Genomic DNA, 47,241 nt, shown 5'->3' on the forward strand with positions numbered 1-47,241 from the left:
GCAGGAGCGTGTGCTCCTGCGGCCTTTTTCGAATTCGGTCCGATCGGAACGATCAGATGCCAGCGGCAGCTGCCACTTCGGCCGCGAAGTCCGAGACTTCCTTCTCGATGCCTTCGCCGAGCTGGAAGCGCACGAAGTCCTTGAGGACGATCTTGGTGCCGGCTTCCTTGCCCGCCGCGTTGACGACGTCGAGGATCGGGGTCTTGTTGTCCATCACGAAGACCTGCGAGAGGAGAGCGTTCTCCTTGGCGTACTTCGCGATCGCGCCGTCGACCATCTTGGCCTGGACCGCTTCGGGCTTGCCCGATTCGGCGGCCTTTTCCTCGGCGATCTTGCGCTCGCGCGCGATCAGGTCGGCATCGAGGTCTTCAGCGGTCAGCGCCAGCGGGAAAGCGGCCGCGATGTGCATCGCGATCTGCTTGCCGAGGCCTTCGAGGACGTCCGCCGAAGCGTCCGATTCCAGAGCGACGAGAACGCCGATCTTGCCAAGGCCGGTGGCGGCCGCGTTGTGCATGTAGGGAACGATCAGACCCTGCGCGACCGAGACCGTCTTCATGCGGCGAACCTGCTGGTTCTCGCCGATGGTGGCGACGTTGTTGGTCAGCTTGTCGGCAACCGAGCCACCGTCGGGGTAAGCCGCCGACTTGAGAGCCTCGACGTCATCGCCGTCCACGCCCAGAGCCACTTCGGTGGTCTTGCGCACGAAGTCCTGGAACTGCTCGTTCTTCGCAACGAAGTCGGTTTCCGAGTTCACCTCGACGGCCACGCCGCGGGTGCCGGTGACGGCAACGCCGACGAGACCTTCAGCCGCGGTGCGGCTCGACTTCTTGGCGGCAGCCGCCAGACCCTTGGCGCGCAGCGCGTCAACCGCGGCTTCGATGTCGCCGTTGGTTTCGTCGAGGGCCTTCTTGCAGTCCATCATGCCGGCGCCCGAGCGCTCGCGCAGGGTCTTCACGTCTGCGGCAGTGTAAGCAGCCATCGCTCAAATCCTCTTGTTTGGTGTGGACCGCGTCCTCGCGGTCCCGAATACAGGTGCGCGCCGAGCCCCATGGACCCGGCGCGCGACAATTCCGTGACGAAGTTGTCGTCTATCGCCGGGCTATCAGGCCTCGACGGCGGCTTCGGCAGCCGGCTCGTCCATGGCGCCCATGTCGACACCGCTGTCGAACATGGCGTCCTGGCCGCCCTTGGTGGCCGCCTGGGCCATGGCTTCGCAGTACAGGCGCACGGCGCGGCTGGCGTCGTCGTTGCCCGGGATCGGGAACGAGATGCCCTGCGGGTTGACGTTGGTGTCGAGCACCGCGACGACGGGGATGCCAAGAACGTTGGCTTCCTTGATCGCCAGCTCTTCCTTGTTGGCGTCGATCACGAACATCACGTCCGGGATACCGCCCATGTCGCGGATACCGCCGAGCGAGAGCTCGAGCTTGTCGCGCTCACGGGTGAGCTGAAGGATTTCCTTCTTGGTCAGGCCGTGGGTGTCGCCGGCGAGCTGCTCTTCGAGCGCCTTGAAGCGCTTGATCGACTGCGAAATCGTCTTCCAGTTGGTGAGCATGCCGCCCAGCCAGCGGTGGTTGACGAAGTGCTGGCCGCACGAACGCGCAGCCTGCGCGATCGGCTCCTGGGCCTGGCGCTTGGTGCCGACGAAGAGCACCTTGCCGCCGGCCTGGACGGTAGCCGAGACGAAGTCGAGAGCGCGAGCCATCAGGGGCACGGTCTGCGACAGGTCGATGATGTGGATGCCGTTGCGCGCGCCGAAGATGTACGGCTTCATGCGCGGATTCCAGCGGTGGGTCTGGTGGCCGAAGTGAGCGCCAGCTTCAATGAGCTGCTGCATGGTGACGGTAGGAGCCGCCATAGGATAATTCCTTTCCGGTTGTACCTCTGGAAAGCAGGAACCGTGGGGTCTTGGACCCGCTGCGGCACCGGTATGTGCGCTTTCCATGTGGATTCGCCCTTGGTCGGATCCTGCGAATTCAGGGAAACCATACCATCAGGCGCGCCGCCCCTTAGCCGCCTTCGCCCTGCGATGCAAGTAGCCAGATGATGGAATGGCCTGCAGCGCCACGCTGCAAGTCCGACAGCCTCAGTGGACGCGGAGCGAACCGGTGATCCCGAAGGCGCGGTCGATCGAGAACTCGTCGGCCGCCACGTCGCTCTCGATCACGTCCTCGAGCAGGATCACCGTCTGGTCGATGATCGACTGCATCTGCATCAGCGTCTCGCCAATGATTTCCATTGCCTGTGCGGCGCGCGGGAAATCGGCAACCACTACGAGGCCATGCTGCTGGTCGATCGAGAAGCGGCACCCGAGGAGACGGTCGTGCAGCCGCGCCAGGGTTAGGCACAAGGCAAGCCCCGGCTCGATGTCCTCGATCACGAGGCCCTTCAACTGAAGCCAGTCCTCGACGCGGAACAGCGACCAGGAACTGCCGGTACCCTGATCGGTCAGGAAAACCTCGTCAGGCCCGATTTCCTCGATCGAGAATGCGTTCAGCGCACACCACTGCGACAAACCGTCAAGAGTGATCAGGCGAAGAGGTAAACCGTCGGAAACCATAAGGAACCCTATTCAGTCAGACAGCGCCACGCAAGAGCCCAGCGCGCTTCGTCGCGCGTCCCGTCCGCATCCACCCCACGCCAAATTCGCGCTTGACACAATGGGAACAAATGAGGAACAAGCGGGATATCGGAACATTGATAGAACAGATTCGCGTTTTCCACAAGTTACCCACAGCCCGGGCGCAGCCCGCAGGGCCCGAAAAAGGAAACGGTCATGTCAGCCCTTGCCGCCAGCTTCTTCGCATTTTCCGCGCTTGCTTCGGTCTTCGTGGTCGTCGGGACCGTGCTCCGGTTCGGCGCTTCGGCGCGCGCGCTCACGCAGCAGCTGCGCACCTGCAACGAGACCTACCTCGTTTCCTGGTCCGTGATCGAACGCCCCGCCCTTGGGGAGGCGCGTCACGCAAACCAGGTCGTCACGATGGGCCGAGCGGTGCGTCCGGCTCGTCAAGCTCCGGTTCGGCCTCGAGCTCTGGGCCTTGCTGCCTGACACGGCGATAGACGAGAAGGCCGTAAGGCAGGAGCGCCAGATAGCCTACGGTAAGAACCACCAGCGTCAGCCAGGGCTCGGTCAGCAGCGCTGCCATCGCCAGCCCGACAAGGGCAATGACGAAGAGGCGCAGATGCGGCGCAGGTCGCATGCGCGACCAGCCCAGCGTCGGCAGGTTCGAAATCATCAGGAACGCGATCAGCACCATCCAGATGGCCACGCCTACCGGATTGGCGAACTCGGGACGTGTTGTCGCAATCCACAGCGCGAGCGGCAGAAAGCCGAGGATCGCACCCAACGGAGCCGGAACCCCGGTCAGGAAACCGGCCTGCTTGTGCGGCTGGTCATCGAGATCGAGGCGCGCATTGAACCGCGCGAGGCGCAGGACGCAGCAAATCGCGAAGGCAAGCGCCGCGATCCAGCCCAGGCTCGGCAGCGCGTGGAGTGTCCAGAGATAAACAATGAGCGCCGGCGCCACACCAAACGAGATCGCATCGGCCAGACTATCGAGTTCGGCGCCGAAGCGCGATTGGGCCTTGAGCAGGCGGGCCGCGCGGCCATCGATACCGTCGAGCACGCCCGCCAGGATCACCGCCTGAACGGCTTTCTCGAAATCACCGGCTATGGCGAAACGGATACCGGTCAGCCCCGAGCACAAGGCCGCCGCAGTGATCGCATTGGGGACCAGGGCCCGCAATGTCAGCCCCTTGGGAATGCGCGGCGAGCGCGAAGGCCCTGCCGCGACAACCGTCGCGTCGGACGGCTCGGCCATACCGATATCCTGATCGCTCACTGGCAGACGCCCTCGATGAGCGGCGCAGCCCCGATTTCACCCAGAACGGTTTCACCCGCGACGATTCGCTGTCCCATGAGGACCCGAGGCTCGGTTCCGGCGGGAAGGTAGACGTCGACGCGGCTGCCGAAACGGATAAGGCCGATGCGCTGTCCAGCGGCAATGATGTCGCCGGGCTTGACGAATGGGACGATGCGGCGGGCAACCAGGCCCGCGATCTGGGTGAAGCACACCTGCAGGCCGTCGCCACGTTCGATGAGCAGGTGCTGGCGTTCGTTCTCTTCACTCGCCTTGTCGAGATCCGCGTTCACGAACTTGCCCGGAATGTAGATCACCCGGCGCACCGTGCCACCGATCGGCGCGCGGTTGATGTGGACGTCGAAGACACTCATGAAGATCGAGATGCGCGTCACCGGCTCGCTCGACAGCGGAGCCATGCCGCTGCCATCGTCGACGGTCAGCTCACGCGGGGGAGACACCTTCTGGATCAACGTGACGAGGCCGTCGGCCGGCGCGATGATCGCGCGCTCGTCGCGCGGGGTCACGCGCAGCGGATCGCGGAAGAACGCCAGCACGCACAGCGTCAGGACGGCGAGCGGCCATCCGAACCAGGGGCCGAAGAAGAACCAGACCGCCAGCGCGACGACGCCGGCGATGGCGCCGAACTTGCGACCTTCGGGGTGGATGGAAGGCCATTGCCACGAAGCTTCGCCGCGACCTTGATTATCGAGAATATCTGAGGACATTGCTTCCCTCTAATGAGAGCGGGATAAGACCGCAATGCCGGGAAGCTTGCTCGGTTCCCCCCTTGTCGGTCCGGCCCGTGTTGAGGCGCCTGTGAAGGGGGAGGCTGGTGGTGGACAGGGCTGGATTCGAACCAACGTACGCTTGCGCGGGCAGATTTACAGTCTGCTGCCTTTAACCACTCGGCCACCTGTCCACACCAGTCATCTGGCTGGGATTTTCCCGAGGGATCATCCCGTTGGTCGGAGGCCTTTTTGTTGGCCCCCGTTGCCGAGGACCGCGCCAATGCCGAAGTGAGCCTTGCCTGTCAATGGGGTCGCTGGCAGGAGCGGCACAGAAAATGAATTTTTTTTGAAAAAGGATCTATCGAGATGAGCAAGCGCGGTGGGGGCAAGGCCCTGCGCGGCCGGGCCGGACGCATGAAAAACGGCAGAGGTTCGGGGCGCGCGAGCAGTGGCATGGTCCGCTTGTGGGGGCGCCACGCGGTGGAGGCGGCTCTCAAGAATCCGAATCGCGTGCATCGCAAACTCTGGGCGACACGCGAGGGAATCGAATCACTCGACGGCGAACTGCCCGAAGATTTTCCCGTTGAATGGGCCGAAGCACCCGATCTGGCACGCCTCGTCGCACGCGATGCCCCCCACCAGGGGCTCGTGCTCGAATGCGAGCCGATGGACGACCTGTTTCTCGCCGACGTGCTGGAAGGCGATCCGGCGCGCCCGGTCGTGGTACTCGACCAGGTCACCGACCCGCACAACGTGGGCGCCATCCTGCGTTCGGCGGCCGCCTTCGATGCCTGCTGCATCGTCACCCAGGACCGCCACGCCCCGCCCGAATCGGGCACGCTCGCCAAATCCGCCTCGGGAGCGCTCGAAGTCGTGCCCTGGATCCGCGTCGTGAACCTCGCGCGCGCGCTCGAGGAGATCGCCGAGGCGGGCTACTGGCGGATCGGTCTGGACGGCGAGGCGCAGTCCACGCTGGGCGAAGCCCTGCCCGCCGGCCCTGTCTGCCTCGTCCTGGGCGCGGAAGGCGACGGCATGCGCCACAACATCGTCCAGCACTGCGACGCCATCGCCAAGCTGCCGATCAGCGCCGCCATGGAAAGCCTCAACGTCAGCAACGCCGCCGCCATCGCGCTTTACGCGGCTGCGACCCGCTGACCGGGCGCGATCGACACCAGGACGTCGCCATGGCCCATCCCCAATTCGATCGCCGGATGCTCGCGGGTCTGACCGCGGGCATCCTCTCGCTGCTCGTCGCCGCCTGCTTCTTCGCGCCGGGACGCTTTACCGCCCGGCTCGACGTGCACGCCGACCACAGCTTCGCATTTCGCTATACCGGCGAATTGATCATGATCCCGCTCAAGGAAGAGGCAGACAAGGCCGCCAAGCCGTTCGAGCCGGAAGCCTGCCACGATGAGGAGAGTTACGAGGAACGCCCCTGCAGCGAGGCCGAAATCGCCGAGCAGAAGGCCAACCGCGCCAGCAGCGCCGATCAGGGCGCGCAGGTTGCCCGCGCCCTGCTCAACGGCATGCACCCAACCGACCCCAAGGCCGGCCAGGAACTGGCCGACCGGCTCCGCCGCCGCCAGGGCTGGAACAAGGTGGAGTACATCGGGGGCGGCGTCTTCGACGTCGACTACGCAGTATCGGGACGCCTCGACCACGATTTCGTGTTCCCGATCTTCGAAGGCTTTCCGATGGCCAACGCCTTCATCCAGATCACCCCGCGCAAGGACGGCAGCGTGCGCATCAATGCGCCCACTTTCGGACCCGACCGCACGAACGTCCCCACCTCTGGCCTGATGGCGGGGTCGCCATTGGGATCGGGAAGCGACGGCAGCCCGTCCGAATATGCCGACGGGACGTTCTCGATCCACACCGATGCCAGGATCCTGGCCAACAACACCGACGAAGGCCCGTCGCCGGGCGAAGGCGGACAAGTCCTGAGCTGGGCGATCAATCCGCGCACCCCGGCCGCTCCGACTGCCCTCCTCCAGCTCGCGCCCTGATGCGGCGCGCGCCAGGCGATGGCACAACAAAAACGCCGCTCCTGCACTGAGCAGGAGCGGCGTTTTTCGTTCATGAAGCCCGTGAGGCGTTACGGGCTCGTCAGGACGTCTTAGTTGACGGCGTCCTTGAGGCCCTTGCCGGCCTTGAACTTGGGCTGCGACGAAGCCGCGATTTCCATGGGTTCGCCGGTGCGCGGGTTGCGACCGGTCGACGCCTTGCGCTTGGCGACCGAGAAGGTGCCGAAGCCGACGAGGCGCACTTCGTCGCCCTTCTTCAGGGCGCCGGTGATGGCGTCGAACACGCCTTCGACAGCCTTGGTGGCGTCGTTGCGGGTCAGGCCACTGGTTTCAGCGACGGCGCCGATGAGATCGTTCTTGTTCATATATGAACCCCCTACCTTTCAGTAAAACAGGATATGATGGGAAGCTGGATTCGCCTCGTAAGAGGACACGGAATTGAGCGGTTTTTGCGGACGCTGTCAAAGCCTAAACCACTCGAAATTTCGCAGTTTATCGTGTTTTTCCGCCATTTTAAGCATGCGAAGCCATTGTGCATTGCAACATGCACAGTGAACACGAATCACGCCGATCGGATCGAGTGACGAGCCCCTGTGCACATCGGCGGCCTCGAAGACCAAGCCTCGCGCCCATGTTATAGACAGACTCATCCCTCTCGCGGGGCCTGCGAATACAAAAAAGGCGGCTCGCATGCGAACCGCCTCCTTGCCGCCCCTGGCCGAAGCCGGGACGAATGCAACCGAATCAGCCTTCGGTGCGAACGTCGCGACGCTCGGCGATGCGGGCGCGCTTACCGGTACGACCACGCAGGTAGTACAGCTTGGCGCGACGCACGATACCGCGGCGCACGACGGTGATGCTGTCGATGTTGGGCGAGTAGAGCGGGAAAACGCGCTCCACGCCTTCACCGAAGCTGATCTTGCGAACGGTGAAGTTCGAACCCATGCCACGGTTCGAACGCGCGATGACCACGCCTTCGAAGTTCTGGACGCGGGTGCGCTGGCCTTCGACGACCTTCACGCCGACGCGCACGGTGTCACCGGCACGGAAGGTCGGGATTTCCTTGGCGGCCTTGGCAATTTCCTCGGCCTCGATCTGCTGAATCAGGTTCATGAACCTAAGTCCTTCGTCTTTTTGCCGCGCGACAGAGGCAGACGGTCCCGAACGCCGACATGACGTTCCCAAAGGTCCGGCCTGCGTGACCGTGTGTGATCCTCGGCCTGTTGTTTCCGCCAGGCCGCGATCTTCGCATGATCCCCCGATCGCAGCACTTCAGGGATCGTGCGCCCTTCCCATTCGACGGGTCGGGTATAGTGCGGATACTCGAGAAGGCCGTCCTCGAACGATTCCTCGGTTCCGCTGGAAGCCGCGCCCATTACGCCCGGAAGCAGGCGAATGCAAGCGTCCAGTACCATCAAAGCGGCGCATTCGCCGCCCGAAAGAACGATATCGCCGACCGAGATTTCCTCGACATCGCGCCCTTCGAAGATGCGCTCGTCGAAACCCTCGAAACGGCCGCACAGGAGGATCGCCCCCGGCCCCGCCGCAAGCTCGCGGATGCGGGCCTGCGAGATCGGCTTCCCGCGCGGCGTCATCGCCAGCACCGGTGCCCCCGGATTGGTTGCCCGTGCATGGTCGATGGCGCTTGCCAGCACGTCGGCCTTGAGCACCATGCCCGCGCCCCCGCCCGCCGGCGTGTCGTCGACGGTGCGATGCTTGTCGGTCGCGAAGTCGCGGATCTGAACCGCATCCATCGACCAGTCCCCGCGCTCGAGCGCGCGGCCCGCCAGGCTGATGCCGAGCGGCCCGGGGAACATGTCCGGATAGAGCGTGAGGACAGTCGCGGCGAAGGTCATTGTTCGGCGAAAGCCGCGTTGACGACCAGCTTCTCCGCGTCCCACGAAGGCACCGCGGCCTCGGTCATGGGCACCATGAAGCGCTGGACACGGCCCTTCTCGTCGGGTTCGGCGCGCTCGATCTCGAGTACGTCGCCCGCGCCGAAGTTCTCGACCGCGATCACGGTACCAAGCACCGCGCCTTCATCGGAAACCGCGGCAAGGCCAATGAGGTCGGCGTGATAATATTCGCCTTCGGCGAGGTCAGGCATGGCCTCGCGCGGGACGGTCAGCACCGTGCCGCGCAGCTTCTCGGCGGCGGTGCGGTCGGTGACTTCCTCGAAGCGGGCAATCGCACCGCCCTTCCCGTCGTCCTTGAGCTTCTTGAGCGTAAGGCTGGAATCGTTGAAGGCGCGGTAGCGCTTGAGCGCTGCCACGCCTTCACCGAACAGCTTGAGGCGAACTTCGCCCGTCACCCCGTGCGCGCCGGCGACGGCGGCCAGGGTGACGGACTTGTCTTGTGCCATGTGCCGTATCCCGAAAGCTTACGCCTCGGTCGACTCTTCGGTGGCTTCGGTGGCCGGAGCCTCTTCGGCCGGAGCAGCGGCGGCAGCGGCAGCAGCTTCCTCGGCTTCACGAGCCTTCTCGGCCTTCTCCTCGGCGCGTTCCTTGGCCTTGTCGCCCGGCTGACCCTTGTTGGGGTTGTTGGTGGGCTTGCGCTCCTTGATGCCGGCCTTGTCGAGCATGCGGGCAACGCGGTCGGTCGGCTGGGCGCCGACGGCGAGCCAGTACGAAGCGCGCTCGCCGTTGATCTTCACGCGGTTCTCGTCATCTTTGGCGAGCAGCGGGTTGTAGGTGCCGATCTGCTCGAGGTACTTGCCGTCACGCGGCGCGGTCGCGTTGGCGACGACGATCTTGTAGTAGGGACGCTTCTTCGCGCCACCGCGCGACAGACGGATCGAGACTGCCATGATTTTACCTTTCTTCTAAATCTTACAAATGCTTGGAATTATTTCTTGAGAAACTTGCTGAGATCGGGACCACCCGCTCCGCCGAGCCCCGGAAGGCTTCCGGCCGCGCCGCCCAGGCCCTGACCGCCCAGTCCCGGCATCGCGGCATCGAGACCGCCCTTGCCGAACATCGCGGCCAGCCCCTTGAGGCCGCCCATCTTCTTGATCTGCTTCATCGCCTTGGACATCTCGAGGTGCATCTTGAGCACCTTGTTGACGTCCTGGACCTGCGTGCCCGAGCCGTTGGCGACGCGGATCTTGCGCTTGGCGTTGAGAAGCGCGGGATTGGCGCGTTCCTTGGGGGTCATCGAGCCGATGATCGCCTCCATGCGCACCAGGACCTTGTCGTCCATGCCGGACTGCTGCATCGCGGCCTTGGCCTTCTTCATGCCGGGCATCATGCCCGCCAGCATGCCCAGGCCACCCATGCTCTGCATCTGCTTGAGCTGGGTGCGCAAGTCGTTGAGGTCGAACTTGCCCTGCTCCATGCGCTTGGCAAGCGCTTCGGCTTCCTCGACCTTGACCGCCTCGGCGGCCTTCTCGACCATCGAGACAATGTCGCCCATGCCGAGGATGCGGTTGGCGACGCGGCTGGGGTGGAACAGCTCGATCGCGTCCATCTTCTCGCCGGTGCCGGCGAACTTGATGGGCTTGCCGGTGACCGCACGCATCGAGAGCGCTGCACCGCCGCGTGCATCACCGTCCATGCGGGTGAGCACGACACCGGTGAGGTCCACTTCGCCAGCGAAGCTCTGCGCGACGTTGACCGCGTCCTGGCCGGTCAGCGAGTCGACCACCAGCAGCGTCTCGCGCGGGGTGGCGATCGCGGCGACGGCCTTCATCTCGTCCATCAGCTGCTGGTCGACGTGGAGGCGACCGGCGGTGTCGAGCATGAGCACGTCGACGGCCTGAAGCCTCGCGGCCTGCATCGCGCGGGTGGCAATCTCGGTCGGCTGCTGTCCGGCGATGATCGGCAGCGTGGCGACGCCGACCTGCTCGCCGAGCACCTTGAGCTGCTCCTGGGCGGCCGGACGGTTCACGTCCAGCGAGGCCATCATGACCTTCTTGCCCTGCTTGTCCTTGAGCAGCTTGGAAATCTTGGCGGTGCTGGTGGTCTTGCCCGAGCCCTGGAGGCCGACCATCATGATCACGACCGGCGGCGCCGCGTTGAGATCGAGTTCGGCGGTCTGTTCGCCGCCCAGGGTCTCGACCAGCGCGTCGTTGACGATCTTGACGACCTGCTGGCCGGGCGTGACCGAGCGCAGCACCTGGTGGCCGATGGCCTTCTCGGTGACCTGGTCGACGAAGCGGCGCACGACGGGGAGCGCGACATCGGCCTCGAGCAGCGCGATGCGCACCTCGCGCATGGCGTCGCGGACGTCCTGCTCCTTGAGCGCGCCGCGGCCACGCAGCTTGTCGAACACACCGCCGAGACGATCGGAAAGGCTGTCGAACATGACCTAGCTCCATCTGTGACGAACCGAGGGCCCGTCGAACGCCGAAAACGCCGGTGGGCAAAACCTTGCCGACCGACGCGTGCGGGATAACATGCGAAAAACGCCGGTGGACGAAAACTCGTCAACCAGCGTATCGCGTATCGCGCGAAACTCAAATGACAGAAGCCGCCCTCTTGCGAGAAGCGGCATCTGTAAGGAAATGGTGGAGCCTAGCGGGATCGAACCGCTGACCTCTACAATGCCATTGTAGCGCTCTCCCAGCTGAGCTAAGGCCCCATGCCATTTCGAAAAACCAACCTGGGAAGCTTGGTTTTGCTACCGTTTCGAGGCAGCGCCCCGTCCGGTGGAGCGCCATCTAGGGGTGTTCTTTCGAGCTGGCAAGAACTTTTTTCGAGGGATCGAATTTTTTTGGATCGACCCCTCGAAGGTCTCTTTGCCAGCACCCCTTGATGGTGCCTTGACCCGCTGAGACTTACTCGTCGCGGTCGTCGTCGTCGTCGCTGCCCGAGATGCCGAGATCGTCGTCACCGCCGAGATCGACGTCGTTATCGGGCGAATCGCCGTCGTCGTCGATGTCCAGATCGTCATCGGCAAGATCGCTGTCCTGCTGCTCGACCTGTTCCTTCTTTTCCGCTTCCTCGTAGGGAATCGGCTGCTTGGACTTGAGCACCGGCTCGGGATGCCAGGCGTAGCCGCATTCGATGCAGGTGACCGGGTCGTCCTTGCCCAGATCGTAGAAACGGGTGCCGCATTTCGGGCAGCCGTGCTTGGCGCCCCATTCAGGCTTGGCCATGGAATGTCCTCGTCTTGGGCGACCCGCGAAGCCACGGGCGCTGGAAATACCGTCTATTGATGGAAAGGCCCTGCTTCAAGATCAAGCGGAAAGGCGCAAAATCAAGCGTTCGGGCCACATCAGGGCGCGCGCCTTGCCATAGGCGGCTCGCGCTGTCAAAAGCCGCCGCGATTTTACGCCTCACGCCAAGACCAGAAAGACCACCCCGTCGTGACCTCCAACTCGCACGCAGCCGACCCCGCCTCCGCCCGTCCGCGTCGCTTTGCCGCGCAAGGCCCGCTCAAGGGCCGCATCCGTGTTCCGGGCGACAAGTCGATCAGCCACCGCTCGATCATGCTCGGCGCGCTGGCAGTAGGCGAGACGAAGGTCACTGGCCTGCTCGAGGGCGAGGACGTGCTTGCCACCGCCGCCGCGATGCGCGCGATGGGCGCGCATGTCGAGCGCACCGGCGAAGGCGCCTGGACGATCAACGGCGTGGGGGTCGGCGCGCTGCTCCAACCCAAGGGGCCGCTCGACATGGGCAATTCGGGCACTTCGACGCGGCTCCTGATGGGCCTTGTCTCCACCCACCCGATCAACGCCAGCTTCACCGGGGACGATTCGCTCTCCAAGCGCCCGATGAACCGCGTGATCACTCCGCTTTCGCAGATGGGCGCAAGTTTCGACGCGAGCGAGGGCGGCCGCCTGCCGCTCATCGTGCGCGGTGCCAGCCCCTCGGTGCCGATCACCTACACCCTGCCCGTCGCCTCGGCGCAGGTGAAGAGCGCGATCCTGCTCGCCGGCCTCAACACGCCCGGCAAGACGACCGTGATCGAGCCGGTCCCCACCCGCGACCACTCCGAGCGCATGCTCAAGGGCTTCGGCGCCGATCTCGAAGTCGAGGTGCAGGCCGACGGTACGCGCGTCATCACCATTACCGGCGAGGCCGAGCTCAAGCCGCAGACCATCGAGGTCCCCGGCGACCCCTCGTCCGCCGCCTTCTTCCTTGTCGCCGCGCTGATCACGCCGGGGAGCGACGTCGTCATCGAGAACGTCGGCCTCAACCCCACCCGCGCCGGCCTCGTCGAAGTACTGATCGCGATGGGCGGCCAGATTGACAAGCTCAACGCACGCGAAGTTGGCGGCGAACCCGTCGCCGACCTTCACGTGCGCCACTCGGCCCTGAAAGGCATCGAAGTCGATCCGGCCATCGCCCCCAGCATGATCGACGAGTTCCCCGCCCTCTTCGTCGCCGCCTCGCTCGCCGAGGGCGTGACCACCACCAGCGGCCTCGACGAGCTGCGCGTCAAGGAATCGGACCGGCTCGCCGCCATGGCGACGGCACTGAGCGCGGCGGGCGCCGTGATCGAGGAGCAGGCCGACGGCCTCGTCATCACCGGCACGGGGGGCGCTCCGCTGCCAGGCACCCGCGCGGGCTTCGAGGTCGCCACCCATCTCGATCACCGCATCGCCATGGCCATGGCGATCGCCGGCCTCGCGAGCCGCGAGGGCGTCATGATCGACGACACCCGCCCGATCGCAACCAGCTTCCCGGTCTTCGAGTCGATGCTCGAAGGGCTCATGACCTGATGGCGCAAGACCTCATCATCGCGGTCGACGGCCCCACGGCCTCGGGCAAGGGGACCATCGCGCGCGCACTCGCCGCGCACTATGGCCTGCCGCATCTCGACACCGGACTGCTCTACCGCGCGGTCGGACGCCAGTGCGCGCTTGCCGGCGGCAATCCCGATGACCCTGCCGATGCGCTCGCCGCCTGCGACTTCACCGACGATCGGCTCGGCGATCCCGAACTGCGCGCGGAAGCGACCGGAGGCCTGGCAAGCCGCGTCTCGATCCACCCTGCGGTGCGCACCGCACTTTACGAGCGCCAGCGCGCCTTCGCCACGCAGCCGGGCGGCGCGGTCCTCGACGGGCGCGACATCGCCAGCGTGATCGCCCCCGAGGCCCAGGCCAAGCTCTTCGTCACCGCCAGCGTCGAGGCGCGCGCGCAGCGCCGCTTCCTCGAGATGCACGAACAGGGCCGCGACATCGCGCTTGCCGAGATCGCCGCCGATCTCGCCGCGCGCGATGAGCGCGACCGCAACCGCAAGGACGCCCCGCTCGTCGTCGCCGAGGGCGCGCTTGTCATCGACACTTCGGACTTGCGCCGGGAGGAAGCCATCGCCGCCGCCATCGCCGCGGTCGACGCGCTCGCCGCCGCCTGAGCCCCCTGCCCCGCCCCGGGCCTGCATTTTCCTTGCATTCGCCCCCCCACGCGCGTAGGGCGCGCCGGTTCGAAGGGTTGCCCCGGCAATCCGGAGAACGCCGTGCAGGTATTCGGCCTGGGCGGCGGTACGGCCCTTTTGGCCCGCCGATGCAATGGTGCGGATGGCGGAGAAAGACCGGCGGAAACAACCGCCTGGCCGGAAACACGTACAACCGAGGATACCCTCTTTAATGGCTACTTCTGCCAACCCGACTCGCGACGATTTCGCCGCGATGCTCAACGAGCAGCTCGGTGGTGTGGATGACGACGGCTTCGAAGGCCGCGTCGTCAAGGGCACCATCACCGCAATCGAAAACGACAAGGCCGTCATCGACGTGGGCCTCAAGAGCGAAGGCCGCGTGCCGCTGCGCGAATTCGCGCGTGGTGAAGACGGCCATGGCCTGAAGGTCGGCGACGAAGTCGAAGTCTACGTCGACCGCGTCGAGAACGCCGACGGCGAAGCGATGCTCTCGCGCGACCGCGCACGCCGCGAAGCCGCCTGGGACAAGCTCGAGAACGAATTCGGTGAAGGCAAGCGCGTCGAAGGCGTGATCTTCGGCCGTGTCAAGGGCGGCTTCACCGTCGACCTCGACGGCGCCGTTGCCTTCCTTCCCGGCTCGCAGGTCGACATCCGCCCCGTGCGCGACGTCACCCCGCTGATGGACGTGCCGCAGCCCTTCCAGATCCTCAAGATGGACCGTCGCCGTGGCAACATCGTCGTGTCGCGCCGCGCCGTCCTCGAAGAGACCCGCGCCGAGCAGCGCAGCGAGCTCATCGACAAGCTGAGCGAAGGCCAGGTCATCGACGGCGTCGTCAAGAACATCACCGACTACGGTGCGTTCGTTGACCTGGGCGGTATCGACGGCCTGCTCCATGTCACCGACATGAGCTACAAGCGTGTCAACCACCCGAGCGAAGTGATCGCCATCGGCGACACCGTCACCGTCCAGATCATCCGCATCAACCAGGACACCCAGCGCATCAGCCTCGGCATGAAGCAGCTGGAAAGCGATCCCTGGGAAGGCGCATCGGTCAAGTACCCGGTCGGCGCGAAGCTCTCGGGCACCGTCACCAACATCACCGAATACGGCGCCTTCGTGGAGCTGGAGCCGGGCATCGAAGGCCTGGTTCACGTTTCGGAAATGTCCTGGACCAAGAAGAACGTCCACCCCGGCAAGATCGTTTCGACCTCGCAGGAAGTCGAAGTCATGGTTCTCGAGGTCGATTCCGACAAGCGTCGCATCAGCCTCGGCCTCAAGCAGGCCCAGCAGAACCCCTGGGAAGGCTTCGCCGAGCGTCACCCGGTCGGCTCGACCGTCGAGGGTGAAGTCAAGAACGCGACCGAATTCGGTCTGTTCATCGGCCTCGATGGCGACGTCGACGGCATGGTCCACATGTCGGACATCGCGTGGGGCATCTCGGGCGAAGACGCTCTGGCCCTGCACCGCAAGGGCGAGATGGTCCAGGCTGTCGTTCTCGACGTCGACGTCGAGAAGGAACGCATCAGCCTTGGCATGAAGCAGCTTGAGCGTGGCGCTCCGGCCGCTGGCGGCGTCACCACCGGCGGCAGCTCGCTGCGCCGTGGCGAGACCGTCACCGTCACCGTTCTCGAAGTGCGCGACGGTGGTCTCGAAGTCCAGGCTGGCGAAGACGGCGCGACCGGCTTCATCAAGCGTTCGGACCTCGGCCGCGACCGCGACGAGCAGCGTCCCGACCGCTTCCAGGTCGGCCAGAAGCTCGACGCCATGGTCACCGGTTTCGACCGTTCCAAGAAGCCGAACTTCTCGGTCAAGGCCCGTCAGCTGGCCGAAGAGAAGGAAGCGGTGGAACAGTACGGTTCGTCGGACTCGGGCGCTTCGCTCGGCGACATCCTCGGCGAAGCCCTGAAGGCCCGTTAATCGGTTCCTTCGGCTTTCCCGAAGCTGAAATCACCAAGAGCCCGTCCGGAGCGATCCGGGCGGGCTTTTGCTTTGAGGCGCTCGTCCGGGGGGCGTTTGCCTTTGCCGCCACTTGGGCCTAACGCCCGTGGCCATGAACCGCGCCTCGCCCACCAGCCTCGCCGCCACGCTCGACACCCGACGCGACATGTTCGGTCTCGTCTTCGTGCTCGCCGCGTTCGCGGCCGCGTGGCTGCCTCTCCCCGCGTTCGGCGCGATCGGCGTCGCCGAGCTGGGCGCCATCTTCCTCACCCTGCCCCATGCCCGCCGCCTCGACAGCGCCCGGCGCAGTCCGATCGGCATGCTCGGCCACATCACCGCGGTCATCTCCGGCGCGCTGATCTGCGTGTTCTTCATGGCCCGCTACGTGCACTACATCGGGTTCCAGACGCATATCGTACCCACGATCCTGCTCGCGCTCGCACTTGTCTTCCTGCTGGCGCTGCGCCGTCCGGTGCACTGAGTCGAACCCTTTCGCGCCCCCACTTCGCCCGTTAGTCTGGAGGCCAAGGAGAGACGCCATGCTCGAAGTTCATCAATTCCCCTGCCTCTCGGACAACTACGGTTACCTGCTGCACGACAGCGCCTACGGCGAAACCGTATGCATCGACACGCCCGATGCCGACGCGTACCTGCACCAGGCCGCGCACAAGGGCTGGCAGATCACCCAGATCTGGAACACCCACTGGCACAAGGACCACGCCGGCGGGAACCTTGCGATCAAGGCCGCTACCGGTTGCACCATCACCGCGCCCGAAGGCGATGCGGGACGGATCGAGGGCGTAGACCGCATGGTAAGGCACGGCGATATCGTCACGATCGGCGACCGCCAAGCCAAGGTGCTCGACGTGGGCGGGCATACCCTGGGGCACTGTGCCTATTTCCTCGCCGGTGCGCGGATGGCCTTCGTGGGCGACAGCGTCTTCGCGCTCGGCTGCGGGCGCATGTTCGAAGGCACGCCCGACCAGTTCTGGCGCAGCCTCGAGCGTATCAAGGCCCTCCCCCAGGACACCATGCTCTACTGCGCGCACGAATACACCGAAGCGAACTTGCGCTTCGCGCTCCACGCCGATCCCGACAACGCCGAACTCATCGCCTATGGCGAAGACATCAGGCGCTGGCGCGCGCAGGGCCTGCCCACCGTGCCGATGAAGCTGCAGCGCGAACTGGCCACCAACCCTTTCCTGCGCGCCGACGATGCCACTATCGGCGCGCGCTGGGCACCCGAAGGCCATCGCGGCGATGCCGTGGCCACCTTCGCAGCTCTGCGCGCGGCCAAGGACACCTTCTGACAGCCGGGCCTCTCCGCAGGTCGGTCACCTCCCGCAACCAGGCCCCACGGCGCGAACCACAGCCATAGCCTTACCCGCGTCCTTCACGCAGGAAAGAGCACCGCAATGGCATTTCGCCCCTACGTCAGCATGCTGGCCGGCCTTCTGATCCTCGCCTCCCTGCCGGCACCGGCCCGTGCCGAGACGGAGGCAAGTCTCGCCATCGAGGGTGGACGCGTGGCCCTTCCCGCACCCGATCGCGACGGTGTGCGCGCCTTCAAGGGACTGCCCTACGCCGCGCCGCCGATCGGCCCGCTGCGCTGGCGACCACCTGCCCCCGTCATCGCCTGGAAGGGGCGGCGCCCGGTCGCGCAGTTCGGACCCGACTGCCTCCAGACAGTCGGCGACGACAGCCCCGCCTCGCGCCCCAAGAGCGAGGACTGCCTCTTCCTCAACGTCTGGACCTCGGGCCCGCTCGACGCGCGCAAACCGGTCTTCGTCTGGATCCACGGCGGCGGCTCGCGCGTCGGTTCGGGCGCCCAGCCCAGCTTCGACGGCGCCGCGCTCGCGCGCAGGGGCATCGTCGTGGTGACGATCAACTACCGCCTCGGCGCCTTCGGCTTCCTCTCGACCCGCGATCTTTCCGCCGCGAGCGGCTATGGCGCTTCGGGCAATTACGGCTTCATGGACGACATCGCCGCACTGGGCTGGGTGCGCCGCAACATCGCCCGGTTCGGCGGCGATCCTACCCGAGTGACGGTCGGCGGCGAATCGGCCGGATCGGTTGCGACGAGCGTGCTCATGGCGTCACCCGAGGCACACGGCCTGTTCCAGCGCGCAATCGGCGAAAGCGGCTCGGCGCTGCGCCGTGCCGAATTCGGCAGCATGGGCGCGACCTCACTCGCCGCCGAGGAAGAGCACGGCGCCCGCCTGATGGCCGCGCTCGGCGTCCCCGATGCCGAGGCCGCGCGCCACCTTCCCGCGCAAGCCGTGCTCGAGGCCGCGCTCGCCATGAAGGACGCCTTCCACTTGCCCGTGGTCGACGGCAAGATCCTCCCTGACGCGCCGCTTCGCGTCATTCGCTCGGGTCACTTCAACGACGTGCCACTACTCGCGGGCTGGAATCACGACGAAGGCTCGTTCTTTGCGGCCGTGGCGACCGTGCCGCCATTGGCCAAGGAGCTCGAAACGCTCTACGGACGCCTCGCCGGCCAGATCGCACCGCTCTATCCGGTCGAGCCGGGCAAGGAAGACGCCCAGGTCGTCGCCGCGATCGGGCACCACGGGCTTGCCTGGCCGACCTGGATCTGGGCCGAAAGCGCCGCACGCAGCGGCACAGCGCCGGTCTATGTCTACCAATTCGAGCAGGCGCCCAAGCTTCGGGCCGGTGCGAAGGGCCCTGGCGTCGACGTCACCAAGCTCGGCGTCTACCATGGCGCCGAAGTCCCTTACGTCTTCGGCACGCTCGACCGGCAAACGGGCTGGACCATCGCTGCCGACGACCACCGCGTTTCGGGCACCGTCTCGCGCTATTGGGTCAATTTCATCACCAACGGGGATCCCAATGAAGCGGCGCTGCCAACCTGGCCCGCCTACCGCGTCACCGGTGGCCACGGGCCGATGCGCATGACACTGGGGCCTCTTGCCAAGGCGCAGCTCGATCCCGACTACCTGCGCTTTTCGGCCATCGCGGCCGCGCACGAAGCGATCGATCCGCCGCTCCCCTCGCCGCCCATCCGCTAGCGCACCAAGAAGGATATAAAGATTTCTTTATGTCCTTCTTGACCTCTCCCGAACCTTGCTCTCTAACCGGATCCGTCGAGGTTCCCCGCCCCCTTTTCCAGGCGCGGGGCTAAGACGGGAAGCCGGTGGCGTTGCCTTTGCGCAACGGAATCCGGCGCTGCCCCCGCAACTGTAAGCGGTGAGCGTCCCGGCCCTTGTCGCGCCACGGGTGCAATCGCACCGGGAAGGCCCGGCCAGGACGTAGCGACCCGCAAAGCCAGGAGACCTGCCTTCGACACGCTCCGCCTCCCCGAGAGGCCGGAGCAGCCACGCGCGTGGCGAAGGGCCACGCGTGCCATGGACCAACAACAAGGGTCATTTGCCTATGTCCAAGCCCCGTTTCCGCGCCGACCATGTCGGCAGCCTCCTGCGCCCCGAGGGTATCGCCCGCGCGCGCGCCGAAGGTGCCGAGCCTGCCGTCCTGCGCGCCGCCGAGGATGCCGCCATCCCCGATCTCATCCGCATGCAGGAAGAGGTCGGCCTCAAGGTCGTCACCGATGGCGAGGCGCGCCGCGCCTTCTGGCACTTCGACTTCATGGGCATGCTCGATGGCATGGAGATGCGCACCCGCGAGGAAGGCGTGCAGTTCCACGGCGTCAAAATCCCGCCGGTGCGCCCGGTGATCACCGGCAAGCTCGGCTTCCCTGCCGATCACCCGATGCTCGAGCACTTCACCTTCGTGAAGGAGCATACCAAGGTCTGCCCGAAGATTTCGATCCCGGGCCCCTCCTGCGTCCATTTCCGCACCGACCCGCAAGACGTCCTGCCCGCCGAATACCGCGATCCCGACGTGCTGATGGCCGATATCGCGGCGACCTACAAAGCCGCAGTCGAGGCCTACTACGCCGCTGGTTGCCGCTACCTGCAGATGGACGACATCTTCTTCGCCTACCTCGGCGACCCCAAGCAGCGCGAGGAGCGCAAGGCGATGGGCCAGGATCCCGACGACCTGATCCGCCGTTACGCCTGGATGCTGAACGAGGCGATCAAGGACCGTCCCGCCGACATGGCGATCGGGATGCACATGTGCCGCGGCAACTTCCGCAGCACCTGGGCCGCCAGCGGCGGCTACGACGCGGCGGCCGATGCCATCTTCAACGGCACCGACGTCGACATCTACTTCATGGAATACGACACCGACCGGGCTGGTGGCCTCGAGCCGCTCGCGCTGCTGCCCAAGGGCGACAAGCGCATCATGGCCGGCTTCATCACGACCAAGACGCCCGAGCTCGAACCGATCGACGCGATCCAGCGCCAGTTCGAAGCCGCCAGCAAGTTCGTCGACATCGACCAGCTCGGCATCGCGCCCCAGTGCGGCTTCTCCTCGACCGAGCACGGCAACGCACTCACCGTCGACGACCAGCGACGCAAGCTCGAACTCGTCGTCAAGGTCGCCGAGACGATCTGGGGCGAAGCCTGATCGCTTGAATCCGGCCGGGGAGCCTGCACGCCGCGTGCAGGCTCCCCGGCACCCTTGCTCGAATGCGTGTCAGTTGACCGAGAAATCGAAGATTCGCGCGGTCATCGCGCCGGCCGAGCCGGAACCGGACAGCGCATAGAGGAACCCGTATTCGCCCGCTTCAAGGGGCTGCTCGGTTTCGACGAGATAGACGCCGGGGCGAACTTCCTTGTAGCTGAACGCGATCCGGCCCTTGTCCATCACGCCCGACTTCGCACCAGCGATGTTCAGGCTGCCGACGCGGGCCTCACGACGCCCCTCCCTGGGCGTCACCTGCGTGAGGATCAGCTCGGAGGGCGATGCCACGACCGTATTGGTCCCGCTTGCTCAGGCCCGCAGCGGTATTGCCGTTCGATTCATCGGAGAAGAAATAGAACTGCGGCCGGGCGCGAGCTGATCGCAGCCGCGATGACGGGCGAGGCCCGCCAACAAAAAAGCCCCCGTCGGAAGACGGGGGCCTTTTTTGTTGTCCGAGAACCCAGTTCCCGGCGCTTGTCAGATGCCGGAGATGGCCTGGTTGACCAGCACCTTGTCGGCATCGGCCGAGTGGTTCCCCGCGATCAGCTCGCGTGCGGCCGCGGTGGCGGCATCGGCCGCGACGGCGCGCAGCTCGGAGACGGCGGCGAGTTCGGCCGCGCCGATCTTGTCCTGCGCCATCTTCTCGCGGCGGGCGATCACGTCCGCCGTGTCGGCTTCGGCCTTGGCCACGATCGCCAGCGATTCCTTGCGAGCGTGGTCAAGCATGGCTGCCGCGTCCTTTTCGGCCCCGGCGATCTTGTCCGCATATTCCTTGCGCAGGGCTTCCGCCTCGGCGCGCAGGGTCTTCGCTTCCTCGAGCTGCGCCTTGATGTCGGCGATGCGGGAATCGAGGCCCCGGCCGATGGCCTTGGGAACGCCCTTCCACAGCGCGATCAGCAGCAGCACGATCATCGAAGAACTGACGACGAAGGCCGGCGGGGCAAAGCCCAGCAGCATCGGCTCGGCGTGGTGCTCGACGCTCGCGTGCGTGTCGGTAGCACCCGCCACAGTCGCCCCCTTCTGATCCAGAGACGTCTGGACTTCAGCGCGATCAGCCATGGACCAGGTTCTCCTTCACAGCGGCGCGGACCTGGCCCTCGTCGAGCGAGAGACCGGCGACACGGCCGATGATATCACGGGTCGCTTCGGCAGCTACCGTCTCGATTTCGGCGGCAGCGGCCTTGCGGGCGGCAGCGATGCCAGCTTCCGCATCGGCAATCTTGCCATCGATGGTCGCCTGAGCGGCAGCAAGACGCTGCTCGGTCTCGGTGGCGGCCGTTGCGCGGGCCTCGGCGATCAGGGCGTGGGCCTGGGCGCGGTTGGCGTTTTCACGCTGGCGCCAGGATTCCTCTTCGGCATCCGCCTGCTTGCGCGCGCGTTCGGCGGCAAGAAGGTCGTCGGCAATCTGGTTGTCGCGCTTCGCGACCGTATCCATGACCTTCGGCACCATACCCCGTCCGATGACGAAGAAGGTGAAGCCGAAGAACACCAGGATCCAGAAGATCTGGCTGGAATAGGTTGCGGCAAGCTGTTCGATCTGAGGCATGGGTCAGCCCTGTGGTCGAGGTGGCCGGGAAAATATCGTTCCGCGTCCGGCCCGCCTGCCAAAGGGCCAGGCCTGCCGGACGCGGATCAATGTGCTTTGGATCCGCCGCGATTACGCAGCGAAGATCAGCAGAGCAGCGATAACGAACGAAAGCAGGCCCAGAAGCTCGGCACCGGCGAAGCCGATGAAGAGACGGCCCTGCTGCGCGTCGGCAGCGCCGGGGTTGCGCAGCGCGCCTTCGAGGAACTTGGCGAACACGTTGCCCACGCCGATCGAGGCGAGGCCAGCACCGATAGCGGCGAAACCTGCACCAAGCAGCTTTGCAGCTTCTGCGTCCATTTCAAAAACTCCCTTTGGTATGCCCGAATGATTGAGCGGTAAAACGTGAGATCAGTGAAGATTCTCGGCGTCGTTGAGATAGACGCAGGTGAGAAGAGCGAAAACGTAGGCCTGGATACCGGCAACCAGCAGCTCGAGCGCGCAGATGCCGACCATCAGGATGAAGCTGGGCACGCCCGCGATCGCGAACAGGCCGATGTTGGCGTTGCCCGAGTCAATGACGAAGCTGGACAGCACCTCGAGCAGGACGTGGCCGGCCATCATCGCGACGAAGAGACGAAGGCCAAGGCTGAACGGACGCACCAGGAACGAGACGAGTTCAACGAAGAAGATCGGAACCACCATCATCGCGGGCGTACCATGCGGCACGAAGAGCGAGAAGAAGTGCAGCTTGTGCTTGGCGAAGCCGACGATCAGCACGATCGCGAAGGACATCACCGCCAGAACACCGGTCGCCGAGAAATGGCTGGTGAAGGTGAAGGCGTGCACGCCGAACACGCCGATCGGCAGAAGGCCGAGCACGTTGGCGAACAGGATGAACATGAACAGCGAGAAGATGTAGGGCACATACTTCTTGCCGTTGGGGCCAACGTTGGCGGCCAGCATGCCATCAATGAAGCCGGTGAAGGTTTCCACCGCCATCTGCCAGCGGCCGGGAACGAGCTGGCGCTTCGAGCCCCCTGCCACGAAGATGAAAAGCGCAACGGTGGCGATCGCCATCCAGAGCGCACTGTTCGTAAAGGCGATATTATACCCCGCGATGGACCAGTGACCCGAGCCGAAAAGCGGCTCGATGGTGAACTGGTGCATCGGATCGACCTTCGCTTCGGCTGCCACGCGAATATCCCTGTCGCCTGTGAACGGCAGCGCCTGTCCCAAATCCCCCCTATAATGGGTTCAGTCCGGGCGCCGGTTCGTAATCCGTATAATGTTCCTGAAGGCAATGAATATTCCGAAGAACATCATCCCCAACAGACCCCAGGGGCTTGTACCCGCGAAGTGGTCGATGAGCCACCCCAGGAACAGACCGCCAGCAAGTCCCCCCAACAGCTCCGAAAGGACGCGGTTTCCGATGCGATAGTTCTCATCGGCCTCCACGCCTGCCTTCGGACGATTCCGCGCCTCCTCGCGCCCGCGAAGGTCCTTCAACCGTTCGTCGAGCGCCTGAATGCGGGCATCTTCGCCAACAGGGCCTTGGACGGGTTCCTTGTCGCTCATGCCAGATTGCTCCTTTTTTCAATCAGGAACGGGTGACGCGTTCGACAGTTGCCCGTCGTGGGCGCCGCCCCCTTAGGGTGGGGCTATTCCCGAGTCAACCATGGCAGACACGTGACGAACCATCCATCCATGTCTGCGGTCATTTGCGCACCACGGATGGCGATTTCGAAGTTAGCGATAACGCCTCGTGCCATCGGGAGAAAAGCGTCGCCGCGGCAACCCGAAAGTCAAATGCCCCTAACGACGCGGGCCCCTTTCCGGAATTTGGAAAGAGGCCCTTGCTAATACCTAAGTCGAAGACAATGATTCGCGACGGCGGACCGACCGCTTCAGGGACACTTCGGATCGCGTTCGGGCGCGCCCGAGCCGCGCGTCTTCCAACTGCCGTCGGGAGCCTGGTACTTTTCGCCCGGAACCGTCTCGGCGATAAGTCGGCACGCCGTGGTGAAGGCGTATTCGTCGATCGTGCTCGACAGGCTTGCGGCCTTCGAGGTGTAAAGCGCGCGGCGCTTGTTGTTGATGTCGCGCACCATGGCCCGGATGTCGTTGCCCTGCTCGCCCACCACACCAAGATAACCGTCGCGCTGCTCGCCGACCTTGCCCGCTGCGCGGGCGGCGGAATAGGCGGGGTCGCGCGACTGCGCGCCGGCGCTCGCCGCGAAGCCGAGCGCACCCATCGCGGTCAGGGCGAGCGCCGTGGCGGCAAAAGGTTTGACCATAAAGCTACGCATCAGAAGATCTCCGGGTTTTCCTCAATCGTGTTCGCGGCATCGGCGGCAAGGCGGTAGATGACCTCCTGGCGGATATTGATGTTGAGCTCGATCACGATCGGCTTGTCGGGCGCGGACACGTTCACGCAACCTCCAAGCGCAGGGATCGCCCCCAGCACCAATCCCGCCAGTCCGAAAGTCCGGACCACGGACCCTTCTCGATCCAGCTGCCTCAGCGTCTTGCTCCTTGTTCGAGAGCCGCTTCTTGCAGGCCGGAAGGTTGGGGTCAATTTGCACGTGATCATGGTGTGTCCTCGCTGACTGGAGGCTGAATGGAGATGAACGGAGCGACCGCGCCGTCTTTTGCGGGGGATTTGCCGTCCTTGCCCACGAGCCCGAGCGCGCGCGGATCGGCGACATAATTCGAATCGTAAAGCGAGCGCATGTTCCCGAAGAGCTGGAAGAACGGCGCCTTGATGTTGACGATGAAGCGGATCGGCAACTTGGCCACCTGCCGCGTCAGGAAATTGCGCTTTGCCCCTGCCCCCTGGCTTACGCCGCTGAATTGGATGCGGGTGATGATCTCGCCCGAAAGTGATCCGTCAAGAACGACCTTCATCGTCTTGTAATCGACCGATTTGAGTGCATCGAAGGCAAAGTTGCCCATGGCCGAGAGGTCTTCGTAAGTCAGTGCACCGACATAGGCCACGTTGCCACCCGGATCGCGCGCCACCAGCGTTCCGCCCTCGATCCGCCCGCCCTTTTCGTCGAAGACGATCGGCAATTCCCCGTCGAAAACGCCGCTTGCCGAAACGTTGCCCAGTTCCATCTGGCGCACGAGGCTCGCGGCATCGAGCCCGGTCACCGTCAGCGTATAGCGCCGCGTCTCGACCGCGCCGACCGTCATCGTGGTCGGCTGCAGCTTCAAGGTGCCCTGCATGAAGGGCCAGGTCGCGCCATTGACGACGAGCCGATAGTTGGGCTCCATCTCGAAGGAGATCACCCCGTCGTTGACCTCGATGCCGGGATTGATCGAAGCCACCTTGAGCCTCTGGTCGGGCGCGGTAACCATGCCCAGGAGATCGGTGAAGACGACTTCGCCCGAGAGCCCCTGCACCGGCCCGAAGGGCGCGGCGAAGTCGAGGCCGTCGCTGGCGAACCGCCCGCGGCTGGTGATGCGATCCCCGTTCCAATCGATCCGGCCCGTGCCGTGCACATCGCCCTTGAGCGAGGAAACCAGACCCTTGACGCTGTCGGCAAGCTGGTCGGGTTGCAGCGCCTTGCCAAACTTGAGATCGTCGACACGAAGGTCGGCATGCCCGCGCATCGTGCCCAGATCGTGAACGATGTCGGCCCGCACCACGGCGCGGTCCGAGACCGGCTCACGCAAGGTCGCGTCCGCCTCGATGACGTTGTTCGACAAGGTCAGCGAGGCCCCTCGCGCAATAAGCGGATGGAAACGGCTCGTCTTGGCGCGATCGACCAGTTCGAAGCCCGCGTCCTCGAGCGCGAGCACGCCCTTGGCGAAGCGCCAGTGCCCGGCCGCCTTGTGGAGGTCGAGCGGCACCGCCGCAAGCGCCACATCGGCGTCCTCGAAGGTGCCGGACACATCTCCGGTCAGCAGCGCATCGAGGTTGGCGATCGTGAAGCGCGAGGGCGCCTCCTGCGGGCCAAGCGCCACATTGACGTCGCGCGCGGTGAGCGTGCCCGGGTAAGCGATCCCGACCGCCCCGCTCTTGAGCGCGATGGGCGATTCGCCGAGATGGCCCGACAAGGCCAGCGATGGCGTGCCCGCCGCAAGCCGGAACCCCTTGCTATCCAGATGCGCGATCGCCGAACCGGTCGCCGGGCAGAGCGAAAGGCGGTCGCGGTCGAGCGCCAGATTGGCGACCTTCAGGCTGTCGAAGGTCATCGTCGTGCACGAAGGCCAGAGCGCGAGATCGCCGTTCGCCCCCCAGTGCGCCGCGAGCGGCATCGCCAGATTTTCGACCGACCCTCCCGGCAGCGCACCGCCGAGGCGCACTTCGCCGACCATCGTCAGGTCGCCCTTGCGGTCCTGGCGAATGACGAGATCGGGCACCTGCAAATGGTCGGCGCCCTGGCGATAATCGGCCATTTGCACATGGAACGCCGCCGCGCCCGCACCTTCCATCTCCATGCGGCCGGTCATCGCCGGAAGGCCGGGGCCGGAAGTCACGAAGTTACCCGAAATCCGCGGCAAGCCCGCGGAGAGCATGGCCTGGACGCGCGAAACTTCGAGCAGGCTCACCCCGCCGGCCGTGCGCACGCTCGCCTGCGGCACGACGATGCTCGTGCCGCTCTGCCCCTCGCCCTTGTCCGTACCCTCGCCATCGCCCCGGCGCACTGCGCCCGCATCGGCGCCGTTATGGCGCGCAACGATACGGGCGGCAAAGCGACTGCCCTTCAACTGGCTGGCAAGGTTGGCGCGCAGCTTATCGACCAGCGAGGCCGCGAAAGTTCCCTGCGCGGCGTCACGCCCCTTGCCAAGCGCGGCGACCACTTGCACCCCCGGCGTCACGTCGCGGCCGGAAAGGTCCGCCTCGAGAACGAGCGAGCTGAACTGGCGCTTGGCGCGCGCAGTTCCGCTCAGTTCCAGCGAGGAAAGTCGCAGCGCCGGAATCGCCGGATTGCGCGCGGTGAGATCGTAGCGCGCGTTCAGCGCGCCCTTGCGATAGGTCGCCTGCCCCGTACCCTCGAGGGCCGAGAAGCGCGCCTGCGCCATGCGCAGCGCCTTGCTCGCGAGCCCGAAATCGGCCTTGCCGCCGTCGAGCGTCTCGTCGAGCGTCAAGTCAAGATTGAGCCCCGCCTTGGCGATCGAAAGGTCCTTGTCCGAGCAACCCAGCGATTCGAGCCGTACAGGCCCGACCAGCCGCGGCTGACCATGCGAGACGCTCAGCTTGCCATAGACGCTCGCGGGGCCACTGCGGCACCCACCGTAGTCGAGGCCGCGCGCCGTGGCACCCAGTTCACCCGTGAAGCCGCCACGCAGACCGCCGGCCCCCGCCAGGCTCACGCCCACCCGACCGGCGTCGGTTTCGACCAAGGCACGCCCATCGACGATCGCGACATCCAGGTCGGGCAGGCCGGCGGGCGTGGAAGAGTCCCGGCGATCGAACAGCACCCGGTCGAGAAAGCCGAAGCTCACCTCCCCGCCGTGAACACGTCCGTAAAGGCGCGGGCGCACGAGCGTGACGCGACCGATCCCCGGCCACCCGAAACCAAGATCGGTGTCGATGCGGATTTCCTCGATCGTCAGATCGGGCCGCGAAGGGTTGCCGATGACGACGTTGCGCACGACCTGCTCGTCCGTGCCGATCCGCACGATCTCATAAGTGGCCGGGAGCCCCAATGCGGTCAGTTCGCGCTCGACGAGATTATGGGCAATGTCCTTGCGCTCGATCCAGGCGGTGCCGAATCCGGCCGCCGCGACCAGGCCAATCGCGAGACCGATTCGCCAGCGCCGGCGCCGACGCTGCGCCTGCGAAGACTCCTGCGCAGCCGCGCCCTGCCAAGCCGCACCGCTTTCACTTTGTTCACTATCTAGCGCCATTCGCTCCATCACTTGCGCTGAGCGCGGCAGAAAGGCAATTGTCTGCACGACAATGCCTGACGATACCCCCCTCTTTCCTGAACCGACCGCACGTCACGCGGCGAACGCCCGCGACGCGAGGCGCGCCGAACCTTCGTCCGGGACCGATCCTTCGGGACACCGGGCGCGCCTGCGTCAGCGCCTCATCGGGGGTGGGCCAGATGCTCTTGGCGATCATGAGATCATTGAACTGCTGCTGATGCAGGCGGTTCCCCGCCGCGACATGAAGCCGCTTGCGCGCAGCCTGCTCCAGCGTTTCGGCACTCTTGCCGGCGTTCTCCAGGCCGACCCGCGCACGCTGGCAGCGCATCCCGGCATGGGCGAGGCGACCGCCGCCGCGCTGCGCATCGTCACCGTCGCCGCCACCCGTCTGGCCCGCCAGAAGGTTCGCGAAGCGCCGGTGATCGGTTCGTGGCAGGCGCTGATCGACTACCTCACGATCGACATGGCGCACCTCACGCTCGAGCGCGTGCGCGTGCTCTACCTCAACACCAAGAACATGCTGATTCTTGACGACCTCGTCGGCGAAGGCTCGATCGACGAAGCCGCGATCCACCCACGCGAGGTAATCCGCCGCGCGCTCGACATCGGCGCCTCGGCACTGATCCTTGTACACAATCACCCCTCCGGTTCGCCCGAACCCAGCCGGGCCGACATCGAGATCACCAACCGCATCGCCGAGGCCGGACGCCTGCTCGGCGTCGCCGTCCACGACCACGTGGTGATCGGTCGCGAGGGTCATGTCTCGCTGCGTGCAAAGGGCCTCATCTGACCAAATACTGCCGGCCGTCTTCCGCCAACGTCCCTTCATCGCGAGGGTGGAAACAATGCTGCGCCAGACCGGGCGAAAAATGCGCCGCCATGCAATCCAAGAAATTCTAAATCCCCGACAATCAATTCAACTTTTTTTGTAGTAAACAAGGGCTTTGCGCAGTGCACAATTGCCGCTAGACCCTTGCCCGTCGCGTCGAACTCCGACGCCAATCGTAGGGGTACGGATGCATTTCGGTTTCGATCTGGCCACGCCAGTGGTCATGGCTCCCTTGCTTGTATTACTGTTCCTGGCCTTCGCGTTCGAAGTGGCCGCCCCCGAAGTCGTTGCCCTGGGCCTTGTCGCCATCCTCCTCGTCCTGGGCGTGATCGCCACCGACGACGTGCTCGACGCGATGGGCAATCCTGCCCCGCTCACCATCGTGAGCATGTTCATCATGTCCTCCGCGCTCGTGCGCACGGGCGCGCTCGACTTTTTTTCGAACAGCATCACCGGCATGGGCAAAACGCGCCCGTTCCTCTCGATCTGCGTGTTTCTGGGCCTGATCGCGACCATCTCCGCCTTCACCAACAACACCCCGCTGGTGATGATGATGATCCCGGTCGGCATCTCGATCGCACGCGAGCTGGGTATCCCTGCCTCGCGTATCCTGATGCCGATTTCCTTCGCGGCGGTGCTCGGCGGCACCGTCACGCTGCTCGGCACCTCGACCAACATCCTTGTCGACGGCGTCGCGCGCCGCGCCGGGCTTGCCCCCTTCGGGCTGTTCGAGATCGCGCCCGTCGGCCTCATCGTCGCGGTCGTCGGCGTGATCTGGCTGGCGGTTTCGAACAAGATGCTGCCCGACCGCCAGACCGTCGCAAGCCTGGGCAGCGTGAGCGACAACAAGCGCTTCGTCGTCTCCATCTTCATCGAGGAAGGCTCGCCCTACATCGGCCAGTCGCCCAAGACGATCGACCTGCTCTCGCGCAGCGAACGCCGCCTCGTCGACGTTCTGCGCGGCGACGATTCGCTGCGCCGCAACCTGTCCGCGCACACGCTGGAAGAAGGCGACATCCTCGTCCTGCGCACTTCGGCGAGCGATCTCATGTCGCTCAAGGAAAACGGACGCCTGCGCATGGCCGCCGCGTCCACCACCGACCCGCACCTCGTCCAGCTCTCGACGCGCAATTCGATCATGGTCGAAACGCTGCTCGCGCCCGGCGCCGAGATCATCGGGCACACCTTGTTCGACTTGCGCCTGCGCCGCCGCTACGGTGTCTACCCGATCGCGCTGCACCGCAAGGGCACCAATCTCGAGGACCGTTTCGAGCGCGTGCCCCTTCAGGTGGGCGACACGCTGCTCATCGAGGGCGCGCCCGAGGACCTTCGACGCCTGGTCGAGGACCAGCAACTGGTCAACATCGCCGAACCCACGACGCGCGGTTTCCGCCGCAACAAGGCCTGGATCGCGGTCGCGACGATGGTTGGCGTGGTCATCGCCGCCGCGTTCGACGTCATGCCGCTCGCGGGCCTTGCGGTAATGGGCGTCGCCGTCGTGCTCGGCGCGCGCTGCGTCGAACCCGAGGAAGCCTTCCGCGCGGTCGACTGGCGCATCATCGCGCTGATCGTGGCGATGCTCTCGATCGGGACGGCGCTCGAGCGATCCGGCCTCGTCGAGACGCTCGTCAGCTTCGCCAGTCCCTATCTCGGCAAGGCGGGCCCGATCGCCGGCCTCGCGGCGATCTACCTCGTCAGCCTGGTCCTGACCGAGCTGGTGACCAACAACGCGGTCGCGGTCGTGGTGACGCCGATCGGGATACAGCTCGCGCATTCGCTCGGCGTCGACCCCCGGCCCTTCGCCGTGGCGGTCATGTTCGCCGCATCGGCCAGCTTCCTGACTCCGATCGGCTACCAGACCAACACGCTCGTCTACAGCGCGGGCGGCTACAAGTTCACCGACTTCTACAAGTACGGCTTCCCCCTGACGCTGGTGGTCGCCATCACGACCCTGATCGCAATTCCGCTGATCTGGCCTTTCTGATTCCACGCGGCTTCGGCACCCTCAGTGCCGGAGCCGCGCCGGACACCCCCGAAAAATCCATGACGCCGGCGCTGCGCACGCGCCTTCCCCTTGCCTTTCGCGGCAAGGAACCCTAGCGGCTGCACGCGTCAGCCAAAGGAGTTCTTGCATGGTCCCCCGTTACGCCCGCCCCGCCATGACCGCGATCTGGGAGCCCGAAGCGCGCTACCGCATCTGGTTCGAGATCGAGGCACACGCCGCCGTGAAGATGGGCGAGATGGGTACCGTGCCCGAAGCCGCCGGCAAGGCACTGTGGGACTGGTGGAACACCAACCCCAAGGTCGACGTCGAGGCGATCGACGCCAAGGAAGCGATCCTCAAGCACGACGTGATCGCCTTCCTCGACTGGGTTGCCGAACAGGTCGGCCCCGAGGCGCGCTTCATGCACCAGGGCATGACCAGCTCCGACGTGCTCGACACCACGCTCAACGTCCAGCTCGTGCGAGCCGCCGACATCCTGCTCGCTGACCTCGACGACCTCCTCGCCGCAATCAAGCGCCGCGCGATGGAGCACAAGTACACCCCCTCGATCGGCCGCAGCCACGGCATCCATGCCGAGCCGGTGACCTTCGGCCTCAAGCTCGCCGAGGCCTACGCCGAATTCACCCGCGCGAAGAAGCGCCTCATCGCCGCGCGCGAGGAAGTCGCGACCTGCGCGATCTCGGGCGCCGTGGGCACATTCGCCAATGTCGATCCCGCCGTCGAAGTCTACGTTGCCGAAAAGATGGGCCTCGAGGTCGAGCCGGTTTCGACGCAGGTCATCCCGCGCGACCGCCACGCGATGTTCTTCGCGACGCTGGGCGTGATCGCCAGCTCGATCGAGCGCCTCGCCGTCGAAGTGCGCCACCTCCAGCGCACCGAAGTGCTCGAGGCCGAGGAATACTTCTCGCCGGGCCAGAAGGGCTCGTCGGCCATGCCGCACAAGCGCAACCCCATCCTCACCGAGAACCTCACCGGCCAGGCACGCATCATCCGCTCCTACGCGATGCCCGCCATGGAAAACGTGGCGCTGTGGCACGAGCGCGACATCTCGCACTCTTCGGTCGAGCGCTTCATCGGACCCGACGCGACGATCACCCTCGACTTCGCGCTCGCACGCCTGACCGGCGTCATCGACAAGCTGCTCGTCTACCCCGAGCGCATGCAGAAGAACCTCGACCGCATGGGCGGCCTCGTCCACTCGCAGCGCGTCCTGCTTGCGCTGACGCAGGCGGGTCTCTCGCGCGACACCTCCTACCGCCTCGTCCAGCGCAACGCGATGAAGGTGTGGGAATCGGACGGCCAGCTCAGCCTCATGGAGCTGCTCAAGGCCGACGAGGAAGTGGCCGCGGCCCTGACGCCTGCGCAGATCGAGGAGAAGTTCAACCTCGACTACCACTTCAAGCACGTCGACACGATCTTCGAACGCGTCTTCGGCGCCTGAGGCCGGAGCGCCGCAGCCGACGGCGAGCGCGGAATCGAGCCGGGGCTTTCCATGCCCCGGTTTCGGTCCTAGCATCGTGGTTTGGCACGAAGGCACGGGTCGCCCTGACGCGATCCGCAAGCCGATCACGCAACGGGAAGCAGGAGCAAGCATGAAAGCCGTTCGCAGCATTTCATGGATCGTGACCACGGCCATCCTGGTCGCCTTCATCGCGATGAACTGGACCAAGGTGCCGGTAAACTTCTGGCCACTCGACGATGGCAACTACATCCATTTCGACTGGCCGGTCGGCTTCGTCGCGATCTTCTTCTTCCTGCTCGGCATGCTTCCGGTCTGGCTCTATTTCCGAGCGGTGCGCTGGCGGCTGAACCGCCGCATCGCCAGCCTCGAAAACACGCTGCGCGCCAGTTCCATGCCTTCGATCAATGAAACGGGCGAGCCGATCGCCTCTGCTGCGAGCGTCTCGTCCGCGACGAGCGATGACAGAACAACAACCGCCCAACTGAGCCCGGATACCGACACGCCATGAGCCACAACCCCGTCTACCTCGCCCTCGACGTTCCCCGCCTCGATGCCGCCGAAGCGCTGGCGCGCAAGGTCAAGGACCACGTCGGCGGGATCAAGCTCGGGCTCGAATTCTTCTGCGCCCATGGCCACCACGGCGTGCGCGAACTGCAGAAGATCGGCCTGCCGATCTTTCTCGACCTCAAGCTCCACGACATCCCCAACACCGTCGCCGCCGCGATGCAGGCGATCAACACGCTCAACCCTGCCGTCGTGACGATCCACGCCGCGGGCGGGCGCGCGATGATGGAGGATGCCAAGGCCGCTGCGGGCGAGAACACCAAGGTCGTGGCCGTCACCGTGCTGACCAGCCTCGACGACGACGACCTCACCGCGATCGGCATCAAGGCCGATCCGATGGAGCAGGCCCTGCGTCTTGCCGAACTCTCGCAAGCCGCCGGTCTCGACGGGATCGTCTGTTCGGGCCACGAAGTCGGTGCGATCCACAAGCAGTGGAAGGACGGCTACTTCGTCGTGCCCGGCCTGCGCCTGCCCGACAGCAAGCTGGCCGACCAGAAGCGCATCGTCTCCCCGCGCGAGGCGCGCGACAACGGCGCCAGCCTGCTGGTCGTCGGCCGTCCGATCCGGGGCGCCGAGGATCCGCTGGCCGCCGCCCGCGCGATCGAGGAAACACTTTAATAGAAGCGCCTTTTCGGTTTCATTCAGGCGCACGAAACATCCTTGCGGGCAGTTCGTTGAAACTGTCCCCCGAGAGGATGATGGAGTGCGACTGATGAAACCGAATTCCCTGCTGGCCGGCGCTGCCCTGACCTTGGCCAGCCCTCTGGCTTGCATCGCCGGCGCGTTGGCCCTGCCCGCCGGCGCCCATGCACAGGATGCCGCCCCCGCCGCGATCGCGCCCGGCCACACGCTCCTGACGATCTCCGCCCAGGGCACCTCGAACCGCGAACCCGACATGGCGACTTTCAGCGCGGGCGTAACCACGCAAGGCGCCAGTGCGAGCGCGGCGCTTGCCGAGAATTCGCGCGCGATGAACGCGGTCTTTGCCGCCCTCAAACGCGCCGGGATCGCCGACAAGGATGTGCAGACCAGCAATCTCAACGTGAGCCCGGTCTACCAGAACCCCGCGCGCAAGCCCGACGGCAGCTACGACGCCAGCGAGCGCAAGATCACCGGTTACCAGGTCAACAACACCGTCTCGGTGCGCCAGCGCAAGCTCGACGACTTCGGCAAGGTGATCGACGCGCTCGTTTCGGCCGGCGCCAACGAGGTCAACGGCCCCAACTTCACACTCTCGCAACCCGACGCGGCGCAGGACGAGGCGCGCACCGCCGCGATCCAGGCCGCGCGCCAGCGGGCGGATCTCTATGCCAAGGCCGCCGGGATGCGCGTCGTTCGGATCGTCTCTATCGCCGAGACCGGCGGCTATTCGCCTCCCATGGCCATGGCGCCGCGCAAGATGATGGCCGCCGAAGCCGCCCCGGCGCCCGTGGCCGCCGGTGAACTGGAAATCACCGCCGACGTTTCGGTCCAGTTCGAACTCGCGCCCTGATCGCCATGCACGATCCGCGCGGCAGGATCAGTTGAGCATCATGTCGCGCGAATCGATGGCGTAGTTCACCAGCGTCACGGTGTCGTCCTTGCCCTTGCGGTAGGTAAACTGCTCGGTGCCCGTGCCTTTCTCGAACGTGGTCTGCATGACCGCGGTCAGGTACGTCCCCCCCGTCGTGGCGTTGGTGTTCCAGCCGGTCTGCTTGGTTTCCTTGACCGCCCCCAGCTTGTCGTGGACGGCTTGGAGGAGCTTCTCGAAGTCGGCCTTCGAACTGGACTGGCGCAAGTCGGGATCGGCCGTCATCCAGATGCGGTCGTAGGAGCCCGCCGCGAGGTCGGCGTGAAAGGTCCCGATCGCCGCGTCCGCCTTTTCGAACGACTGCTTGATGTTGCAGCCGGCGAGCGTTGCAGCGACGGCAAATGGGACTAGAAGGCGGGCCAGGCGATTCATTGCGGGTAAGTTCCTTATCGGCACGGAGCCGGCGCACTCTAGTCAGCGGACAGCCCATGCCAACAGCGGCGATCAAGATTTGTGGAATTTCGACACCCGACGCGCTCGACGCCGCGATCCGCGCGCGCGCCGAGTACGCGGGCTTCGTCTTCTTCGCCAAAAGTCCTCGCAATGTGACACCCGCGCAGGCCGCCCAGCTTTCCCAGCGCGCCGAAGGGCGCATCACTCGGGTCGGGCTCTTCGTGGACGCCGACGATGCGACAATCGCGCAGGCGCTTGCCGCCGCGCGGCTCGACGCGCTCCAGCTTCACGGCCAGGAGACACCCGAGCGCGCGGCGCAGCTGCGCGCGCGCCATGGCGTCGAGGTGTGGAAGGCGCTTTCGGTCGCCACGGCCCGCGACGTCGAACGCGCGGGCGCCTACGCCGGCGCGATCGACCGGGTGCTGTTCGACGCCAAGACCCCCGCGGGCACCTTGCCCGGCGGAATGGGGCTCAGCTTCGACTGGTCATTGGTGGCGAACTGGAAAGGGCCGATCGCCTGGGGTCTCGCCGGTGGGCTCACCCCCGACAACGTAGGCGAAGCCATCCGCCGCACCGATGCGCCCTTGGTCGACACCTCCTCGGGCGTCGAGAGCGCCCCCGGCATCAAGGACCATGCGCGCATCGCCGCTTTTTGCGAGACCGTGCGCGCGCAGACCTCTCAGAACATGTAGCCGATACCGCCGATCACGATGTTCTTGTTCGGCTCCTCGGGCAGGATCAGGTGCTTGTATTCGAGCTTGGCGTAGAGATGTTCGCCGAGTTCCTGCTCAAAACCGGTGGTGAAGCCCCAGGCCTCGTCGCACTCGGGACAGTCCTTCGACTGCCAGTTGAGCCCGACGAAGGCCTTGCCGCGTTCGGTAACGGACGCACCGACGCGCACGCCGATGCCGGCCGCAAAATGGCGATCCTCGACCAGTTCCTTCTCAAGCGTGCCTTCCACACCCGCGAACAGCACCTCGTTGAGATCGAAATCGTAACCGGCGGCCAGTCCCGCGACCACGGCATCCTCTTCATGGGCGAAGCTGACGCCTCCCACCGCTTCAACATAGGCTTCGTCCGCAAGAGCAGGAGCCGAAACACACGACAGGGCAAACGCGACACACGCGATCGAAGAGCGCACGGCAAACCTCACCAGAACGGACAGATAACTCCATCATAGGAAGGCTAAAGACTTCGTGGTGATCAGGTGCTCGGGTTTTTCCTTAGATCGGGGAGAATTTCACGCATCTTCGGGCAAGGATTGCAGCGCCTGCGTTCGCCCATCTTCGTGCTGCTAAGATCCCATATACGCAAGAAGGGCGCCCTGCCGTGGCAGGGCGCCCTTCCTGTGCCCGGGTTGCGACCCGCGGGCTTGTTCCTGTCAGAACTTCACGCCAACGCCGACCAGGCCGACGTCTGCATCGGGCGTGTAGTCGCCGATCAGCACATGCTGGTACTGCGCGTTGATGAAGTAGCGCGTGCCAACCGACTGCTCGACACCGCCACCAACGCCGACACCACTGTTGCAGGTCCGGCAGAACTTCGACTGCCAGTTGGCAGTTGCGTAAAGCTTGGTGTCCGGGGTGACCTTGACGCCCGCCCGGCCGCCAGCGCCCCAGGTCACGCGCGTGTCACCGTCGAACGACTTGTCGGCCGAACCCTGCACGCCGACGAAGAACGGCGACTTGCCAAGGTCATAGTCGTAGCCAGCCGCGACACCGGCGGTGCCCTGCGAGTCCTGACCATTCCAGACCATGCCGGTGCGCGCTTCGATGCGAGCTTCATCGGCCATGGCGGGGGTGGCAGCTGCGACAACGGCGGCAGCGGCAAGCGAAACGAGTGCAGTACGCATATTCTCAAACTCCAAAAACTTACCCCCGACCCTCTTTCGGGGAGTGACCCTCTCTGGGGTGACCTGCCGCTGCGCCCCCCGGCCTTTCACCAGGATGAACAAATTGTTGTTAAATGACCCAAAACTGTCAGAATTCTGCGCTATTTGGTAACAAAATTGCATTGATCGCGCCGGCATGTGCAAACCATGCAATTGTAAATTGTCGATGAGGTCCCAAGCGGGCGATCGCGCTGGACAGTCTCGCACGGCTCTGCCAACGCTCGCGCACCATGACCGAACACCTGCCTGTAAACAGCTTGCGCGCGCTTCCCGATGCCTCCGGCCACTTCGGCCAATTCGGCGGGCGCTATGTTGCCGAAACGCTGATGCCGCTGATTCTCGATCTCGAGAAGGAGTACCGCAAGGCGCAGGACGACCCGGAATTCTGGGCCGAATTCGATGCGCTGATGAAGGACTTCGTAGGCCGTCCAAGCCCGCTCTACTTCGCCCCTCGCATGACCGAGCACTGGCGCGCCAAGGCGCCCGCCGGCAAGGGCCCGAAGATCTATTTCAAGCGCGAAGAGCTGAACCACACCGGCGCGCACAAGATCAACAACTGCATCGGCCAGATCCTGCTTGCGATGCGCATGGGGAAAACCAAGATCATCGCCGAGACGGGCGCGGGCCAGCATGGTGTCGCGACGGCCACGGTCGCCGCGCGATTCGGCCTGCCCTGCACGATCTTCATGGGCGCGACCGACGTCGAACGCCAGAAGCCCAACGTGTTCCGCATGAAACTGCTCGGCGCCGAAGTGGTGCCGGTCACCAGCGGCGCGATGACGCTCAAGGACGCGATGAACGATGCACTGCGCCACTGGGTGGCGAACGTGCACGACACCTTCTACATCATCGGCACCGCCGCCGGACCGCACCCCTATCCCGAGCTCGTGCGTGATTTCCAGTCGATCATCGGCAAGGAAACGCGCGAACAGATGCTCGAGAAGGAAGGGCGCCTGCCCGACCATCTCGTCGCGGCCGTGGGCGGTGGTTCGAATGCGATCGGCCTGTTCCACCCCTTCCTTGACGATCCCGAAGTCGCCATGACCGGCATCGAGGCGGGCGGCCACGGCGTCGACACCGACAAGCACGCCGCCTCGCTGACGGGCGGCAAACCGGGCATTCTCCACGGCAACAAGACCTACCTGCTGCAGGACGAGGACGGCCAGATCACCGAGGCGCACTCGATCTCGGCCGGGCTCGACTATCCGGGCCTTGGCCCCGAGCATTCCTGGCTCCACGAATCGGGCCGCGTGAACTACGTGCCGATCACCGATGCCCAGGCGCTCGAGGCGTTCCAGCTTTGCTGTTCGCTCGAGGGGATCATCCCCGCGCTCGAGAGCGCGCATGCCCTCGCGGCCCTGCCCCAGCTCACCGCCGAGCTCGACGAAGACAAGCTGCTCGTCGTCAACGTCTCGGGCCGGGGCGACAAGGACATCTTCACGGTGGCCGAGGCGCTGGGCGTCTCGCTGTGACCAAAGGCTGGCAACGGCCTCTGGTCGACGCCACCATCCTGTGGATGGGGGTGTTCCCGGCCATCTTCGTCTTCGCCGAACTGGTTGCGCGCCGCTCGATCGATCTGTCGGGCGCGCGCTACTACTGGGCCTTCGCGTTTCGCGGCAGCTGGCTGAACATCGGCATGAGCCTGGGCTACATCGCCATATTCGTCGTCCTGACGGCCGGCCTTCTGCGGCTCACCCGCAAGAGCCTGTTCACGTGACGCGCGCCGCGCACCTGAAGATGATGACCATGACCCGTCTTTCGGCGAGAGACGACGCGCGTGCAGAACCCGGCGACGAACACGTCGCCTATCCCCAAGGACCAGCCCGAATCCTGGTCGTCGAGAGAAAAGACAGCGAATGACCCGCTTCGAAACCGCCTTCGCCAAGGGCCCGGCCCTCGTCACCTTCATCACCGGGGGCGACGGCGACACCGCTGCCAACCTCGACGCGCTCGTCGAAGGCGGCGCCGACGTGATCGAACTGGGCATGCCCTTCACCGACCCCATGGCCGACGGCAACGCGATCCAGGAAGCCAATATCCGCGCCCTCGCCAAGGGGACGAAGACCGCCGACATCTTTGCCATCGCCGCCGCGTTCCGCGCGCGCCACCCGCAGGTGCCGCTGGTGCTGATGGGCTATGCCAACCCGATGATCGTGCGCGGCCCCGAATGGTTCGCCGCCGAATGCGCCAAGGCCGGGGTCGACGGCGTGATCTGCGTCGACATTCCGCCCGAGGAAGACGCCGAACTCGGCCCGGCGCTGCGGGCCGAGGGCATCTCGCTGATCCGCCTTGCCACGCCCACCACCGACGCTGCGCGGCTTCCCGCGGTGCTCGAAGGCTCCTCCGGTTTCCTCTACTACGTCTCGGTCGCGGGCATCACCGGTACGCAGAGCGCCGCGCAGACCTCGATCGAGGACGCGGTGACCCGCCTCAAGGCCGCCTCGGATATTCCCGTCGCGGTCGGCTTCGGCGTGCGCACGCCCGACCAAGCCCGCGCGATCGCCCAGGTCGCCGATGGCGTCGTGGTCGGCTCGGCGCTCGTCGATCTCGTCAAGCAGCACGGCGACGCCGCAGCGGCCCCCTTGCGCGAACTCACCTCGGCGCTTGCCGAGGCCATCCACACCGCGCGCTGAGCGCAATCCGGGGCCTTAGCGACGATGTCCCTTCCCGACGACCAGCTTCCGGGCGATCCGCTTCGCGATCCTCTGCGTCCCAACGACTTCGCGCTCTCCGACGCGCCCGAGGTCCAGTCCCAGCTTGACCGGCTGGCCAAGCTTTCGGTGCCCAAGGGCCGCCTCGGGCTCGACGTCATTCGCGACTTGTGCGCGCACCTTGGCCACCCGGAACGCGCCCTCCCACCGGTGCTCCATGTCGCCGGGACCAATGGCAAGGGCTCCACCTGCGCGTTCCTGCGCGCCGCGCTCGAAGCCGCGGGCAAGAGCGTCCACGTCTTCACCAGCCCGCACCTGGTGCGTTTCAACGAGCGTATCCGCGTCGCCGGCATGCTGATCGGCGATGCGCCGCTCGCCGCGCTCCTGGCCGAAGTGCTCGACGTCGCCGAGCGGCACGACGTCGGGGCAAGCTTCTTCGAAGTCTCGACGGCCGCCGCCTTCCTTGCCTTTTCGCGCACCCCGGCTGATGCCTGCATCTTCGAGGTGGGCCTGGGCGGACGGCTCGATGCCACCAACGTGATTCCATCGCCGATCGCCTGCGGCATTGCCGCGCTCGGCATCGATCACGAACAGTTTCTCCTCTCGCCCAGCGACGACGTGCCCACAGACCCCTTTGCACGCATCGCCTTCGAGAAGGCGGGGATCGCCAAGACCAACGCCCCGCTCATCACGCTCGACTACACGCCCGCCATGAACGAGACGGTCGAAGTGCAGGCCGAGCGCGCGGGAACCTATATCGTGCGCGCGAATTCGGACTGGAGTGTGACGCCCACGCCCGAAGGCTTCACTTACGCCGACCATTTGGGCGAGCTTCATCTGCCGCGCCCGCGCCTGCCAGGGCTTCACCAGATCCAGAACGCGGGCCTCGCCATCGCCATGTTGCGCCATCAGGACGCCATCGCCGTCTCCGATGCGGCGCTCGTCGCCGCAATGGACTGGGCGCGCTGGCCTGCAAGGCTCCAGCGGCTCGAGCGGGGGCCGCTGACGGACTTGCTGCCCGCCGGAACCGAGTGCTGGCTGGACGGTGGACACAATCCCGATGCGGGGCAGGCGCTTGCGCGCCACTTTGCAGAGAACCGCCAGCTCATCCACCTCGTCATCGGCATGCTCGCGAACAAGGATCCCGGCGCGCTCATCGGCCCGCTGGCCGAGCGACTGGCGAGCGTGACGGCGGTGCCCGTCCCGGGCCACGAATGGCACGGCGCCGAGGCCTTCCGCCAGCCCGGCTGTCCCGAAGCGGGCGTCGCTGCGAATGTCGCACAAGCCCTGACGCGCCTCAAGCCGAACGGCGATGAGATCGTCCTCATCGGCGGCTCGCTCTATCTTGCCGGAACGGTGCTCGCCGCGAACGACCAGGCGCCGGACTAGAGCGGTTTTCGACCAGATTGCATCGGATCGACCGCCCTAAGATTCAAAAAATGTTCTAGAATTCCGCTGGCACTTCGGTCCGGCGCGCCTGCTGACGCGACTGGCGCCACCACTCGAGACAGGTCAGCACGATGGCGATCGTGCCGATCCAGGTCACGAAAATGAACATGGCGTGGTAGCCCTGGTTCTCGATCATCTTGCCGAGCGCCCCGCGCCCAAGCGTGCCCACCAGCAGCGTCAGCGAAGAAAGCAGCGCGTATTGCACCGCGCTGTAGCCCTTGGCGACGATCGAGGAGAGCCAGGCGATATAGGCCGCCCCGGCTATGCCGGTGGCAAGATTTTCCGCGCCGATCGTCACCATCAGCGTCGCAAGGCGCCCTTCCCCGCCGAAGCTCTCGACCAGTTGCGTGATGTGGAGCGCGTTCGAGACCGCGCTCATGACCGCGCCGCCACTGGCAAGGTCGGCGTAAAGCAGGTTCGTGACGGCTGCCAGCACCGCGCCCAGCAACAGCGTCGGCATGCGCCCGATCGTGCCGAGCAGCCCACCGCCGACAGCAAGGCCAAGCACCGTCGCGCCGACCCCGAAGAACTTGGACGCGATGGCAACTTCATCGTTCGCGTACTTGAGGTAGCCGAGGTAGAAGGGATAGGCGAACGTCCCCCAGATCGCGTCACAGATGCGGTAGGTCAGGACCAGCGCGATGATGAGCACGAGCGACCAGCCCAGCCGCCCCACGAACTCGACCAGCGGCAGCAGGAGTGCGCGGTAGAGCTGGTCGATCACCGGGGAGCCCACCGCCTCGTGGTGCACATCCTCGGCCAGCACGTGGTTGCCCTTGCGCTGCTGCGCGACCAGCCAGCCGGCGATGAGCGCGGGCAGCACGATCGTCGCGATCACGATGAGCGGCCCGGCGGTCGCGGTGAAGGTGGTGGGATCGGGCCGTGCATCGGGCGCGGCGGTCATCGAAAGCACCATGAAGGTGATGACCGTTGCGAGCGCCGCTCCCCATAGCGCGCCGACCATCAGCAGGGCCTTGAGGCGCACTTGCGGGGTCAACTCGCCCTTCTGGCGTAGCGCAAGAAGGGCGTCCTCCTGCTCGGCCGTTGGCGCGCTGACCTCGGCATCGGGCGCGAAGAGCCCGGCGATGCCGATGGCAAGCAGGATCACGCCCATCGCGAGGTAGGTCTGTGGCCAACCGATGCGCGCGGCCAGGATCAGGCCCAGCGCGCCACCCGCGAGCGAGGCGAGCCGGTAGCCCATCTGATAGATCGTCGAGAGCAGGTCGATCGGCGCGTCCTCGTCGGCGACGTCGATGCGCCAGGCGTTGATGACGATGTCCTGCGTCGCCGAGGCGAAGGCGCCGATCGCGGCGAGCAGCGAGAACCAGCCAAGCTGCGTGCGCGGATCGAGCGCGCTCAGCGTCACCAGGATCACGCCGAGCAGGACCTGGGCCGTCACGATCCACTGCTTGCGCTTGCCCAGCACGCGCATGCCCGGAATATCGACCCGGTCGAGCAGCGGTGACCACAGGAACTGGAAGGCGTAGGCAAGCCCGATCAGCGAGAACACGCCCATTGTCTCGAGGTCGACGCCCGCTTCGCTGAGCCAGGCGTAAAGCGTGCCGAGAAACAGCGCAAAGGGCAGTCCACTGGCAAAACCGAAAACCGCCATGAAGCCGGTTTTGCGGTTGCCGAGCGCCATCAGGGTGCGGCGCCAGCCTCCATCGGGCTGCGACTGGGTCGCGGCGGGCTCGGACATGCGCAGGTTCTCCGGCAAATAAGTGCTTAAAATCCGGGATAGAGACGCGGCGGGATCAAGGGAAGGCTGGATGAAGCCGCGATCAACAGGTATGGCGCAGCGAATGTCCAAACCACCTCGCAAATCCGGCGGACCGTCGCGCGGGTCCGATTCGCGTTCACGCCGCCCCGACGGCGCCGGCCGTGGCACTTCCGAACGGGGCCGCCCCGAACGCAGTTCTTCCGGGCGTAGCCGCCCGGAACGCGGCACGTCTGAACGCGCGCGCCCCGAACGCGGCACGTCCGAGCGTGCACGACCCGAGCGAGGCTCCTTCGACCGGGCGCGGCCCGAGCGCGGCTCCTCCGACCGGGCGCGACCCGAGCGCGGCTCCTCCGACCGAGTGCGACCCGAGCGCGGATCCTCCGACCGGGCGCGACCCGAGCGTGGCTCCTTCGACCGGGCGCGACCCGAGCGCGGTTCGTACGAGCGCCGCCGCAGCGAAGACACGCGCGGCCAGAGCGCCTTCAGCGAACGCCGTGGCGGCGCGGGATCGCGTCCGCGCAGCTTCGGCAAGGCCGGAACCGCAGGGCCTACGCCCAAGGACCCCAACTTGCCCGAGCGCGAGGGCGAACGCATCGCCAAGCTGCTGGCCCGCGCTGGCATCGCCAGTCGCCGCGAAGTCGAACGCATGATCGCCGAAGGGCGCGTCAAGTTGGGCGAGGACGTGATCACCACACCGGCCACCGTGCTGACCTCGCTCGCGGGCATCACCGTCGACGGCAATCCGGTCAAGGAGGCCGACGCCACGCGTCTTTTCGCCTTCCACAAGCCCGCCGGCCTCATCACCGCCGAGCGCGACCCGGCCGGTCGCCCGACGATCTACAACGCGCTGCGCAACGCGCTTCCCGCCGACGCCGGCCGCGTGATGCCGGTGGGGCGCCTCGACTTCAATACCGAAGGCCTCCTGCTCCTCACCAACGACGGCGAGTTCAAGCGCGCGCTCGAGCTGCCCTCCACCGGCATCCCGCGCACCTATCGTGCGCGCGCTTTTGGCGAGATCACCCAGGACCAGCTCGAGAGCCTCATCGAAGGCGTCGAGATCGATGGCGTGCGCTACGGCAAGATCGACGCGAACCTCGAACGCGGTGCCGGCCTCAACCGCTGGATCGAAATGACGCTCACCGAAGGCAAGAATCGCGAAGTGCGCCGCGTGCTCGAACACTTCGGTCTCCAGGTCAGCCGCCTCATCCGCGTCGGCTACGGACCTTTCGCGCTCGACGAACTGCCCAAGGGCGCGGCGGTCGAGATCGAACCCAAGGTCCTCGAGCGCTTCCGCCGCGAGATCGAACGGGACGCCAAGTGAAGGGCGCCGCCACGCGCACGGGGCTGCGTATCGTCGCGGGCGAATGGCGCGGCCGCAAGCTGGCGACGCCCGAGGGCGACACCACCCGCCCCACCGCCGACCGTACGCGCGAGACGCTTTTCTCGATGCTGGCGAGCCGGCTCGGCGCGTTCGAAGGGCTCAAGGTCGCCGATCTCTTCGCAGGCTCGGGTGCTCTGGGCCTCGAGGCGCTTTCGCGCGGGGCAGCCCATTGCCTCTTCGTCGACCAGGACGCCGGAGCCATCCGCGCGATCCGGCGCAACATCGCCAATCTCCAGGCGCAGGACCGCTGCGACGTGCGCGCCTCCTCGGCGCTGACACTGGGCACCGCGCGCGAACCGCTCGACCTCGTCCTGCTCGACCCGCCTTATGACACCGGCGCGGGCGCGGTCGCGGTCGACAAGCTTGCCCGCCTCGGCTGGATCGGCGAGGCGACCTGGGTCTCGATCGAGACCGCACGCGGTGAAAGCGTCTCGGTGCGCGGCTTCGAGGTCGAGGCCACCCGCGACGTCGGCAAGGCCTGCCTGCATATCCTGCGCAAGAGCTGAACCTCCTGCACCAAGTGCCGGACACGAAAAAAGGGCGCTCCATCGCTGGGGCGCCCTTTCCCTTTTCCGGAGCGGAAAACTCGTTGTCGCCAGGCGACCGGATCAGTGCTCGTGCAAAGTGCTGGCGGGCTGGCCCGGCCAGTGGTCAAGCGGACGGTTGCCCCAATTCAAGCCCGCGGCACGGGGATTGATGCAGCCGTCACGCATCTCGCCGCGGCACACATCGTAGACCTTACCGCCGACGCGAACCTGCTCGGCATGCCCACGCGCATCCTTGTGCACCACCTCGGGGGCCTGGGCCTGCGCTGCAAGCGGGGCAAGCGCCGCGCCCGAGGCGGCAAGAGCAATGGCGATTACACGGTTCTTCATAGGGTTACTCCCGATTTCTCATGTAAAGACACCATCCGGAACCTACCGCCAAGCGCGTGTCCGGGTCGGTAGTTCAACCGCAGCCCAGACCGGTTCCCATCCGGGACCGGTCCGAACCATCGATCCGGCAAGTCCCTTAGACAGCGTCATATCGTCGCACCCAATCGACGCGCGAAGACGTGGATTTGTTCCCGGCACTCGACGAAGCGAGCTTGCGCGGGGTTAATCCGTTCCCTAGATGTTCGCGTGTGACCGACGTAAATCCCCCCCTCGCCCCCGCCGCTGCGGCGGCGCTTCTCGACGGCTTGAACGAACCGCAGCGCGAAGCCGTGCTCACCACCGAGGGGCCGGTTCTGATGTTGGCGGGCGCGGGAACCGGCAAGACGTCCGCGCTGACGCGGCGCCTCGCCTACCTCGTCCAGTCGCGGCTTGCCTGGCCAAGCGAGATCCTGTGCGTCACCTTCACCAACAAGGCCGCACGCGAGATGCGCGAAAGGGTCGGGCATCTCGTGGGCCCGGCCGTCGAGGGCATGCCCTGGCTTGGCACTTTCCACGCGATCGCCGCCAAGATGCTGCGCCGCCACGCCGAACTGGTGGGCTTGCAGTCGAACTACACCATCATCGACACCGACGACCAGATGCGCCTCATCAAGCAGCTGATCCAGGCCGAAGGCGTTGACGACAAGCGCTTCCCCCCCAAGCAGCTCGCCGGGTGCATCGATCGCTGGAAGAACCGCGGGCTCAACCCGCGCGATCTCGATGCGCGCGAGAACGAGGCTTACGCCAATGGCAAGGGCCAGCACTTCTATCACCTATACCAGGAGCGGCTGAAGGCGGTGAACGCCTGCGACTTCGGCGATCTCCTGCTCCACATGCTCAACATCCTGCGCGAGCACCGCGACGTGCTCGAGCAGTACCAGCAGCGCTTCAAGTACGTCATGGTCGACGAGTACCAGGACACCAACCAGGTCCAGTACCTGTGGCTGCGCCTGATTGCCCAGAACCGCCGCAACATCTGCGTGGTGGGCGACGACGACCAGTCGATCTATTCGTGGCGCGGCGCCGAAGTCGCCAATATCCTGCGCTTCGAGAAGGATTTTCCGGGCGCCAAGGTGATCCGACTCGAGCAGAACTACCGGTCGACCCCGCAGATCCTCGCCGCGGCCTCGGGCCTCATCGACGAGAACACCCAGCGCCTCGGCAAGACGCTCTGGACCGAGCGCCACGGCGGCGACAAGCTGCGCGTGATCGGCGTGTGGGACGCGCCCGAGGAAGCGCGCCGGGTGGGCGACGACATCGAACGCCTCGAACGCGAAGGCGCGCCGCTCGACCAGATCGCCATCCTCGTGCGCGCGCAGTACCAGACGCGCGAGTTCGAGGACCGCTTCATCTCGATCGGCATGAAGTACCGCATCGTCGGCGGCTTCCGCTTCTACGAGCGCGCCGAGATACGTGATGCGCTCGCGTACCTGCGCGTCATCGCACAGCCCGCCGACGACCTTGCCTTCGAGCGCATCTACAACACGCCCAAACGCGGACTGGGCGCCAAGGCACTGGAAAAGCTCCACTTCATCGCCCGCAAGCGCGGCGTTCCGCTGGCCGCCGCCGCACTCGAGATCGTCGATACCGACGAGCTTCCCGCGCGTGCGCGCAACACCCTGCTGGCGCTGATGCGCGACTTTGCCCGCTGGCGCGATCTTGCCAAGACCGAGGGCCCTGCCGACCTCATGCGCACCCTGCTCGACGAGAGCGGCTACACCGACGCGCTCCAGGCCGAGAAGACGCCCGAAGCCGCAGGACGGCTGGAGAACCTCGTCGAACTCGCCCGCGCCATGGAGGAATACGAAAGCCTCGGCGATTTCCTCGAGCACGTCAGCCTGGTCATGGACAACGACGCGCGCGACGACGAGGAAAAGGTCACCATCATGACCATGCACGCGGCCAAGGGCCTGGAATTCGACAACGTGTTCCTGCCCGGCTGGGAGGACGGCGTGTTCCCCTCGCAGCGCTCGCTCGACGAAGGTGGGCTCGCCAGCCTCGAGGAGGAGCGCCGCCTCGCCTACGTCGCGATCACCCGCGCACGGCGCAAGTGCACGATCCTGCACGCCGCCAACCGGCGCATCTACGGCCAGTGGACGAGCTCGATCCCCTCGCGTTTCATCGCCGAACTGCCCGAGGACCAGGTCGACAGCGAAACCACCCTCACCGGCGGTGCCTCGCTTTGGCGCGCGCAGTGGTCCGAGCACGCCGATCCCTTCGCCGATGTCGCCCGCGCCCAGCCTTCGCGCACGATGACGCGCGGGCCCGGCTGGCAACGCGCCGCGAGCCGTGAGTTCGACACCATGCCGCGCCGGGTGGCGGAAAGCACCCGCAGCGCGGCAAGCTTCGCCGCCAAGCCACGCACCGACATCGCGATCGGCGCGCGCGTCTTCCACGAGAAGTTCGGCTATGGGACGGTCCGCAGCCAGGAAGGCAACAAGCTGGAAATCGAATTCGAGCAGGCCGGATCGAAGCGCACCTTGCCCGGAGCAGGACGGACGTCTAGCGCTCTGGCATGACCACACCTGCACGCATTCTCTCGATCGCCGGCTCGGACAGCTCGGGCGGAGCGGGGATACAGGCCG

The 47,241-nt window shown here is 65.8% G+C and carries 50 protein-coding genes, 2 tRNA genes and 1 riboswitch; of the genes, 24 read left to right on the forward strand and 28 right to left on the reverse strand.

What is annotated here, in order from left to right; translation table 11 throughout:
- Window positions 1–52: 52 nt before the first annotated feature.
- The 6 genes from tsf to HT136_RS22880 all read right to left on the reverse strand — a co-directional run bounded on the left by tsf (window position 53) and on the right by HT136_RS22880 (window position 4,782).
- The gene (tsf, locus tag HT136_RS22855; RefSeq protein ID WP_214202155.1) at window positions 53–979 is read right to left on the reverse strand and encodes a translation elongation factor Ts; all 927 of its coding nucleotides are present in this window, start codon (window positions 977–979) and stop codon (window positions 53–55) included.
- A gap of 123 nt (window positions 980–1,102) precedes the next feature.
- A complete protein-coding gene (rpsB, locus tag HT136_RS22860; RefSeq protein WP_214202156.1) occupies window positions 1,103–1,858 on the reverse strand; it encodes a 30S ribosomal protein S2 in 756 nt (251 codons plus the stop codon).
- 228 nt (window positions 1,859–2,086) lie between these two features.
- Window positions 2,087–2,560, reverse strand: coding sequence for a hypothetical protein (locus tag HT136_RS22865; protein ID WP_214202157.1), 474 nt, complete (start codon window positions 2,558–2,560; stop codon window positions 2,087–2,089).
- Window positions 2,561–2,975: 415 nt separating this feature from the next.
- Window positions 2,976–3,821 (reverse strand): CDP-diacylglycerol--serine O-phosphatidyltransferase, encoded by an 846-nt coding sequence (gene pssA / locus HT136_RS22870; protein WP_214202198.1) that lies wholly within the window; start codon window positions 3,819–3,821, stop codon window positions 2,976–2,978.
- 17 nt (window positions 3,822–3,838) lie between these two features.
- Complete coding sequence (locus HT136_RS22875) at window positions 3,839–4,588, reverse strand: phosphatidylserine decarboxylase (RefSeq protein WP_214202158.1); 750 nt, start codon at window positions 4,586–4,588, stop codon at window positions 3,839–3,841.
- A 108-nt stretch (window positions 4,589–4,696) separates the two neighbouring features.
- Window positions 4,697–4,782, reverse strand: a tRNA-Tyr gene (locus tag HT136_RS22880).
- A gap of 175 nt (window positions 4,783–4,957) precedes the next feature.
- On the opposite strand from HT136_RS22880, the gene HT136_RS22885 reads away from it, so the two are divergent.
- Entirely contained in the window at window positions 4,958–5,746 is a 789-nt protein-coding gene (locus HT136_RS22885; RefSeq protein ID WP_214202159.1) for a TrmH family RNA methyltransferase, read from the forward strand.
- A gap of 29 nt (window positions 5,747–5,775) precedes the next feature.
- The gene (locus HT136_RS22890) at window positions 5,776–6,597 is read left to right on the forward strand and encodes a hypothetical protein (RefSeq protein ID WP_246544223.1); all 822 of its coding nucleotides are present in this window, start codon (window positions 5,776–5,778) and stop codon (window positions 6,595–6,597) included.
- A gap of 110 nt (window positions 6,598–6,707) precedes the next feature.
- On the opposite strand, the gene HT136_RS22895 is transcribed toward HT136_RS22890, so the two are convergent.
- The 8 genes from HT136_RS22895 to HT136_RS22930 form a co-directional block, all read right to left on the reverse strand.
- Window positions 6,708–6,980 carry an HU family DNA-binding protein gene (locus HT136_RS22895; protein WP_214202160.1) on the reverse strand — a complete coding sequence of 91 codons (273 nt, stop codon included), beginning with the start codon at window positions 6,978–6,980 and terminating at the stop codon, window positions 6,708–6,710.
- Window positions 6,981–7,359: 379 nt separating this feature from the next.
- Complete coding sequence (gene rplS, locus HT136_RS22900) at window positions 7,360–7,728, reverse strand: 50S ribosomal protein L19 (RefSeq protein ID WP_214202161.1); 369 nt, start codon at window positions 7,726–7,728, stop codon at window positions 7,360–7,362.
- Complete coding sequence (trmD, locus tag HT136_RS22905) at window positions 7,725–8,471, reverse strand: tRNA (guanosine(37)-N1)-methyltransferase TrmD (RefSeq protein WP_214202162.1); 747 nt, start codon at window positions 8,469–8,471, stop codon at window positions 7,725–7,727. The genes rplS and trmD overlap by 4 nt, the downstream gene beginning before the upstream one ends.
- On the reverse strand, window positions 8,468–8,977 hold the full coding sequence (gene rimM, locus HT136_RS22910; protein ID WP_214202163.1) for a ribosome maturation factor RimM: 510 nt from the start codon (window positions 8,975–8,977) through the stop codon (window positions 8,468–8,470). Before rimM ends, trmD begins: the two co-directional genes overlap by 4 nt.
- Before the next feature lie 18 nt (window positions 8,978–8,995).
- Window positions 8,996–9,421: a 30S ribosomal protein S16 gene (rpsP, locus tag HT136_RS22915; protein WP_214202164.1), complete on the reverse strand. Its 426-nt coding sequence runs from the start codon at window positions 9,419–9,421 to the stop codon at window positions 8,996–8,998.
- Window positions 9,422–9,459: 38 nt separating this feature from the next.
- Entirely contained in the window at window positions 9,460–10,917 is a 1,458-nt protein-coding gene (gene ffh, locus HT136_RS22920; RefSeq protein WP_214202165.1) for a signal recognition particle protein, read from the reverse strand.
- A 200-nt stretch (window positions 10,918–11,117) separates the two neighbouring features.
- A tRNA-Ala gene (locus tag HT136_RS22925) sits at window positions 11,118–11,193 on the reverse strand.
- 196 nt (window positions 11,194–11,389) lie between these two features.
- Window positions 11,390–11,710, reverse strand: coding sequence for a TIGR02300 family protein (locus HT136_RS22930; RefSeq protein ID WP_214202166.1), 321 nt, complete (start codon window positions 11,708–11,710; stop codon window positions 11,390–11,392).
- Between the two features lie 210 nt (window positions 11,711–11,920).
- Here HT136_RS22930 and aroA point away from each other — a divergent pair, with 210 nt between their 5' ends.
- From aroA to HT136_RS22965, 7 genes are all read left to right on the forward strand, one after another.
- Window positions 11,921–13,279: a 3-phosphoshikimate 1-carboxyvinyltransferase gene (aroA, locus tag HT136_RS22935; protein WP_343222293.1), complete on the forward strand. Its 1,359-nt coding sequence runs from the start codon at window positions 11,921–11,923 to the stop codon at window positions 13,277–13,279.
- Window positions 13,279–13,914: a (d)CMP kinase gene (locus HT136_RS22940; protein ID WP_214202167.1), complete on the forward strand. Its 636-nt coding sequence runs from the start codon at window positions 13,279–13,281 to the stop codon at window positions 13,912–13,914. The genes aroA and HT136_RS22940 overlap by 1 nt, the downstream gene beginning before the upstream one ends.
- A 232-nt stretch (window positions 13,915–14,146) precedes the next feature.
- Window positions 14,147–15,853 (forward strand): 30S ribosomal protein S1, encoded by a 1,707-nt coding sequence (rpsA, locus tag HT136_RS22945; RefSeq protein WP_214202168.1) that lies wholly within the window; start codon window positions 14,147–14,149, stop codon window positions 15,851–15,853.
- Window positions 15,854–15,986: 133 nt separating this feature from the next.
- Entirely contained in the window at window positions 15,987–16,355 is a 369-nt protein-coding gene (locus HT136_RS22950) for a hypothetical protein (RefSeq protein ID WP_214202169.1), read from the forward strand.
- Window positions 16,356–16,413: 58 nt separating this feature from the next.
- Window positions 16,414–17,184 (forward strand): hydroxyacylglutathione hydrolase, encoded by a 771-nt coding sequence (gene gloB / locus HT136_RS22955; protein WP_214202170.1) that lies wholly within the window; start codon window positions 16,414–16,416, stop codon window positions 17,182–17,184.
- 105 nt (window positions 17,185–17,289) lie between these two features.
- Window positions 17,290–18,906 (forward strand): carboxylesterase/lipase family protein, encoded by a 1,617-nt coding sequence (locus HT136_RS22960; RefSeq protein ID WP_214202171.1) that lies wholly within the window; start codon window positions 17,290–17,292, stop codon window positions 18,904–18,906.
- Between the two features lie 61 nt (window positions 18,907–18,967).
- Window positions 18,968–19,194, forward strand: a riboswitch (cobalamin riboswitch).
- 76 nt (window positions 19,195–19,270) lie between these two features.
- Window positions 19,271–20,365, forward strand: coding sequence for a 5-methyltetrahydropteroyltriglutamate--homocysteine S-methyltransferase (locus tag HT136_RS22965; RefSeq protein ID WP_214202172.1), 1,095 nt, complete (start codon window positions 19,271–19,273; stop codon window positions 20,363–20,365).
- Window positions 20,366–20,434: 69 nt separating this feature from the next.
- Here the strand turns inward: HT136_RS22965 and HT136_RS22970 are convergent, their stop codons facing one another.
- The 9 genes from HT136_RS22970 to HT136_RS23010 all read right to left on the reverse strand — a co-directional run bounded on the left by HT136_RS22970 (window position 20,435) and on the right by HT136_RS23010 (window position 27,806).
- Window positions 20,435–20,710: a hypothetical protein gene (locus tag HT136_RS22970; RefSeq protein ID WP_214202173.1), complete on the reverse strand. Its 276-nt coding sequence runs from the start codon at window positions 20,708–20,710 to the stop codon at window positions 20,435–20,437.
- 189 nt (window positions 20,711–20,899) lie between these two features.
- The gene (locus HT136_RS22975) at window positions 20,900–21,481 is read right to left on the reverse strand and encodes a F0F1 ATP synthase subunit B family protein (RefSeq protein ID WP_214202174.1); all 582 of its coding nucleotides are present in this window, start codon (window positions 21,479–21,481) and stop codon (window positions 20,900–20,902) included.
- Window positions 21,474–21,968, reverse strand: coding sequence for a F0F1 ATP synthase subunit B family protein (locus HT136_RS22980; RefSeq protein WP_214202175.1), 495 nt, complete (start codon window positions 21,966–21,968; stop codon window positions 21,474–21,476). Before HT136_RS22980 ends, HT136_RS22975 begins: the two co-directional genes overlap by 8 nt.
- Before the next feature lie 111 nt (window positions 21,969–22,079).
- Window positions 22,080–22,307: a F0F1 ATP synthase subunit C gene (locus tag HT136_RS22985; RefSeq protein WP_039394300.1), complete on the reverse strand. Its 228-nt coding sequence runs from the start codon at window positions 22,305–22,307 to the stop codon at window positions 22,080–22,082.
- A 51-nt stretch (window positions 22,308–22,358) separates the two neighbouring features.
- A complete protein-coding gene (locus HT136_RS22990; RefSeq protein ID WP_214202176.1) occupies window positions 22,359–23,144 on the reverse strand; it encodes a F0F1 ATP synthase subunit A in 786 nt (261 codons plus the stop codon).
- Window positions 23,145–23,204: 60 nt separating this feature from the next.
- Entirely contained in the window at window positions 23,205–23,525 is a 321-nt protein-coding gene (locus HT136_RS22995; protein ID WP_214202177.1) for an AtpZ/AtpI family protein, read from the reverse strand.
- A gap of 329 nt (window positions 23,526–23,854) precedes the next feature.
- The gene (locus HT136_RS23000) at window positions 23,855–24,256 is read right to left on the reverse strand and encodes a YdbL family probable chaperone protein (protein WP_246544225.1); all 402 of its coding nucleotides are present in this window, start codon (window positions 24,254–24,256) and stop codon (window positions 23,855–23,857) included.
- On the reverse strand, window positions 24,256–24,444 hold the full coding sequence (locus HT136_RS26405; RefSeq protein ID WP_343222294.1) for a YnbE family lipoprotein: 189 nt from the start codon (window positions 24,442–24,444) through the stop codon (window positions 24,256–24,258). Before HT136_RS26405 ends, HT136_RS23000 begins: the two co-directional genes overlap by 1 nt.
- A gap of 92 nt (window positions 24,445–24,536) precedes the next feature.
- On the reverse strand, window positions 24,537–27,806 hold the full coding sequence (locus HT136_RS23010; RefSeq protein WP_246544228.1) for an intermembrane phospholipid transport YdbH family protein: 3,270 nt from the start codon (window positions 27,804–27,806) through the stop codon (window positions 24,537–24,539).
- Between the two features lie 52 nt (window positions 27,807–27,858).
- On the opposite strand from HT136_RS23010, the gene radC reads away from it, so the two are divergent.
- The 6 genes from radC to HT136_RS23040 all read left to right on the forward strand — a co-directional run bounded on the left by radC (window position 27,859) and on the right by HT136_RS23040 (window position 34,179).
- Window positions 27,859–28,617 (forward strand): RadC family protein, encoded by a 759-nt coding sequence (gene radC, locus HT136_RS23015; RefSeq protein ID WP_214202179.1) that lies wholly within the window; start codon window positions 27,859–27,861, stop codon window positions 28,615–28,617.
- 226 nt (window positions 28,618–28,843) lie between these two features.
- Window positions 28,844–30,640, forward strand: a complete 1,797-nt coding sequence (locus HT136_RS23020) for an SLC13 family permease (protein WP_214202180.1) — start codon at window positions 28,844–28,846, stop codon at window positions 30,638–30,640.
- 148 nt (window positions 30,641–30,788) lie between these two features.
- The gene (gene purB, locus HT136_RS23025) at window positions 30,789–32,102 is read left to right on the forward strand and encodes an adenylosuccinate lyase (protein WP_214202181.1); all 1,314 of its coding nucleotides are present in this window, start codon (window positions 30,789–30,791) and stop codon (window positions 32,100–32,102) included.
- 151 nt (window positions 32,103–32,253) lie between these two features.
- Window positions 32,254–32,631 (forward strand): LapA family protein, encoded by a 378-nt coding sequence (locus tag HT136_RS23030; protein WP_214202182.1) that lies wholly within the window; start codon window positions 32,254–32,256, stop codon window positions 32,629–32,631.
- Window positions 32,628–33,305, forward strand: coding sequence for an orotidine-5'-phosphate decarboxylase (gene pyrF, locus HT136_RS23035; protein WP_214202183.1), 678 nt, complete (start codon window positions 32,628–32,630; stop codon window positions 33,303–33,305). Before HT136_RS23030 ends, pyrF begins: the two co-directional genes overlap by 4 nt.
- Window positions 33,306–33,399: 94 nt before the next feature.
- Entirely contained in the window at window positions 33,400–34,179 is a 780-nt protein-coding gene (locus HT136_RS23040) for an SIMPL domain-containing protein (protein ID WP_214202184.1), read from the forward strand.
- 27 nt (window positions 34,180–34,206) lie between these two features.
- On the opposite strand, the gene HT136_RS23045 is transcribed toward HT136_RS23040, so the two are convergent.
- A complete protein-coding gene (locus HT136_RS23045) occupies window positions 34,207–34,629 on the reverse strand; it encodes a DUF4019 domain-containing protein (protein WP_214202185.1) in 423 nt (140 codons plus the stop codon).
- Between the two features lie 56 nt (window positions 34,630–34,685).
- Between HT136_RS23045 and HT136_RS23050 the strand changes: the two genes are divergently transcribed.
- Window positions 34,686–35,342, forward strand: coding sequence for a phosphoribosylanthranilate isomerase (locus HT136_RS23050; protein WP_214202186.1), 657 nt, complete (start codon window positions 34,686–34,688; stop codon window positions 35,340–35,342).
- Here the strand turns inward: HT136_RS23050 and HT136_RS23055 are convergent.
- Window positions 35,330–35,791, reverse strand: coding sequence for an outer membrane beta-barrel protein (locus HT136_RS23055; protein ID WP_214202187.1), 462 nt, complete (start codon window positions 35,789–35,791; stop codon window positions 35,330–35,332). The two genes, HT136_RS23050 and HT136_RS23055, sit on opposite strands and share 13 nt — an antisense overlap.
- Before the next feature lie 240 nt (window positions 35,792–36,031).
- Window positions 36,032–36,502, reverse strand: a complete 471-nt coding sequence (locus HT136_RS23060) for an outer membrane beta-barrel protein (protein ID WP_214202188.1) — start codon at window positions 36,500–36,502, stop codon at window positions 36,032–36,034.
- Between the two features lie 269 nt (window positions 36,503–36,771).
- On the opposite strand from HT136_RS23060, the gene trpB reads away from it, so the two are divergent.
- The 5 genes from trpB to HT136_RS23085 are packed head-to-tail and all read left to right on the forward strand — an operon-like array spanning window position 36,772 to window position 40,581.
- Window positions 36,772–38,013: a tryptophan synthase subunit beta gene (gene trpB, locus HT136_RS23065; RefSeq protein ID WP_214202189.1), complete on the forward strand. Its 1,242-nt coding sequence runs from the start codon at window positions 36,772–36,774 to the stop codon at window positions 38,011–38,013.
- Window positions 38,010–38,258 (forward strand): hypothetical protein, encoded by a 249-nt coding sequence (locus HT136_RS23070; RefSeq protein ID WP_343222295.1) that lies wholly within the window; start codon window positions 38,010–38,012, stop codon window positions 38,256–38,258. The genes trpB and HT136_RS23070 overlap by 4 nt, the downstream gene beginning before the upstream one ends.
- Window positions 38,255–38,401 (forward strand): hypothetical protein, encoded by a 147-nt coding sequence (locus tag HT136_RS23075; RefSeq protein WP_214202190.1) that lies wholly within the window; start codon window positions 38,255–38,257, stop codon window positions 38,399–38,401. The genes HT136_RS23070 and HT136_RS23075 overlap by 4 nt, the downstream gene beginning before the upstream one ends.
- Window positions 38,398–39,174: a tryptophan synthase subunit alpha gene (trpA, locus tag HT136_RS23080; protein WP_214202191.1), complete on the forward strand. Its 777-nt coding sequence runs from the start codon at window positions 38,398–38,400 to the stop codon at window positions 39,172–39,174. Before HT136_RS23075 ends, trpA begins: the two co-directional genes overlap by 4 nt.
- A gap of 24 nt (window positions 39,175–39,198) precedes the next feature.
- Window positions 39,199–40,581 carry a bifunctional folylpolyglutamate synthase/dihydrofolate synthase gene (locus HT136_RS23085; protein WP_214202192.1) on the forward strand — a complete coding sequence of 461 codons (1,383 nt, stop codon included), beginning with the start codon at window positions 39,199–39,201 and terminating at the stop codon, window positions 40,579–40,581.
- A gap of 55 nt (window positions 40,582–40,636) precedes the next feature.
- On the opposite strand, the gene HT136_RS23090 is transcribed toward HT136_RS23085, so the two are convergent.
- Window positions 40,637–42,340: an AmpG family muropeptide MFS transporter gene (locus HT136_RS23090; RefSeq protein WP_214202193.1), complete on the reverse strand. Its 1,704-nt coding sequence runs from the start codon at window positions 42,338–42,340 to the stop codon at window positions 40,637–40,639.
- Between the two features lie 103 nt (window positions 42,341–42,443).
- On the opposite strand from HT136_RS23090, the gene HT136_RS23095 reads away from it, so the two are divergent.
- Window positions 42,444–43,682 (forward strand): pseudouridine synthase, encoded by a 1,239-nt coding sequence (locus HT136_RS23095; protein WP_246544231.1) that lies wholly within the window; start codon window positions 42,444–42,446, stop codon window positions 43,680–43,682.
- Window positions 43,679–44,248: a 16S rRNA (guanine(966)-N(2))-methyltransferase RsmD gene (rsmD, locus tag HT136_RS23100; protein ID WP_214202195.1), complete on the forward strand. Its 570-nt coding sequence runs from the start codon at window positions 43,679–43,681 to the stop codon at window positions 44,246–44,248. Before HT136_RS23095 ends, rsmD begins: the two co-directional genes overlap by 4 nt.
- A gap of 102 nt (window positions 44,249–44,350) precedes the next feature.
- Here the strand turns inward: rsmD and HT136_RS23105 are convergent, their stop codons facing one another.
- Window positions 44,351–44,617, reverse strand: coding sequence for a hypothetical protein (locus HT136_RS23105; protein ID WP_214202196.1), 267 nt, complete (start codon window positions 44,615–44,617; stop codon window positions 44,351–44,353).
- 248 nt (window positions 44,618–44,865) lie between these two features.
- Between HT136_RS23105 and HT136_RS23110 the strand changes: the two genes are divergently transcribed.
- A complete protein-coding gene (locus HT136_RS23110; RefSeq protein WP_214202197.1) occupies window positions 44,866–47,175 on the forward strand; it encodes an ATP-dependent helicase in 2,310 nt (769 codons plus the stop codon).
- The last annotated feature ends 66 nt before the right edge of the window (window positions 47,176–47,241 follow it).

It is taken from the genome of Novosphingobium profundi, from assembly GCF_018491765.1.
GTDB lineage: Bacteria > Pseudomonadota > Alphaproteobacteria > Sphingomonadales > Sphingomonadaceae > Novosphingobium > Novosphingobium profundi.

What these genes read in the sequence shown, in the direction of transcription:
- tsf (WP_214202155.1), bottom strand. Translation starts at nt 979, where the DNA reads ATGGCTGCTTACACTGCCGCAGACGTGAAGACCCTGCGCGAGCGCTCG.
- trpB (WP_214202189.1), top strand. Translation starts at nt 36,772, where the DNA reads ATGACCGAACACCTGCCTGTAAACAGCTTGCGCGCGCTTCCCGATGCC.
- HT136_RS23085 (WP_214202192.1), top strand. Translation starts at nt 39,199, where the DNA reads ATGTCCCTTCCCGACGACCAGCTTCCGGGCGATCCGCTTCGCGATCCT.
- HT136_RS22875 (WP_214202158.1), bottom strand. Translation starts at nt 4,588, where the DNA reads ATGTCCTCAGATATTCTCGATAATCAAGGTCGCGGCGAAGCTTCGTGG.
- trpA (WP_214202191.1), top strand. Translation starts at nt 38,398, where the DNA reads ATGACCCGCTTCGAAACCGCCTTCGCCAAGGGCCCGGCCCTCGTCACC.
- rpsB (WP_214202156.1), bottom strand. Translation starts at nt 1,858, where the DNA reads ATGGCGGCTCCTACCGTCACCATGCAGCAGCTCATTGAAGCTGGCGCT.
- HT136_RS22885 (WP_214202159.1), top strand. Translation starts at nt 4,958, where the DNA reads ATGAGCAAGCGCGGTGGGGGCAAGGCCCTGCGCGGCCGGGCCGGACGC.
- HT136_RS22975 (WP_214202174.1), bottom strand. Translation starts at nt 21,481, where the DNA reads ATGGCTGATCGCGCTGAAGTCCAGACGTCTCTGGATCAGAAGGGGGCG.
- HT136_RS22980 (WP_214202175.1), bottom strand. Translation starts at nt 21,968, where the DNA reads ATGCCTCAGATCGAACAGCTTGCCGCAACCTATTCCAGCCAGATCTTC.
- purB (WP_214202181.1), top strand. Translation starts at nt 30,789, where the DNA reads ATGGTCCCCCGTTACGCCCGCCCCGCCATGACCGCGATCTGGGAGCCC.
- HT136_RS23000 (WP_246544225.1), bottom strand. Translation starts at nt 24,256, where the DNA reads ATGCGTAGCTTTATGGTCAAACCTTTTGCCGCCACGGCGCTCGCCCTG.
- radC (WP_214202179.1), top strand. Translation starts at nt 27,859, where the DNA reads ATGCCTGACGATACCCCCCTCTTTCCTGAACCGACCGCACGTCACGCG.
- HT136_RS22940 (WP_214202167.1), top strand. Translation starts at nt 13,279, where the DNA reads ATGGCGCAAGACCTCATCATCGCGGTCGACGGCCCCACGGCCTCGGGC.
- HT136_RS23045 (WP_214202185.1), bottom strand. Translation starts at nt 34,629, where the DNA reads ATGAATCGCCTGGCCCGCCTTCTAGTCCCATTTGCCGTCGCTGCAACG.
- HT136_RS22995 (WP_214202177.1), bottom strand. Translation starts at nt 23,525, where the DNA reads ATGAGCGACAAGGAACCCGTCCAAGGCCCTGTTGGCGAAGATGCCCGC.
- HT136_RS22960 (WP_214202171.1), top strand. Translation starts at nt 17,290, where the DNA reads ATGGCATTTCGCCCCTACGTCAGCATGCTGGCCGGCCTTCTGATCCTC.
- HT136_RS23095 (WP_246544231.1), top strand. Translation starts at nt 42,444, where the DNA reads ATGTCCAAACCACCTCGCAAATCCGGCGGACCGTCGCGCGGGTCCGAT.
- HT136_RS23030 (WP_214202182.1), top strand. Translation starts at nt 32,254, where the DNA reads ATGAAAGCCGTTCGCAGCATTTCATGGATCGTGACCACGGCCATCCTG.
- rimM (WP_214202163.1), bottom strand. Translation starts at nt 8,977, where the DNA reads ATGGCACAAGACAAGTCCGTCACCCTGGCCGCCGTCGCCGGCGCGCAC.
- HT136_RS22895 (WP_214202160.1), bottom strand. Translation starts at nt 6,980, where the DNA reads ATGAACAAGAACGATCTCATCGGCGCCGTCGCTGAAACCAGTGGCCTG.
- rplS (WP_214202161.1), bottom strand. Translation starts at nt 7,728, where the DNA reads ATGAACCTGATTCAGCAGATCGAGGCCGAGGAAATTGCCAAGGCCGCC.
- HT136_RS23090 (WP_214202193.1), bottom strand. Translation starts at nt 42,340, where the DNA reads ATGTCCGAGCCCGCCGCGACCCAGTCGCAGCCCGATGGAGGCTGGCGC.
- HT136_RS22965 (WP_214202172.1), top strand. Translation starts at nt 19,271, where the DNA reads ATGTCCAAGCCCCGTTTCCGCGCCGACCATGTCGGCAGCCTCCTGCGC.
- HT136_RS23060 (WP_214202188.1), bottom strand. Translation starts at nt 36,502, where the DNA reads ATGCGTACTGCACTCGTTTCGCTTGCCGCTGCCGCCGTTGTCGCAGCT.
- rpsP (WP_214202164.1), bottom strand. Translation starts at nt 9,421, where the DNA reads ATGGCAGTCTCGATCCGTCTGTCGCGCGGTGGCGCGAAGAAGCGTCCC.
- HT136_RS23050 (WP_214202186.1), top strand. Translation starts at nt 34,686, where the DNA reads ATGCCAACAGCGGCGATCAAGATTTGTGGAATTTCGACACCCGACGCG.
- HT136_RS22890 (WP_246544223.1), top strand. Translation starts at nt 5,776, where the DNA reads ATGGCCCATCCCCAATTCGATCGCCGGATGCTCGCGGGTCTGACCGCG.
- trmD (WP_214202162.1), bottom strand. Translation starts at nt 8,471, where the DNA reads ATGACCTTCGCCGCGACTGTCCTCACGCTCTATCCGGACATGTTCCCC.
- gloB (WP_214202170.1), top strand. Translation starts at nt 16,414, where the DNA reads ATGCTCGAAGTTCATCAATTCCCCTGCCTCTCGGACAACTACGGTTAC.
- HT136_RS23020 (WP_214202180.1), top strand. Translation starts at nt 28,844, where the DNA reads ATGCATTTCGGTTTCGATCTGGCCACGCCAGTGGTCATGGCTCCCTTG.
- HT136_RS23040 (WP_214202184.1), top strand. Translation starts at nt 33,400, where the DNA reads ATGAAACCGAATTCCCTGCTGGCCGGCGCTGCCCTGACCTTGGCCAGC.
- HT136_RS22930 (WP_214202166.1), bottom strand. Translation starts at nt 11,710, where the DNA reads ATGGCCAAGCCTGAATGGGGCGCCAAGCACGGCTGCCCGAAATGCGGC.
- pyrF (WP_214202183.1), top strand. Translation starts at nt 32,628, where the DNA reads ATGAGCCACAACCCCGTCTACCTCGCCCTCGACGTTCCCCGCCTCGAT.
- pssA (WP_214202198.1), bottom strand. Translation starts at nt 3,821, where the DNA reads ATGGCCGAGCCGTCCGACGCGACGGTTGTCGCGGCAGGGCCTTCGCGC.
- HT136_RS23105 (WP_214202196.1), bottom strand. Translation starts at nt 44,617, where the DNA reads ATGAAGAACCGTGTAATCGCCATTGCTCTTGCCGCCTCGGGCGCGGCG.
- HT136_RS22865 (WP_214202157.1), bottom strand. Translation starts at nt 2,560, where the DNA reads ATGGTTTCCGACGGTTTACCTCTTCGCCTGATCACTCTTGACGGTTTG.
- ffh (WP_214202165.1), bottom strand. Translation starts at nt 10,917, where the DNA reads ATGTTCGACAGCCTTTCCGATCGTCTCGGCGGTGTGTTCGACAAGCTG.
- HT136_RS22950 (WP_214202169.1), top strand. Translation starts at nt 15,987, where the DNA reads ATGAACCGCGCCTCGCCCACCAGCCTCGCCGCCACGCTCGACACCCGA.
- HT136_RS23010 (WP_246544228.1), bottom strand. Translation starts at nt 27,806, where the DNA reads ATGGCGCTAGATAGTGAACAAAGTGAAAGCGGTGCGGCTTGGCAGGGC.
- HT136_RS22985 (WP_039394300.1), bottom strand. Translation starts at nt 22,307, where the DNA reads ATGGACGCAGAAGCTGCAAAGCTGCTTGGTGCAGGTTTCGCCGCTATC.
- rpsA (WP_214202168.1), top strand. Translation starts at nt 14,147, where the DNA reads ATGGCTACTTCTGCCAACCCGACTCGCGACGATTTCGCCGCGATGCTC.